This window comes from Variovorax sp. P4_B11 (assembly GCF_056402355.1).
In genome coordinates, this window is the sequence record NZ_JBFUHO010000040.1 from 1 (window position 1) to 56,555 (window position 56,555).

General features: G+C 65.7%; 48 protein-coding genes and 6 pseudogenes (1 of these 54 running past the window's edge). 27 read left to right on the top strand and 27 right to left on the bottom strand.

Annotation, left to right across the window (positions count from 1 at the left end; all coding sequences use genetic code 11):
- The 5 genes and pseudogenes from AC1DYD_RS27855 to AC1DYD_RS27875 all read right to left on the bottom strand — a co-directional run.
- Window positions 1-222, bottom strand: a pseudogene (locus tag AC1DYD_RS27855) (IS6 family transposase); the annotation flags it as partial.
- Entirely contained in the window at window positions 122-1,939 is a 1,818-nt protein-coding gene (locus tag AC1DYD_RS27860) for a PAS domain-containing protein (protein WP_478175995.1), read from the bottom strand. The gene AC1DYD_RS27860 and the pseudogene AC1DYD_RS27855, both read right to left, overlap by 101 nt.
- Before the next feature lie 104 nt (window positions 1,940-2,043).
- Complete coding sequence (locus AC1DYD_RS27865) at window positions 2,044-3,858, bottom strand: tetratricopeptide repeat protein (protein ID WP_478175996.1); 1,815 nt, start codon at window positions 3,856-3,858, stop codon at window positions 2,044-2,046.
- A gap of 277 nt (window positions 3,859-4,135) precedes the next feature.
- Window positions 4,136-4,270: pseudogene (locus tag AC1DYD_RS27870) on the bottom strand (c-type cytochrome); the annotation flags it as partial.
- Window positions 4,271-4,437: 167 nt separating this feature from the next.
- Window positions 4,438-4,806, bottom strand: a complete 369-nt coding sequence (locus AC1DYD_RS27875; protein WP_478175997.1) for a hypothetical protein — start codon at window positions 4,804-4,806, stop codon at window positions 4,438-4,440.
- Between the two features lie 514 nt (window positions 4,807-5,320).
- Here AC1DYD_RS27875 and AC1DYD_RS27880 point away from each other — a divergent pair.
- The 3 genes from AC1DYD_RS27880 to AC1DYD_RS27890 are packed head-to-tail and all read left to right on the top strand — an operon-like array spanning window position 5,321 to window position 7,011.
- Window positions 5,321-5,791: a CBS domain-containing protein gene (locus tag AC1DYD_RS27880; RefSeq protein ID WP_478175998.1), complete on the top strand. Its 471-nt coding sequence runs from the start codon at window positions 5,321-5,323 to the stop codon at window positions 5,789-5,791.
- A 6-nt stretch (window positions 5,792-5,797) separates the two neighbouring features.
- Entirely contained in the window at window positions 5,798-6,691 is an 894-nt protein-coding gene (locus AC1DYD_RS27885) for a DUF72 domain-containing protein (RefSeq protein WP_478175999.1), read from the top strand.
- Window positions 6,692-6,750: 59 nt separating this feature from the next.
- Window positions 6,751-7,011: a mercuric transporter MerT family protein gene (locus tag AC1DYD_RS27890; RefSeq protein ID WP_478176000.1), complete on the top strand. Its 261-nt coding sequence runs from the start codon at window positions 6,751-6,753 to the stop codon at window positions 7,009-7,011.
- A 60-nt stretch (window positions 7,012-7,071) separates the two neighbouring features.
- Here AC1DYD_RS27890 and AC1DYD_RS27895 read toward each other — a convergent pair whose 3' ends face one another.
- Window positions 7,072-8,196, bottom strand: a complete 1,125-nt coding sequence (locus tag AC1DYD_RS27895) for an adenylate/guanylate cyclase domain-containing protein (RefSeq protein ID WP_478176001.1) — start codon at window positions 8,194-8,196, stop codon at window positions 7,072-7,074.
- Here AC1DYD_RS27895 and AC1DYD_RS27900 point away from each other — a divergent pair.
- Genes AC1DYD_RS27900 through AC1DYD_RS27910 form a run of 3 tightly spaced genes read left to right on the top strand, consistent with a single transcriptional unit; the run spans window position 8,150 to window position 10,759 of the window.
- The gene (locus tag AC1DYD_RS27900; protein WP_478176002.1) at window positions 8,150-9,922 is read left to right on the top strand and encodes a sensor histidine kinase; all 1,773 of its coding nucleotides are present in this window, start codon (window positions 8,150-8,152) and stop codon (window positions 9,920-9,922) included. The two genes, AC1DYD_RS27895 and AC1DYD_RS27900, sit on opposite strands and share 47 nt — an antisense overlap.
- Window positions 9,919-10,293, top strand: a complete 375-nt coding sequence (locus AC1DYD_RS27905; RefSeq protein WP_478176003.1) for a response regulator — start codon at window positions 9,919-9,921, stop codon at window positions 10,291-10,293. The genes AC1DYD_RS27900 and AC1DYD_RS27905 overlap by 4 nt, the downstream gene beginning before the upstream one ends.
- Before the next feature lie 25 nt (window positions 10,294-10,318).
- Entirely contained in the window at window positions 10,319-10,759 is a 441-nt protein-coding gene (locus AC1DYD_RS27910; protein WP_478176004.1) for a desulfoferrodoxin family protein, read from the top strand.
- A gap of 22 nt (window positions 10,760-10,781) precedes the next feature.
- Here AC1DYD_RS27910 and AC1DYD_RS27915 read toward each other — a convergent pair whose 3' ends face one another.
- The 6 genes from AC1DYD_RS27915 to AC1DYD_RS27940 form a co-directional block, all read right to left on the bottom strand.
- A complete protein-coding gene (locus tag AC1DYD_RS27915) occupies window positions 10,782-11,528 on the bottom strand; it encodes a carboxypeptidase regulatory-like domain-containing protein (protein ID WP_478176005.1) in 747 nt (248 codons plus the stop codon).
- Window positions 11,529-11,791: 263 nt separating this feature from the next.
- Window positions 11,792-12,709 (bottom strand): complex I NDUFA9 subunit family protein, encoded by a 918-nt coding sequence (locus AC1DYD_RS27920; RefSeq protein ID WP_478176006.1) that lies wholly within the window; start codon window positions 12,707-12,709, stop codon window positions 11,792-11,794.
- A 115-nt stretch (window positions 12,710-12,824) separates the two neighbouring features.
- The gene (locus tag AC1DYD_RS27925) at window positions 12,825-14,849 is read right to left on the bottom strand and encodes a sigma-54-dependent Fis family transcriptional regulator (RefSeq protein WP_478176007.1); all 2,025 of its coding nucleotides are present in this window, start codon (window positions 14,847-14,849) and stop codon (window positions 12,825-12,827) included.
- A 187-nt stretch (window positions 14,850-15,036) separates the two neighbouring features.
- Window positions 15,037-15,543, bottom strand: a complete 507-nt coding sequence (locus AC1DYD_RS27930) for an acetone carboxylase subunit gamma (RefSeq protein WP_478176008.1) — start codon at window positions 15,541-15,543, stop codon at window positions 15,037-15,039.
- Between the two features lie 33 nt (window positions 15,544-15,576).
- A complete protein-coding gene (locus tag AC1DYD_RS27935) occupies window positions 15,577-17,901 on the bottom strand; it encodes a hydantoinase B/oxoprolinase family protein (RefSeq protein ID WP_478176009.1) in 2,325 nt (774 codons plus the stop codon).
- A gap of 11 nt (window positions 17,902-17,912) precedes the next feature.
- On the bottom strand, window positions 17,913-20,057 hold the full coding sequence (locus tag AC1DYD_RS27940; protein WP_478176010.1) for a hydantoinase/oxoprolinase family protein: 2,145 nt from the start codon (window positions 20,055-20,057) through the stop codon (window positions 17,913-17,915).
- Between the two features lie 852 nt (window positions 20,058-20,909).
- On the opposite strand from AC1DYD_RS27940, the gene AC1DYD_RS27945 reads away from it, so the two are divergent.
- Window positions 20,910-21,131, top strand: coding sequence for a hypothetical protein (locus AC1DYD_RS27945; protein WP_478176011.1), 222 nt, complete (start codon window positions 20,910-20,912; stop codon window positions 21,129-21,131).
- 112 nt (window positions 21,132-21,243) lie between these two features.
- A pseudogene (locus AC1DYD_RS27950) lies at window positions 21,244-21,488 on the top strand (DDE-type integrase/transposase/recombinase); the annotation flags it as partial.
- A gap of 261 nt (window positions 21,489-21,749) precedes the next feature.
- Here AC1DYD_RS27950 and AC1DYD_RS27955 read toward each other — a convergent pair.
- Window positions 21,750-22,922, bottom strand: a complete 1,173-nt coding sequence (locus AC1DYD_RS27955; RefSeq protein WP_478176012.1) for an ATP-binding protein — start codon at window positions 22,920-22,922, stop codon at window positions 21,750-21,752.
- A gap of 513 nt (window positions 22,923-23,435) precedes the next feature.
- Between AC1DYD_RS27955 and AC1DYD_RS27960 the strand changes: the two genes are divergently transcribed.
- Window positions 23,436-23,855 (top strand): hypothetical protein, encoded by a 420-nt coding sequence (locus AC1DYD_RS27960; RefSeq protein WP_478176013.1) that lies wholly within the window; start codon window positions 23,436-23,438, stop codon window positions 23,853-23,855.
- Window positions 23,856-23,863: 8 nt separating this feature from the next.
- Window positions 23,864-25,012, top strand: a complete 1,149-nt coding sequence (locus tag AC1DYD_RS27965; RefSeq protein WP_478176014.1) for an ABC transporter substrate-binding protein — start codon at window positions 23,864-23,866, stop codon at window positions 25,010-25,012.
- Between the two features lie 308 nt (window positions 25,013-25,320).
- On the opposite strand, the gene bglX is transcribed toward AC1DYD_RS27965, so the two are convergent.
- Window positions 25,321-27,618: a beta-glucosidase BglX gene (bglX, locus tag AC1DYD_RS27970; protein ID WP_478176049.1), complete on the bottom strand. Its 2,298-nt coding sequence runs from the start codon at window positions 27,616-27,618 to the stop codon at window positions 25,321-25,323.
- 655 nt (window positions 27,619-28,273) lie between these two features.
- Between bglX and AC1DYD_RS27975 the strand changes: the two genes are divergently transcribed.
- The 14 genes and pseudogenes from AC1DYD_RS27975 (at window position 28,274) to AC1DYD_RS28040 (ending at window position 43,771) form a co-directional block, all read left to right on the top strand.
- Window positions 28,274-29,032, top strand: a complete 759-nt coding sequence (locus AC1DYD_RS27975; protein ID WP_478176015.1) for a class II aldolase/adducin family protein — start codon at window positions 28,274-28,276, stop codon at window positions 29,030-29,032.
- Between the two features lie 50 nt (window positions 29,033-29,082).
- The gene (locus tag AC1DYD_RS27980) at window positions 29,083-30,645 is read left to right on the top strand and encodes an ABC transporter substrate-binding protein (protein ID WP_478176016.1); all 1,563 of its coding nucleotides are present in this window, start codon (window positions 29,083-29,085) and stop codon (window positions 30,643-30,645) included.
- 69 nt (window positions 30,646-30,714) lie between these two features.
- A complete protein-coding gene (locus AC1DYD_RS27985) occupies window positions 30,715-31,689 on the top strand; it encodes an ABC transporter permease (RefSeq protein ID WP_478176017.1) in 975 nt (324 codons plus the stop codon).
- 12 nt (window positions 31,690-31,701) lie between these two features.
- Window positions 31,702-32,544 (top strand): ABC transporter permease, encoded by an 843-nt coding sequence (locus AC1DYD_RS27990; protein ID WP_478176018.1) that lies wholly within the window; start codon window positions 31,702-31,704, stop codon window positions 32,542-32,544.
- A 2-nt stretch (window positions 32,545-32,546) separates the two neighbouring features.
- Entirely contained in the window at window positions 32,547-34,181 is a 1,635-nt protein-coding gene (locus AC1DYD_RS27995) for an ABC transporter ATP-binding protein (RefSeq protein ID WP_478176050.1), read from the top strand.
- 296 nt (window positions 34,182-34,477) lie between these two features.
- A pseudogene (locus AC1DYD_RS28000) lies at window positions 34,478-35,008 on the top strand (NAD(P)-dependent oxidoreductase); the annotation flags it as partial.
- A 96-nt stretch (window positions 35,009-35,104) separates the two neighbouring features.
- Window positions 35,105-36,484: an aspartate aminotransferase family protein gene (locus AC1DYD_RS28005; RefSeq protein WP_478176051.1), complete on the top strand. Its 1,380-nt coding sequence runs from the start codon at window positions 35,105-35,107 to the stop codon at window positions 36,482-36,484.
- Window positions 36,485-36,486: 2 nt separating this feature from the next.
- Window positions 36,487-37,524: a histone deacetylase family protein gene (locus tag AC1DYD_RS28010; RefSeq protein ID WP_478176019.1), complete on the top strand. Its 1,038-nt coding sequence runs from the start codon at window positions 36,487-36,489 to the stop codon at window positions 37,522-37,524.
- Entirely contained in the window at window positions 37,521-38,765 is a 1,245-nt protein-coding gene (locus AC1DYD_RS28015; protein ID WP_478176020.1) for a Zn-dependent hydrolase, read from the top strand. The genes AC1DYD_RS28010 and AC1DYD_RS28015 overlap by 4 nt, the downstream gene beginning before the upstream one ends.
- The gene (locus tag AC1DYD_RS28020; protein WP_478176021.1) at window positions 38,762-39,655 is read left to right on the top strand and encodes a DMT family transporter; all 894 of its coding nucleotides are present in this window, start codon (window positions 38,762-38,764) and stop codon (window positions 39,653-39,655) included. Before AC1DYD_RS28015 ends, AC1DYD_RS28020 begins: the two co-directional genes overlap by 4 nt.
- Window positions 39,656-39,689: 34 nt before the next feature.
- The gene (locus AC1DYD_RS28025) at window positions 39,690-40,379 is read left to right on the top strand and encodes a GntR family transcriptional regulator (RefSeq protein WP_478176022.1); all 690 of its coding nucleotides are present in this window, start codon (window positions 39,690-39,692) and stop codon (window positions 40,377-40,379) included.
- 14 nt (window positions 40,380-40,393) lie between these two features.
- A complete protein-coding gene (locus AC1DYD_RS28030) occupies window positions 40,394-41,422 on the top strand; it encodes a histone deacetylase family protein (protein ID WP_478176023.1) in 1,029 nt (342 codons plus the stop codon).
- On the top strand, window positions 41,419-42,507 hold the full coding sequence (locus AC1DYD_RS28035) for a phosphotransferase (protein ID WP_478176024.1): 1,089 nt from the start codon (window positions 41,419-41,421) through the stop codon (window positions 42,505-42,507). The genes AC1DYD_RS28030 and AC1DYD_RS28035 overlap by 4 nt, the downstream gene beginning before the upstream one ends.
- A complete protein-coding gene (locus AC1DYD_RS28040) occupies window positions 42,500-43,771 on the top strand; it encodes an aminotransferase class III-fold pyridoxal phosphate-dependent enzyme (protein ID WP_478176025.1) in 1,272 nt (423 codons plus the stop codon). The genes AC1DYD_RS28035 and AC1DYD_RS28040 overlap by 8 nt, the downstream gene beginning before the upstream one ends.
- 237 nt (window positions 43,772-44,008) lie before the next feature.
- On the opposite strand, the gene AC1DYD_RS28045 is transcribed toward AC1DYD_RS28040, so the two are convergent.
- The 7 genes and pseudogenes from AC1DYD_RS28045 to AC1DYD_RS28075 form a co-directional block, all read right to left on the bottom strand.
- Entirely contained in the window at window positions 44,009-44,707 is a 699-nt protein-coding gene (locus AC1DYD_RS28045) for an IS6 family transposase (RefSeq protein ID WP_478176026.1), read from the bottom strand.
- Between the two features lie 91 nt (window positions 44,708-44,798).
- Window positions 44,799-45,032 (bottom strand): annotated as a pseudogene (locus tag AC1DYD_RS28050) (alpha/beta fold hydrolase); the annotation flags it as partial.
- Window positions 45,033-45,097: 65 nt separating this feature from the next.
- On the bottom strand, window positions 45,098-46,084 hold the full coding sequence (gene acuI / locus AC1DYD_RS28055) for an acrylyl-CoA reductase (NADPH) (protein WP_478176027.1): 987 nt from the start codon (window positions 46,082-46,084) through the stop codon (window positions 45,098-45,100).
- Window positions 46,085-46,108: 24 nt separating this feature from the next.
- Window positions 46,109-46,414 carry a putative quinol monooxygenase gene (locus AC1DYD_RS28060; RefSeq protein WP_478176028.1) on the bottom strand — a complete coding sequence of 102 codons (306 nt, stop codon included), beginning with the start codon at window positions 46,412-46,414 and terminating at the stop codon, window positions 46,109-46,111.
- Between the two features lie 69 nt (window positions 46,415-46,483).
- Window positions 46,484-47,272: an SDR family NAD(P)-dependent oxidoreductase gene (locus tag AC1DYD_RS28065; protein WP_478176029.1), complete on the bottom strand. Its 789-nt coding sequence runs from the start codon at window positions 47,270-47,272 to the stop codon at window positions 46,484-46,486.
- Between the two features lie 61 nt (window positions 47,273-47,333).
- Window positions 47,334-48,428 (bottom strand): alkene reductase, encoded by a 1,095-nt coding sequence (locus tag AC1DYD_RS28070; protein ID WP_478176030.1) that lies wholly within the window; start codon window positions 48,426-48,428, stop codon window positions 47,334-47,336.
- A 54-nt stretch (window positions 48,429-48,482) separates the two neighbouring features.
- Complete coding sequence (locus AC1DYD_RS28075; RefSeq protein ID WP_478176031.1) at window positions 48,483-49,328, bottom strand: alpha/beta fold hydrolase; 846 nt, start codon at window positions 49,326-49,328, stop codon at window positions 48,483-48,485.
- A 133-nt stretch (window positions 49,329-49,461) separates the two neighbouring features.
- On the opposite strand from AC1DYD_RS28075, the gene AC1DYD_RS28080 reads away from it, so the two are divergent.
- Window positions 49,462-50,046: a TetR/AcrR family transcriptional regulator gene (locus tag AC1DYD_RS28080; protein WP_478176052.1), complete on the top strand. Its 585-nt coding sequence runs from the start codon at window positions 49,462-49,464 to the stop codon at window positions 50,044-50,046.
- Window positions 50,047-50,309: 263 nt separating this feature from the next.
- Window positions 50,310-50,741: a MarR family transcriptional regulator gene (locus tag AC1DYD_RS28085; protein WP_478176032.1), complete on the top strand. Its 432-nt coding sequence runs from the start codon at window positions 50,310-50,312 to the stop codon at window positions 50,739-50,741.
- Window positions 50,742-50,799: 58 nt separating this feature from the next.
- Here AC1DYD_RS28085 and maiA read toward each other — a convergent pair whose 3' ends face one another.
- Genes maiA through AC1DYD_RS28110 form a run of 5 tightly spaced genes read right to left on the bottom strand, consistent with a single transcriptional unit; the run spans window position 50,800 to window position 55,881 of the window.
- Window positions 50,800-51,441: a maleylacetoacetate isomerase gene (gene maiA / locus AC1DYD_RS28090; protein WP_478176033.1), complete on the bottom strand. Its 642-nt coding sequence runs from the start codon at window positions 51,439-51,441 to the stop codon at window positions 50,800-50,802.
- Window positions 51,442-51,481: 40 nt separating this feature from the next.
- On the bottom strand, window positions 51,482-52,861 hold the full coding sequence (locus tag AC1DYD_RS28095) for an MFS transporter (RefSeq protein WP_478176034.1): 1,380 nt from the start codon (window positions 52,859-52,861) through the stop codon (window positions 51,482-51,484).
- A gap of 36 nt (window positions 52,862-52,897) precedes the next feature.
- Complete coding sequence (locus AC1DYD_RS28100) at window positions 52,898-53,602, bottom strand: fumarylacetoacetate hydrolase family protein (RefSeq protein ID WP_478176035.1); 705 nt, start codon at window positions 53,600-53,602, stop codon at window positions 52,898-52,900.
- A 26-nt stretch (window positions 53,603-53,628) separates the two neighbouring features.
- Window positions 53,629-54,666 (bottom strand): cupin domain-containing protein, encoded by a 1,038-nt coding sequence (locus AC1DYD_RS28105; RefSeq protein WP_478176036.1) that lies wholly within the window; start codon window positions 54,664-54,666, stop codon window positions 53,629-53,631.
- Between the two features lie 24 nt (window positions 54,667-54,690).
- Window positions 54,691-55,881 (bottom strand): 3-hydroxybenzoate 6-monooxygenase, encoded by a 1,191-nt coding sequence (locus AC1DYD_RS28110; RefSeq protein WP_478176053.1) that lies wholly within the window; start codon window positions 55,879-55,881, stop codon window positions 54,691-54,693.
- A gap of 115 nt (window positions 55,882-55,996) precedes the next feature.
- Between AC1DYD_RS28110 and AC1DYD_RS28115 the strand changes: the two genes are divergently transcribed.
- Window positions 55,997-56,467 carry a MarR family winged helix-turn-helix transcriptional regulator gene (locus tag AC1DYD_RS28115; RefSeq protein WP_478176037.1) on the top strand — a complete coding sequence of 157 codons (471 nt, stop codon included), beginning with the start codon at window positions 55,997-55,999 and terminating at the stop codon, window positions 56,465-56,467.
- Between the two features lie 85 nt (window positions 56,468-56,552).
- On the opposite strand, the pseudogene AC1DYD_RS28120 reads toward AC1DYD_RS28115, so the two are convergent.
- Window positions 56,553-56,555 (bottom strand): annotated as a pseudogene (locus AC1DYD_RS28120) (integrase); its annotated part runs 195 nt beyond the window's last position; the annotation flags it as partial.

Below are 56,555 nucleotides of genomic sequence, written 5' to 3' on the forward strand. Positions count from 1 at the left end.
CCGGCGCGCGCCCTTGGCACCCTTGGCACCATGCGCGAAGCTCGCACCGAACTTGTCGCACCAGCGCCGGATCGTCTCGTAGCTGAGGACCACGCCACGTTCGAACATCAACTCCTCAATGTCACGCAGGCTCAGCTGAAACCGGAAATACCAGCGCACCGCCTGGCTGATCACCACCGCAGGGAACCGATGACCGTGATACAGCGACCTCTTCTTTTGCATCCAACAAGCTTACGCCTTCGGCAACGTGACAATGCCGCACCGGGATATAGCGCAGTTCGATGTGGAAGGTGCTGCCGTCGGCGCGCGACACCGGTTCGACGGCCTGGGTCTCATGCCCTTGCAGCGCCGCTTCGATGAAACCGATCAGGCGCTGCATGTCCTGGGCATCCGGGCGTTCCGTCCAGTGCCTGCCGACCACCTGCTCGCGTGTCATGCCGGTCATGCGCACGAAGGCCTGGTTGACATCGGCGGTGCGCAGATCCTCGCTCCACAGCACCATCGAGTCGACGCTGCCGTCGAAGATGGCCCGGTACTTCTGTTCCTGGGCCTGCAGCGCCGCCAAAGCCGCCTTGCGCTCGGTGATGTCGCGCGCGAACGCCACGATGTGGTGGCGGCCGTCGATCATCGCCGGCTTGAGCCAGACCTCGTCCCAGCGAAGCTCGCCGGCGCGGCTGCGCCGGTGCCATTCGAAGGGCGGGCAGCGCCCCAGCTTGGCCAGCTGCATGTGCTGCAACCCCTGCTCGGCCGTGTAGGGGGCATCGCCCGAACTGATGTCGGTCAGAGACAACCGGCAGAGTTCGTCACGGCTGTAGCCATAGACGGCGCAGGCCTTGGGGTTGGCGTCGAGGATCGCGCCGCTGTCCCAGTCGTGGATGAAGATCGAATCCTCCGAGGCCTCGAAGATGGCCCGGTAGCTGGCCTCCGAACGCTGCAGCGCCTCGCGCGCACCAAGTTGTTCGATCTCGGCCGCGGCACGTCCGGCGAAGATGCGCAGCATCGACTCGATCCGCTCGACGTTGACGAGCGGACGGCGCGAGACGATGCCGATGGTGCCCAGCGGCTGGCCTTGCGCATCGTTCAGCGGAAAGCCGGCATAGCTCTCGGCACCGAGCAGCCGAACGTCCTCGTCCAACACGAACAGCTCGCCCAGTTTCGACGGGTAGGCGCGGAACTGCTGGCCGAGCACATGCTCGCAAGGCGTGCCCTTGACCGGGTAGCGATGGCCGCGCCGGACCTCGCCGTCGCTGACGATCGCCAGCATGTGCAGGGTATCGCCGTCATCGGGCCGGTGGCGCGAGATGAACGCCATCTCGACCTGCAGGATCGTCGCCAGGTAGCGCGCCAATTCGACGAACACCGACTCGCCGCTGGCCGCGGACACGGCCAGCGCCGCCGAGCGAAGCGCCTCGTCGGCACTGCTGCGCTCGATCTCGGCGATGATGCGGCTGGCGAAGATCTTCAGCAGCGCCTCGGCCAGCGTGGCGTTGGCCATCGGCTTGCGGTCCATCGCGACCAGTAGTCCGAGCGGGCTGCCGTCGGTGTCGTTGAGCGGGAATGCCGCGTACGAATCGAACCCCGTTTCCGCGAACACGGTGCCGGGGATCAACTCCGCCGCGACGCCCTGGGCGACGAAGCGATAGGCACGGCCGATCACCTTCTCGCAGGGCGAGCCCTGCAGCGGGTAGTCGAAGTTGCCCATCGGCCGGCCATCGAGCACGGCTGCCAATGTACGCAGCGTGCGGCGCGAGCTGTCGGTGAAGACCGCCACGAACACGGTCGCCACGCGCAGGATCTGCGCCAGTTCCTGCACCAGTGCGGCCAGGGTGCCGGGGCCGCTGGCGCCGGCCACGGCCTGTGCGGCGCGATACATCGCTTCGGCAGCGTCGGTCCACGCCGGGGTGTCGGTCGAGCGAAGACGGCGTTCCGTGACAGCCATGACCCGCAGTCTAGGCCGCAGCGCCCTCGTGCGCTGGGTCATTGCCTTGGCGATACCGCGCGGATACATGCCGAATACACGCCGACGCGGCAAGCGCCGGCACCTCACAGCCGCGCCAGATCGGGTCCGTCCTTGGGGCCGAACCAGGCGCGACGGTAAGCCTCGCTGGCGGCCTGCGCCGCGCGGGCGTCACCCTTCCTGCGCTCGACTTCGGCCAGCCCGGCCAGGGCCCAGCCGTTGTTGCGCACGCGTACCAGCGAAGCCCTGAACGCCTGCTCCGCTTCGTCGAGCTTGCCCTGGCGCAGCAGCACCGAGCCCAGCGATTGCCGCACCGGGTAGTACCAGTAGGGGGGCTCCGTGTAGGTGAGCGCGTCCTCGATGGCGATGGCTTCGGTGTAGGCCTTGGCCGCACCCTCCAGGTCCCCCGTGGCGTCGGCCAGGCGCCCGGTGGCGACCAGGCCCGCGGTGCGCACGATCTCCTTGGCCGGCAGCCCCCAGGGCTCGAAAGGCTTGAAGTCGGCCCCGCGCTCGATCTCGGCGATGGCGTCGATTTCCTGTCGCGCGCCTGCCTTGTCCTTGCGTTCCGCGAAAGCAACGGCGCGCGCGTAGTGGTACATGGTCGATACCAGCACCACTTCCTCGGACGGCGCCGCAAGCTTGAGGATCGTGTCGGCATCACTGAACTGTGCACGGGTCGTGTAGTGCGCCGCCTTGATCGGCTGCAGGATCGGAAACAGCTTCACCAGCTCGCCCGGCACCGATGCATCCAGCTTCGAGGCCGCATCGATGGCCGTCTTCGCGTCGCCCCCCATCTGTGCGGACACCATCACGAAGTGAATGTTGTGCGGGTAGTAGGCGGCCTTGTACAGTGGATCCGATGGGGACGTCTTGAAGTAGTTTTCGTCGACCTGGATCGCGCGCAGGTTGGCGTCCAGCGACTCGCGGTACATGCCCACGCGGTAGTAGATGTGCGCGGGCATGTGCACCAGGTGGCCGGCGCCGGGCACCAGCGCGCCCAGCCGCTTCGCATAGGGCAGCGCGCGCTCCGGCCGCGTGGACGCCTCCACCGCATGGATGTAAAGGTGGATGGCGCCGGGGTGTGTGGGGTTGCGCTTCAGCACGGTCTCGAGGGTGCCGACGATGTCTGCGCCGCGTCCCTTCGGCTGGGCACCTCCGGCTTGCCAGTAGTCCCAGGGCTGCGTGTCCATGGCGGCCTCGGCGTACAGCGCTTGAAGCGTGTCGTCGGCCGGAAATGCCGCCGCCACGGCCTTCATGGCGTCGGCATAGGCACCGTCCAATCCGCTGCGGTCGGGTTTGGCATCGGCGGCATAGCGCTTCTCGAGTGCGCCGATCAGCATCCGCTCCTTCTCGCTCGCTTGCCCCTTGAGCGCCGACGCCCTGGCAAGCGCGGCCAGCGCCGGCGCGTTGGCCTCCGGCATCATCGGGACGTTGATGTTCGGTCCCAGCACCAGCGCCTCGCCCCAGAAGCACATGGCGCAATCGGGATCGAGCTTCTGCGCGGCCTGGAACGCACGTTGCGCCTCGGCGTGGTTGAAGGCAAAGGACAGGCGCAATCCCTGGTTGAAGTAGGCCTGCGCCTTGGGGTCCCGGGTGCTGATCGGGAAGGCGAGGGCGCCGAGGTTCCGATAGAGCGGCACCGTGCCGTCGGCAGCCTGCATGGGCACGGGCTGAAAGGGTGCCGTCTCGCTCTTGACACGGATAAGCGCCTTGAGCAGCGCGGGCGGCCCGCTCACCACCGGCCCGCAGGTCCGGCCCGGCTCGGACAGGAGAGGATCGAATGTGGATGCCGGCCCCCCGGCGCCGGCGCTGCCGGCCTGCAGCAGGCTGGACGAAGCGACCACGATGGCGGCGGTGGGTGATACCCGTAGGCCGAAGATGCAACGGTGGTGCGATGGCATGGCGTTTCCCTCTCGAAGTGGAGGCGGACCTGCTTTTCGCGTTGGCAGCCGGCCCGTCAGTGGATGAGCCCGACCTGAGCCGAAAATTCTGGCATCGGCCTCCCGCCAGCGCAATAGACCATTGGCATGGTTTCCACCGTTGGGCAGGATGCCGCTGGCGGGCGCTCTTGGGCGCGCTGTACGCCGGCCACGTCACCGTGTCGCCCCTGCCTGCTTGCCGCACTCGGGGGTCTCGTCGGCGTGCCGAAGGTAGGCGATCAGATCGGAGCGGTCCTTTGCTCCCAGCCAGTCGCCCGAACAGACCGCAGTGCCGCGGTCCCACGCGGTCCGCGGCCAGGGCATGACACGCCAGACATCGCGCGCAGATCTGCTCGCCGCGTACTGCGTCGGGCGCAGCGAGCACTGGCGCCAATCGTGCACAACGCCAGCACGCTGGCCATGATAAGCCGGCGGATCATCACGACATGAAGGCCGAGGGGGGCGACGTGCTCGGCTCAAACAGCGAAAACTACGTCGCATCGAGCATCTGTTGCGCGTTCTCGGGTGTGAGCGGACCTTCGAGAACGTTGGCCGTCATCATCAGGGACGGTCCAGGCGCACGGTGTCCGCGCGCGCTGTTTCGGCGCTGATCGAATCTTCCGGCTTCACCATCGTGCCAGCGGCCGCGGCGCCCAGTGCGCCGGCAACGCCTCCCAGCGCACCGCCCACCACCACACCGACCGGGCCGGCCACCGCGACGCCGATGGTGGAGCCCGCGGCCGCACCGACGATTGCGCCGCCACCCACAAGCACCGAATTGGCCTCGCGCTGGGCTTCCTCGGGCTCCAGAGGAAACTGCGCCGCGGGCCTCGGATCCTGCGACGGAATGCCGTAGCCGGGACGGGCCTGTTCGACCAGGTCTTCGTCAGGAGGTACGGGGTTCGACGGCGAGGTGGCGGATGGGTTCATGTGCCTCTCCTTAGGAATTCGACGATGAAACGAGCGGGAGACTCGCCGCAAACTTTTCTAACGCGCATACCGCACCGGCCCCGCCATCCTGCAGGCCTTGAGGCTGTCAGACAAAGTCCAGCGATGTGCCCCGCTGGCTCGCATCGAGGATGACGCCGGCGCAAGCCACCGATCGGTCGCGTCGATCTGGCTGTTTGAGGACTGAACCAGGGCAAGCCCGATCGATATAAACAAGGTCAGCGAGTTCTGGCTTGAGCGGCTCGGCGTCAGCGAACAAGCCCTGCGCCAAACAGCGGCGGAATTCGGCGTTTCGGCCGAGCAGGGCATCGATCTCACCAGACTTCTGGCGCGCAGTCTGAGGCGACCGCGTCTGCGGGGCTTTTTTGGGACAAGCGCGGCCGGCCCACTGTGAGTGAGCGTGGAGGGATTGTTCCTACAGCGAGACGCGCGAGCGGACCGCAGAAGGAAGTTTCATCGGTCTCCATGATCTTTGGATACGCCTGCTTCGGAAATCATGAGCGAGGATGTTGTGTCGTGTTTCGAAGATGAAGCGGCTGAGAGCGCGATGGACAAGATGGAGCATTACCGGATTCGCCGTTTGCCGGTGGTCGATCGCGAACAGTTTCTCGTGGGCATGCTGTCATTGGGTGACCTTTCTGCTAAAGGCGACGCCCAGAAGGCGGGCCAGACGCTCAACGTCATCTCCCAGCCGGGCGAGCGAAGCCTTGCGGGCGTTTCGGTGGCCGACGACCAGGACATCGTTCCACCGGCAGATCAGAATCGCGATCCGCTCACCACGGTGACCTTGGGGAACACCCGGTTGGTACTGGCCTCGGCGCGGCGAGCGGCGGCGCTGCAGGGGCAGCAGCGGGCGCCAGAGCGCAGGCTCGGGAGCGCACCTTGGTTTTTGACGCGTCCCGGCGGAGCGGCTCTCAGCTCGTCAGGGAAGCCAGCGCCTGAATGGCGCGAGCCCGTCTCCACGTAATCCGCGATGCCTATTCTGGTCGGCACTGCCTCCTGGACTGACAAGACGCTGATCGAGTGCGGGCGCTTCTATCCGAAGGAGGCGAAAACGCCTGAGGCGCGCCTGCGCTTCTACTCGTCGATCTTTCCGCTGGTCGAGGTCGATTCGAGCTACTACGGGATCCCGACGCCGACCAACGCCAACAATTGGGTCGAGCGCACGCCGGAGCAGTTCGTCTTCAACGTCAAGGCCTTCCGGCTGTTCACCGGTCATCAGACCGATCCCAAGGTGCTGCACAAGGACATCAGGCTGGCGTTGGGCACCTCGAAGACGCTCTACTACCGCAGTACGCCGCCCGAGATCCGCGCCGAGCTGTGGCGACGGTTCATTGACGCGCTGGCACCGCTGAAGAACGCCCGTAAGCTGGGGCTGGTCCACTTCCAGTTTCCACCTTGGCTGATGTGCAATCAGGAAGGTCATGCCCACCTCGAGCATTGCGTCGAGGTGATGGGCGGCCACGCGGTCAGCGTCGAGTTTCGGCACCAGTCCTGGTTCGACGAGGCGAACCGACTTGCCACCCTGAACTTGCTGCGCGAATTGCGCGCGGTGCACACCGTCGTCGACGGCCCGCAGGGCTTCGCCAACAGCGTGCCGATGCTGGCCGAGGCCACGAACCCGGACTACGCGCTGGTGCGCCTCCACGGCCGCAACGTTGACACCTACAACCTCAAGGGCGCTGCGTCGGCGGCCGAGCGCTTCGACTATGACTATCCGGATCAGGAACTGAAGGAAATCATGGTCGAGGTGGTGCGCCTGGCGTACAAAGTGCGCAACACGCACTTGATCTTCAACAACTGCGACGAGGACAAGGGCCAGCGCAACGGCATCACGTTCATGAAGATGCTGCTGGCACACGGGTGAAGACGAACGCGGCGCCGGCTAAGAGTGGAAGCTTGGCAAACAGGTTCAAGGAGCCGCGCATGGCGCAACTCACTGGCAAAGGGTCGCTGATCGCTGGCGCACTGGCCGCCATCGGCGCGTCCGTGTGCTGCGTTGGGCCGCTTGTGCTGCCGGCGCTCGGCATCGGCGGCACCTGGCTCGGCGGTCTGACGGCGACGGCGCCGTACCGGCCCGTCTTCATCGGGTTCACGCTGCTGTTCCTCGGACTGGCGTTCCGCACGCTCTACCTGGCGCCGCCAGTGTGCGAGCCGGGCACGCCCTGCGCCGATGTGCGCACGTGACGACTTGCGAGGCAAGTACCTCGAATGAACGCGCTTGCCGGTGGTGGGCAGGCCGCGCTCTCAACTCGATACCGCCTTCATGCCACGAACACTGAAGCAGTCGACCGGACGCTGAAACCCCTTCAAGCCGAGCGCCTGCGGCGGCTCCACGTCGAGCAGCGACGCCAGTTGCGCATAGACGGGCCGTGAAATCAGGATCTGGTTTCGCTCGGCCTCTCCGCACAGTCGTGCCGCGAGGTTGGTCACGGTGCCGATCGCGCCGTAGTCCCAGCGCCCCTCGAACCCGATGGCGCCGATCGTGGCGAAACCCTGGGCGATGCCGATGCCCAGGCCGAGCGAATAGCCGCGCCGCAGCCATGTCTCGGCGATCGAGCCGACCCGCTCGCGGATCGCCAGCGACATCCGCACGGCGCGTTCGGCGGCGTCGGGCATGGGAACCGGATCGTTGAAGAAGATCATCATGCCGTCGCCGGTGAAGCGCTCGAGCGTTCCCTCGTACGCGAGGATCAGCTCGCCAGTCGCCGCGTGGTATTGGCGCAGCACGGCCATCACGTCCTCCGGTTCGGCGCTCTCGGCGAAGGCCGTAAAGCCGCGCAGATCCAGAAAGACCACGGTGATTTCCCGTCGATGGCTTTGCAGAGGGTCTTCGGCGCCACCGCTCACGATCAGTTCAGCCAGTTGCGGCGAAAAGAAGCGTCGGAGCCGGCCGACGCGCTCGAGTTCGGCGACCTGGGTGGCGACGCGGCGTTCGAGCGATGCGTTCCAGTCCTTCACCTGCGCGACCAGCGCTTCGACCTGGTCGTGCAGGCGCTTGATTCGCAGCATCGAACGCACCCGAGCGGCGAGCGCTGCATGGTCCACCGGCTTCGTCAGGTACTCGTCGCCGCCCGCCTCGAGGCCGGCGACGACGTCCTTCAGGTCGGCCATGGCCGTCACCATGATGATGGGCGTGAAGGGAAAGTCGGGGTCAGCCCGCAAGCGCCGGCAAACTTCGATGCCGTCCAGCTTGGGCATCATCAGGTCGAGCAGGATCAGGTCCGGTGTGAGGTCGCGTGCCGCGGTCAGGCCTTCCAGGCCGTCGGCCGCCGAGACCACCTCGTAGCCCTCGCTGCCCAGGCGCGCCTGCAGAATCTTGACGTTGGTCGCGTTGTCGTCGACGATGAGGATGCGTGGAGGGGTTCTCACCGTCAATTCTCCCGAGACAAAAAATGTAGCGGCTTCGTGGTGGTTCCACAAGGTCGCTCGCTCGTGGCTCGTGGCTCGCGGTGGCGAAGCGCTCCATTCGGTCCTTGACGGGAGCCTGGCCATCAAACTTGAACAGCTTGTTACGCAGGTGTTGAAGCGTTCACCGCTTGCCGGTCTGGTGGAAGGGGTGGCGCGCGTTCGCGCCTCGGTGCACACCAAGCTGCTGCTGGCCTTCCTGATCATCACCCTGTTGTTCATCGCGATGGCGGTCGCCAGCCTGCTCATTCTCGTGAACACCACCGGGCAGAGCCATCTGCTCGACCAGGCCCATGAGCGCGTCAGCTGGGCGCAACAGAGCCAGCATGCGCTGGACAGGCAGATGCATTTCACGGCACTGGCGCTGTTGTCGAAGGATGAGGCCGCCATCGAGCGCATCCTGCGCGAGAACAACCGGTTCAACGAATCGCTGGCCAAGCTGGACACCGCCGCGGCCGCCGGGCAGAAGGGCCTGATCGACCAGATCCGCGCTTCGCAGGACGACGCCATGGGCGTGGTCGCCGACATTGCCAATGCCATCCGCGACGGCAAGCTCGAGGACATCACGACCGACCTGCTCCGGCGCGAGGAGCGCCTCGACGCGCAGATCGCGTTGCGCATGAGCCAACTGGTCGACGTGGAGCAGAGCCGGATGGCACAGCTGCGTGAAAGCGTCGGCGCCGCCAACCGCAGATCGCTGACCCTGACCCTGGTCTTCGCCGTGAGCGCCGTGCTGCTCGCCTGGCTGTGCGGGTTCGTGATCTCGTGGTCTTTCATCCTCCCGGTGCGTGCGGCGGATGTTTTCCTGGACGACGTCGCGGCGGGAAATTTCGGGCGCAAAATCATGGTGCCCAACCGTGACGAATTCGGAGCGCTCGCCGACCGGATGAACCACATGAGCCAGCAACTGCATCGTCTCGACGAATCACAGCGGCAGGCGGCCGCGAAGCTCGTGGATCTCAATGAGCAGCTGTCGCGCGCGAGCAAGGCCAAGTCCGAGTTCCTGGCCAACATGAGCCACGAGCTGCGCACCCCGATGAACGCGATTCTCGGATTCAGCGAAATGATGATCGACGGAATCTACGGCGAGGTTCCGGACGAGTTGAAGGAGCCGCTCACAGACATCCAGGTCAACGGCCGAAATCTGCTGCGGCTGATCAACGATGTGCTCGATCTGTCCAAGATCGAGGCCGGCCGCATGGAGCTGGCGCTCAACGAGTACGCCGTCAGCGATGTGGTCAACACCGTGCGAACGTCCCTGCGTTCCATCGCGGCGGAGAAAGGGCTGGCGTTCACGGCGCACGCGCCGGAGGATCTGCCGGTGGCCTACGGCGACAGCGGGCGGCTCGCCCAGTGCCTGACCAATCTGGCTGGCAATGCATTGAAATTCACGCGGCAGGGCCAGGTCGATATCGCCGTCGAACTCGTGGGTGACGAGCTCATCTACCGCGTCTCCGATACCGGCATCGGCATCGCCCAGGATGAACTCGACAACATCTTCACCGAGTTCCGCCAGGTCGACACGACCATCACGCGGGAATTCGGCGGAACGGGGCTCGGCCTCAGCATCTCGAAGAAGTTCGTCGAAAGGCTGGGCGGCCGCATCTGGGTCGAAAGCGAGCTGGGGAAGGGCTCCACCTTCATGTTTTCCGTGCCGTTGCGCGCGGGCGAAAGAGAGACCGGTTCATGACCGAACGCAAGATCCTCTATGTCGAGGACAACGAGTACAACCGAAAGATCGTTCGGCAGTTGCTCAAGCGCTCGGCCTGCCGCCTGATCGAGGCGGCCGACGGCGAGACCGGCTTCGCACTCGCGCAGCAGGAGTTGCCCGATCTGATCCTGATGGATGTGCAGCTTCCCAAAATGTCCGGGCTCGACGCGACGAGGCTGCTGACCACGCAAGCGGCCACGCGCCACATTCCGATCATCGTGATCACCTCGTACGCATTGAGCGGCGACCGCGAGAAGGCGATCCAGGCCGGCGCCTCCAGCTACCTCGCGAAGCCCTACAGCCCGAGCGAACTGCTCACGATGGTCAAGCAGTTTCTCCCCGATATCTGACCGGAAAACGAAGGGGACCAAGGCAATGACCGTTCGAAACACACAGCGCATCGTGATGGCGACACTGGGTCTGGCGATGGGCTCCGGCGCCATCGCCGCGCAGCCGGAGGAAGAGCAGGCGCAGCAGTTCACGCCGGAATTCCGTGACGTCCACAAGGGCTTCGACGCCAAGCACACGCCCAGGCTCACCGCGCCGGACAGCGTGCGCCGCGGTGCCTGGTTCAACGTGACGATCAGCGTCGGCGCCGACTCGCCGCATCCGTCGCTCTCCGAGCACTTCGTGCGCTATATCGCGCTTTACAAGGACTCGGTGGAGATCGCGCGGGCTTATCTGCACCCGGTCTATTCCGCGCCGACCGTGACCTTCACGATCGCGCTCGACGAAGGCGGGACGCTGCGGGCCGTCGAGGAGCCGACGCATTCCGCCGCCTGGGAGGCGTCAAAGAAGATCAGCGTCGTTCCCTGAGGGCGGCTCCGGGGCCGCGGTTTCACCGGGGCTTCAATTCCACAGTGAGCTGCGCGGGCTGCTGATCGCTCACGTTGACGCTCGCCGGCACCGTGCCGAGCGTTTCATGCCAGACCTGCAACTGGTACTGGCCCGGCGGGAGATTGTCGAACGCAAACGTGCCATCGGCTCCGGTAATCGCATAGAAGCGGTGCGCGGCAACAACCACCCAAGCCGTCATCCAGGCGTGCAGGTCACAGTTGATTCGAACGATCTCGGGCTGGGCGAAAGTGATCGGAATCGTCCGGCCCAGCGGCTGCGTTCGGTTGAAGGAGACGTTGGTTTTCGGGGTGGCGTGAATGTTGTGGAGCAGGCGATCGCTGTTGAGGAAGTCCACTGTTCCGCCGGCCGGAACGATGACCACCCTGGGGATGAACGCGCATCCTTTCTGGTCGACTTCGATCTTCTGGGTCGCTGGCGGCGCGGCGCCGGCCGGCGCGTTCTCGATCCAGACGACGGCATTGCGAATCTCGCGACTCGCGGAAACCTGAAGGTCATCGGCGGGCTTTTCGTTGCCGCACAGGTACTGGTCGATCGTCACAGGCACCTTGGCCGGCGCGGGGGCCGGGCCGCCGAACACGACCTTGCCCTTCAAGCTGCCGGCAAGGCTGTGGCCGGCCAGGCCGCACGTCAAGAGCAGCAACGCCAGGACCTCGAGGATCCGGACGTCCTTCAAGGGAAATTCCACTCGGCGCCGAGTGCGTCGGAATCCGTCGACCTGAATCTGCATGCGGGTCCTTTCGTGCCTGGTGGGCAGGCCTCTAGCATGCGGGCAGTTGGTCTTGCAGATCCAATGTCCACAATGGCCGTGCATTTATTCCAAGGAAATGTCACCCTGGATGTACGGATGTTGTCGCGGGGAGCGCGTTTTGTTGTGCACATTTCTGTCGCCGGACTCACTGCGCCGCCGGCGCTTGGAATTCCCAAACCAATGGCGTGGTGCGCTCATCGACAAGGCACTGCTGCCGAGCGCCTGAATGCGTCGACGTGGTCTCAATTCCTCCTGCCTGGCGTGCGAGCGGCGCCTAGATAGCGGGGTCCGATGCTGGACAGTGCGGCAGGGCGGATACCCAGATCTCCCAGGGACGGCAGCAGTCCGGTGGCAACGTTAGGGGTGCGCATCGACTGAAGGTTGTCGCGCGACATCAGCGCTTCGCCTGGCAAGTGTTCCATCACGAGCGCCTGAAGTGTTCCAACAAGCTGCGGAAGTGAAAGCACGGGTCTTTCGTGGCCTGACCACCGGCCGGCAAGCTTGACCAGCTCCGCCAGCGTGTAGATGTCGGGCCCTGCGCACTCGAAGGTTTGCCCCGACGTCTCCGGTCGCTCGAGGCAGACCAGAATCGCGCGGGCGACGTCCTCGACCCACACGGGCTGGAAGCGGGCTCCCGCACACGCCAGCGGGAACACTGGAGCGAACTCCAGCAGGCGCGCGAACAGGTTCAGGAAACGATCCTTTTCGCCATAGATCACCGATGGACGAAGCAGCGTCGTATCGAGATCCGCATCCTTCAACACCCTCTCGCCTTCGGCCTTGGACCGGAGGTACCGGCTTGGCCGCGGGCCGTTCACGCCGAGCGCGCTGACATGCACGATCCGCCGCACGCCGGCCGTGCGGCAGGCCGAGACCAGCGTACGAGGCAACTCGACGTGAGTTCGATCGAACTGTGCTTCGCTGCCGTGGAGGATGGCGATGAGATTGACCACGGCGTCCTTGCCCTCCACAAGCTTCGTGAGTTGTGCAAGATCGTGAACATCGGCGCTCACGAGATCGACCGATGCCGGCAGGCCCAGTTTCAGCGCCGGCGACTTGTTGCGCGTGGGCACTGTCATGTCACAACCGTGCTCGGCGAGCAACGCACACAGGCTTTGACCAACGAAGCCTGTGCCTCCGAGAATCAGGACATGGTTCATGGGAGCTCCTGCCGTATTCGGCGGCTGGTCGGGCGTCCAAACTTGAGGCTCTTGATTGCCAGCGCATCGTAGCCCAGGCGTCGCCATGAATGACAGCGGGCCCCGCCTTCCAAGCCTATTTGTGCGTCGGTTCGCTGATGCGCATCACCTCGCGCGACAGGCCGTAGCGCTGCATCTTGACATAGAGCGTGCTCTTGGCGATGTGCAATTGGCGCGCCGCGAGCGTGAGGTTGCCTTCGCTGGCAATGATCGCGCGCCGGATAAGCGTTTCCTCACCTTCGGCGATGCTGCGCACTTCGGCGCCCAGCGTTACCGAAGGCGCGGTGCTCGAAGCTTCGAGGCCGGACAGTTCGGGGGGGAGTGCCGAGCAGATCAGTGGATCACCCTCGCTCATCATCACGGCGCCCTGAATCACGTTGCGCAACTCGCGCACGTTCCCAGGCCAGCGGTGCAACTCCAGCCGGGCAAGCACCGCCGCATCGAGGATCTCGGGCTTCATCCCCTGCTCGCCCCGGAACAGATCGAGGAAATGTTGCGCGAGCAGCGCGACGTCGCCCTTGCGCTCGCGCAAGGGCGGGATGCGCAGGCTCGTGACAGCGATGCGGTAGAACAGATCCATGCGGAACCGGCCCGCCGCGATCTCCTCGCGCAGGTCCCTGTGGGTCGCGGCGATCAGCCGGAAGTTCACCCGGCGCGGCGTGTTCTCGCCGAGGCGGTAAATCTCCCCTTGCTCCAGCACCCGCAGCAGATGCGACTGCATGTCCATCGGCATCTCGCCGATCTCGTCAAGGAACAGCGTGCCGCCGTCGGCGGCTTCGATCTTGCCGGCCATACCACCTTTGCGTGCACCGGTGAAGGCGCCGTCTGCGTACCCGAACAACTCGCTCGCCAGCAGTTCGCGCGACAACCCGCCGCAGTTGAGCGCGATGTACGGGCCCGCGCAGGAGCCGTGAATGCCTCGCGCGAATTCTTCCTTGCCAACGCCTGTCTCGCCTTGCAGCAGCACCGGCGTCCTGGACCGCGCCAATTGCCGCGCCTTGCCGATGACCTGCAGCATGGCCGGGTCCGCTGTGATGAGGGCAGCAAAGGCGTCGCCGACTGCTGCACTGTCTCGTTGGCCAGGGCCTGATCCTTGCGACCTCATCGAGGAGGGCAGCGACGTCACGCGGGCGCGTGTCACCGGCACCACCAGGAGCGTCCCCAGTTGCTCTCCCTTGACGATCAGCGGCTCGAGCCACTCGGGCTTGATCCATGGGGGCAACTGGCGTCGATGGCCGCTGCGCCCCAACCGACCCGCAGCGAGTTCGGGCAGCCGGTGCGCGCCGGACAGGTCGATCTGACCGCCCGCGGCCGCGATCGCGATGTGTGCGTGCTCGTTGGCCTTGATCGGATTGCCTCGCCGATCGAACAGGACCAGACCCTCCTGTCGACCCGCGTTCCAGCGGCCCATGCCGTGCTCCAGCAGGTTGTAGCGGCGCTCCATCTCCACCATGGCAAGCCGGCTCTCGATGCGATTCGCAGTCGTGACCACCAGCGCCAGGCTTTGCCGGCTGTACGTCTGCGACAGTCCCGAGACGTCCAGCACGCCGATGATCTCGCCGTCCGTTGGATGTCGCACCACCGTGGCCGAACAGGTCCATCGCTTGATGCCGGCACAGTAGTGCTCGGCAGAGTGGATCTGAACCGGCTGGCCCATGGCGAGCGCTGTGCCGATCGCATTGGTGCCGCACAGCGCCTCGTTCCAGGTCACACCCGGCATCAGGTGGATGGTTTCGCCCGATCCCATGGCCGGCGTGTCGCCTTCCGTCATGAGGATCGTGCCGTGGGCGTCAGCCAACGCCATCATGGTGCCGGTTTCCGAAAGGAAGTCGTGCGCGCAGGCCATGGCCGGTGCGCTGGCCTCCAAAAGCTCGCGCTGGCGTTCGCGCAAGAGGAAGAGATCCTGCTCGGACACCGGCTGCGGTCCGCCACGACGATTCGGATCGACCTGCGCTTCCTGGCAGCGTTGCCATGAAATGTCCACTAATGAACGCAGCGCCTCAGCCGGCCGCGTGTCTCCACTGACGAAGGATTCCCACGCCGCCATGACCGCCGGTTCGTCGCCGGGGATCGAGAAGATCTGTTTGTCCCGTGATGCCATCTTTGTCTCCGCCGGGCCGTGCAATGCGACCTGCTGTCCGTTGGCGCATCCGTGGGTGTGCGGGCGCCGCTTCTTCGAATGATAGTGAAAACGCCGATGGCGGGCCAACCCCGCCATCTGATCTCCTCTGTCTGTGGGGGCCCCGCCGCTGCGCCATGAGCGAGCGGGGGACCCGGTCGGTTCCTGCTCAGTCCACGCGTTCCGGCAGCGGCAGCTTCACCCATTCCCTGTAGAAGGCATCGATGTCAGGCTCGAAGTCGTGAATCACCGGGTACCAGGGCGTGGGCGCTTCGATGTCGTGCATGGTCCCGCACTGGGGGCAGTAGTACTCGCGATAGACCTGCCAGTGGGTGTCCGGCGCCATCAGCTTCGGGTAGACCTCGGTCATTTCCTCCTCGGTCTGGCGCACGTAGAGGTTGGCGTGCAGCTTCCAGTTCTCGCGCCAGCCGCAGAACTCGTGGCCGCAATCGCACTTGGTGACCCATTTCTTGGTCTTGGCCAGCTGCACGATGTGCAGGTGCGGGCCGAGCGGCAAGACAATGCGGTCGTCCCAATCCAGCTTCTGTTGCAACGCGTCGAGGTACTTCTCGAAGCGGTCCGGATCCTTGGGCATCGACAGCATGCGCAAGGTGGTGTCCCAGTCGAGCTTGCCGTCGACCAGGCTCTTGACTTGTTCACGGGTGTAAGTAGTCATTTCAAATCTCCTTGGGGTCTCGTCGACCGTGCTTCATTCTTCGACCAGCACGACGGTCTTCACGTCGGGCATCTTGGACAAGTCCATGCGGAACTTGGAACCATAGGTGGGCACGTCCAGCTCGTCCTCGGTCAGCACCCAGGACTCCGGCAGGTTCCAGAAGTCGCGGAACTGCTGCTCGAACTTCTTGGACAGACCGAAGCTGGTTGCGAACATGTGCTGCACCTGTGGCGACGCGTTCTTGGTCAGGACGTGCTCGCGCTCGAGCTTCATCCATTCCTGCGTCGGGATCGAACGGGCCAGCCGTTGCTTGCGGATCTCGACGCGCTGCAGCGCGGTCTGCCTGGCATCGACAGTCCACACGCCCTGGGCGTCCCGCGTCGCCACGGCACCATAGACCTTCTGTGCATATTCCGGCAGCAGCAGGCTGTTGTTCAGGTCGCTGGCGATCGCCTCGACCTCCCGGTCCAGCGGGTCGCCGAAGCCGGGGCCGCCGCGAAGGTAGTTGAGGTACAGGTCGTAGTTCTCGTAGCAGTCCTCGGTGGTCATGCATTGCTGGTCGCGCTTGACCACCGCGCCGGCATTCAGGTGGTTCTCGTAGTCCGGCAGATCCGGGTTGGCGTCGCCCCCCAGCGGCAGGCTGTCGCCCATCGCGATGCGTTCCTTCAAGCCGGTCTTGTGCGCTTCGAAACGATAGCCGGTGGCCGCGGGGTAGCCGCCCATCAGGCCCCAGTCGCTGTTCATGTAGCCGTTGCCCATGAAGAACATCGTCCAGTCCTGGGCCTTCCACACCATGCGCAAGGTTTCGAAGCCGCAGCCGCCGCGGTACTTCCCGTAGCCACCGGAGTTGGCCTTGACGTTGCGGCCCAGATACAGCAGCGGCTCGGCCATCTCCCAGATCTCCATGTCGCCCATGTCGCCCTCGGGATTCCAGATCGCCGCCGCGTGGTTCAAGCCGTCCTTGATGGCGCCGGCACCCGTGCCGCAGGACGATGCCTCGAAGCTGTTGACCGCGTGGATCTCGCCGTCCTGGTTGATGCCGCCGCCTTGCAGCCAGTTGGAGGTGTTGGCGTTGCCGGCGTTGACTTCCTCCAGGTAGCCGCGGCTGAAGTAGGCCTGGCCCAGGCCGCGCCACATCGTGGTCCAGGCCGAGACCAGGAAGTGCCAGGCATAGGCGTGCCCGGTGCGGCGATCGTCCGGGTTCATCCACGTGCCCTTCGGCATGTGGAACTCGGTGCCGTAGTACGCGCCGTCGTTGATGCGCTGCGTGGGCACCAGGGTCTGCGTCATCATCACCCAGATGCCGCTGGTGAAGGCCACGTGGTGCGCGTTGTACGAATGCCATCCCCAGCGGCTCGCGCCCTCGAAGTCGAGCCGCCACGAGCCGTCGGCCCGGATCTCCATCTCGACCGGCGCATGCATGATGGAGTCGAGCTTGGCGAAGGCATTCGAGGTTTGCACATCCTCGTGCTTGTAGGGCACGTCGACGAACGCAACCTTGCGGTACTTGCCCGGCAGCGTCATCGCCTTGATGCGCGTGAGCAGGCCGCGCCGGCCCTCCTCGATCACCTCGTAGGCGAACTTCTCGTAGGCCTCCAGCCCTTCGTCCTCGATCACTTCCTCGATCAGGTCACGGATCATGTGGCAGCCGGCGATGCGGGTGCGCTCGTCGAGGATCCAGTACTTCGGCGTGCGCACCGAGCGCTGGCTTTCGTGCAGCCAGTCCCGCAGCGGGGTGTCGTTCACGCCCGTCTTGCGGCAGGTGATCATGTAGCCGTCGCCGAAGCGCTGGGTCTGGCCGGTGGACATCGAGCCCGGCGTGACAGCGCCGGTGTCGATCACGTGGGTCACGCCGCCGACCCAGCCGATCAGCTTGCCGTGCGCGAAGATCGGCACGATGGTGGCGATGTCGCAAGGATGGACGTTGCCGATCGCGCAGTCATTGTTGGTGAACATGTCACCGGGATGGATGCCGGGATTGCCTTCCCAGTTGTTCTCGATCATGTACTTGATCGCCGCGCCCATCGTGCCCACATGGATGATGATCCCCGTCGAGGTGAGCACGCAGTCGCCGGCCGCGTTGTAGAGCGTGAAGCACAGCTCGCCTTCCTGCTCGACGATCGGGCTGGCCGCGATCTTCTTGGCGGTTTCGCGCGCATGCACCAGGCCGCCACGCAGCTTGGAGAACATCTTCTCGTAGCGGATCGGGTCCTTCTCGCGCAGCTCCAGGCGCTGCAGGCCGTTGTAGTGGCCGGTCCTGGTGGTGCGCTCGAGAATGCCGTCGCGGAATTCCTTCAGCGTCTGGCCGGTCTTGAGCAGGTCGGCGAAGCCGAGTTCTTTGCTGGACATCATGTTCATGGCGGGTCTCCTTACTTCACTTCCTTGAGGTGGAACAGGCGATGCTTGTCGAGCGTGGTCGAGAAGCCCTTGGGTACGACGAAGGTCGTGGCATCCGATTCGATGATTGCGGGGCCGGCGATGGTGTTGCCCGGCTTGAGCGCTTCCATCTTCCAGAGCACCGCGTCGTGCCAGACCTTGTGGCGGTACAGCGGCCGGGTGCCGATGCGCGCCTCCTTCGGCGGCGTCGGGCCGCCTTCCGGATCCTCGGGCAGCACCGGCTTCTGGGTGATGACCATGCCGCGCATGATCGCGCCGGTGACCGAGAAGCCGAGTTCGGGCGAGCGTGCCGAGCTGGCGTAGACGCGGCTGTAGGTCTGCTCGAAGGCCTCGACGATGCGATCCCAGTCCTGCGCGGTCGACGCGCTGCCGACCGGCGAGCTGATCTCCAGGTCGTTGAGCTGGCCCATGTACTGCATGCGGTAGCCGGGGCGCAGGATCACCTCTTCGGGCTTGAAGCCGTTGATCCGGAATTCCTCGACCACCTTCGCGGCCAGGTCGGACCAGGCCGACTGGATGGTCGTCGCGGCTTGTGCCTTCTCGCTGTCCGACGCGTGCTGCGGCAGCGCCAGGTCGACGCTCTTGTCATAGCGGTACTCGAAGTCCGCGCAGGCACAGCCGAAGGCCGAAAAGCCCGCCGCCCAGGCCGGCACGACGACGTCCTTGAAGCCCAGCCCTTCGGTGTAGCCGTAGGTGTGCACCGGGCCAGCGCCACCGTAGGAGAAGCACACGAAGTCGATCGGGTTGTAGCCCTTGGCGCTGACGTTGGAGCGCAGGTACTCGCGCAACTGCACGTCCAGCAACTCGATCACGCCAGCCGCAGCGTCCTCCACCGACAGGCCGAGCGGGTCCGCGATCTGTGCCTTGATGTGCTGGCGCGCACGCTGCACGTCGAGCTTGATCGCGCCGCCGAGGAAGTTGTCGGGGTTGAGGTAGCCGAGCACCACGTGGCAGTCCGAGACCGACACCGTGTCGAGCCCGCTTTCAGGCCAGCAGGTGCCGACCCGATAGCCGGCGCTGTCGGGGCCCAGCTTGATGGCACCGCTGTACGGATCCAGCCGCACGAAGCTGCCGGCGCCCGCACCCACCGAGTCCATCGCCACCAGCGGCAGCGACAGCACCAGCCTCGCCATGTCGGGGTCCGCCACGATCGCGAAGTTGCCCTTGGTGATGAGCGCCATGTCGAACGACGTGCCGCCGATGTCCGAACAGGCGACGTTGTCGTAGCCGAGCGCCTCGCCCAGCAGCTTGGAGCCGATCACGCCGCCGATCGGCCCGGACACGATGGTGCGCGCCAGCTCCTTCGCCTTCCAGCTGATCGTCCCGCCGTGTGTGGCCATCACGCGCAGGTCGAACTTGGCACCGTGCTTCCTGAATCGGTCGCTGACCTTCTGGAGCGTCTGGCGCGAGGGCTCGGCCGCGTAGGCCTCGAGCACCGTGGTGTTCATGCGGTGGCTCTCCTTGCGTTGCGGGTAGTAGTCGACCGATGCGAACACCGGGATGTCCGCGTCCAACTTCTTCAACTCATCGAGGCAGATGTCGCGGGCACGCTGCTCGCTGCGGCCGTTCTTGTGCGATTGCAGGAGGCAGATCACGATGGCCTTCGAGCCGGCGGTGACCAGCTCGCGTGTCGCCTGGCGCACCTCGCCCTCGCGCAGCGGAATCACCACCTCGCCCTGCACGTCGGTGCGCTCGGTCACGCCGCGCGTGCGCCGCAGCGGTACCAGTGGTTCGTCGTAGCGGTGGGTGTTGAGGTGGATGCGCTCCTCCAGCGCGTAGCCGAGGTAGCTCTGGATCGCGCGGCCCATCGAATGCACGTGCTCGAATCCCTTGTTGACCATCAGGCCGACATCGAGTCCCTTGCGCTGCACGACGCGGTTGAGCATCGCCGTTCCCGAGTACACGCAGGTCAGCAGCTCGGGATAGACCTCATCGACTTCGCGTTGCCAATGCGCCAGCGCATCCTGCGAAGAGTTGAAGATCGCGAGTGATTCATCCTGCGGGTTGCTCTGTGCCTTGCCGACGACAAAGCGTCCGTCCTCGCGGACGAAGAAGGTGTCGGTCATCGTGCCCCCGGCGTCGATGCCCATCACCTGTACCTGTGATTGCAATTCCATGTGTAGATCTCCTTGCGTCCATTGATCGGGCTGCGTGTGTTGGCAACCCACCCGAGCGATTGATTCGCTCGCCTGTTTCTTTGCAGCGGGCATGCCACGACCCAACGGATGTCGACCGGGTCGCGCTAAGTCCTTGATTTTGTTGAGGGGGTTCGGGTTTACGCGGAGCCAGTGGCGACTGAACTCGCGGCGCAGCGAGCGTTCGATTGCCGGACGGAACGACCGGAAATCGGTCGCCGCCGAGGGGTTCCTGAAGCCCAGAACGCAGGCTCGGGTCTCGCGGCAATTTGGGTTGATCTCGGGCCTGTAGCAGGGCGTCTTGCAACCGCACGGCGCCGGTGTCGGCAAGCTATCGGACAAGGTCTCAGTGACCGACCCTCACGAAGCGCGCGGCTGCTTCGCTCCCTCAATGTCTGGTTCTGCGAATCTCGAACGGCACGCGTCGCGGGCGATGCGCAGCCAATTCCCTCGCGGCGAAACTCGGCCGAACTGCGCCGACTTACGCTGCTGATTTGAATCGGGTGTATGGCTCAGCTGAATGGACGTGGCTCATCACTCGCCACCGAACGGGGTCGTCAATCGTCGCTCTCAGGAGGGGCGACCGACTCCCTGCCTCCGTCCGGAAACCGGACGTCCATAGCGCCCGACGCATTGCCAGTCGCAACGGGGCGGGTCCATGAATTCGCAGTCGAATCAATGACGACGTAAAGCGGCCCGCTTTCGCGGGCGGAGCCTTGGCATGGTCGTTGCAGTGAGACAGATGAGCGAATCAAACTGCACGTCCACTGCAAGACCAACAAGGTGCTTCGCTCTTACCGCGTCAATCCTCATGACCTTAGAGAGGAGCACATCATGAATTCGTCACAAATGGCTCCACGCCCGAGCACGCCCTACGAGTTGCGCTTCCGCTCGCTCTTCAATGCGGGGCGCGGGTACGCGTTCCCATGCGACGCCGGCGGGCATGTGAACATGGACACGCTCAGCGACAGGGCCCGCAACAACTACCTATATGCGCGGATCGGCATCGGACGCGAGTTCTCAGTGCCCGCCGTGCAGCTTGCTGCCGTGGCGTGACTGCTGCCACAGGAACCATTTGACTCGCTCAATGTCCCAGAGGAGGTTCTCTTGCTCCGAACTGTGCAAGCCTCGTGTTGCCTGCAGTAGCTGCTCGATGCGCATCGCCCACATCGAGGAGATGATGGCCGAGCGCGGGCGTGTGCGTCGATCACGCCACGGTCCATCGCTGGGCAATGAAGATATTGCCGGTGCTCGCCGCAGCGTTTCGACGGCGCAAACGCCCGGTCGGCACGAGCTGGCGGATGGACGAGACCTATATCAAAGGTCGCTGGCCAGTGGAAGTATCTGTACCGAGCGGTCGACCGCGACGGCGACACCATCGACTTTCTGCTGCGCGCCAAGAGAGCGCAAGCTCAGCGGATAGGCGGCATACCAGCGCACGCAGGTGAGCATCACGTCCAATGGAAAATGCATCCGCTTGATCACCTTGCGGAGAGCGTCGATCATCGCCGGGGCTTTGTTTTTCATTTCGCCGCAGCTTACCGTCCGTCGTTACCGCGACAGAACCTGCAGGACTTCCAGTCCAGAAGATGCCCCGGTTTCCATCTCCGAAGCTTACTTTTCTGCACTGCACACCCCCAAGAAATGGATGGACTCCTGTGAGCGCCCTCAAGCTCACCTCGCCGGCGGATGCTGCAGGCGTTGCCAGCCGATCACCGGCCAGTCGCTTCGTGCCTGGTCAGTGTCACCACCATAGACGACGCTGCCGCCTTCCAGCGCATTGGGGAAGGCGGCCGCGAAACTGCGAAGGCCGCGAAAGTAATCGGTGTTGACTGTCGCGCCAGCCTTGATCTCCACGGCGCGGAGCTTCCGGCCCGAGGGAATCAGCAGATCGACTTCGTTGCCTGTGGCATCGCGAAAGAAGTACATCTCCGCCGACTCGCCCTGATTGAATCGGGTCTTGAGAGCTTCCATGATCACCAGGTTCTCGAACAAGCTGCCGAACAGCGGGTCGCGCACCACCTGGTCGGCGCTGCGCAAGCCCAGCAACCAGCAGGCCAGACCCACATCGCAAAAGTACAGCTTGGGGCTCTTCACGAGCCGCTTCGATGTGTTGGTGAACCAGGGGGGAAGCACGTGCACGATGTAGCTTGTTTGAAGCAGGTCAAGCCATGCCCGCGCGGTGGCGTGCGAAACGCCGGCATCATTGCCAAGGCTCGTGAGATTCACGAGCTGACCGACGCGCCCGGCGCACAGTCGTACGAAGCGTTCGAAGCGCTGCAGGTCATGAACGGCCGCCAGCTGGCGCAGGTCACGCTCTACGTATGTCGTGAAATAGTCGCCGAGCGCCTGCGAGGGGTTGAGGTCGCGGTCGTGAATGCGCGGGTAAAAGCCCGTGAGCAGTGTCTGCGCCAGCGGCGGCACCGGATGCAGCCGTGCGACCTCGGCGAGGGAGAACGGCAGCAGTCGCAAAACAGCCGTGCGGCCGGCCAACGGCTGACTCACTTGGGACATGAGTTCAAACTGCTGACTTCCCGTCAGGATGAAACGCCCCGGAGCGGGGTCGACATCGACCATCGCCTGAAGGTAGGAGGGGATCTGCGGTGCGCGCTGGATCTCGTCGACTATTGCGCCGCCTTCGATCCCTTTCAGGAAGCCTCGCGGATCCTCATTGGCGAAACGCCGGGTGTCGGGGTCTTCCAACGTGACGTAGGGCTTGTCGGGAAAGAGGTTGCGGCACAGCGTCGTCTTGCCACTCTGGCGCGGTCCCGTCAGTGTCAAGACTGGATATTGGCGCGCCAGTTCGGCGGCGAGTGGCGCCACGTCGCGAGGGATCATGTAGGCCATTCTACGCCTTTCGTGCAAAGTGAAGATTTATTCTTGCATTTGCGCAGCGACGTGGTTTTGCTGGGCCATTGGCGATGGCGCTTCTCTGTTTGCTACCAATGAATCTTCGAAGCTGCAGGCGATCCTCGGCTTTGCGCGCGGCGAGCTCGCCCCTCTTGATCATGTTCATCACTTGTCGGCGCCGATTGAACTCGGCCCCACGGGATTCCCCGGGAAGGTCCTGCAATCGTCGTTGAGGGTCCGTGCGGCATTGTCTCGACACGCAGGAGACAAGCATCAGATGCAAGCGAATGCCGCAGACGGACTCATCCGCCTGAAAGTGTCTTTACAGTACATTTACATGCAGATACACTTGTATCAGACTTACGTTGAGCGTGAGCGGCCCCGGAGAAAGCTGGCGCCCGATGCCAAGACGCTGGCCGCACCGAATATCGCTCGTCCCTGGTAGTTCAGGTCCACTTTTCGAGGTGAATGAAACCGGCTATGCAATCCCCAGACCTGGAGACTGTTCAAATGGTCAGAGTCGCGCTGCAGGAGGTGATCTCGGCGCGTGAGCATGGCGTTCAGGCTGTGCCGTACTTCGCTCCTACCGACATTGGAACGCTCCCTCTCTGTGAGCAGGAGAAAGAGTTGAACGTCAAGGAAGAGACCGACTACGGCAATCGTGTGCGCGCCGGCATCCACATGACGCTCTCTGCGGCAGCTTCGGCGCTTGAAGTTGCCGAAGTGCTCATGAAAAACTTCGCCGTCTTGGACGCAAAGGATCGGAAACGCGAGTTGATTCGATGCTCGCTGAATGCCCGTATTGCAAGGGATGCTGCGGCTGAAGCTGCCGCGGTCTTGTCGGGGCAGCAGGCACCAAAGTCTGATGCGATGGTGGAGATCAGACGGCTGAAGTCGGCACTTCTTCAGCGATTCGGGATCGGCGAGTAGGGGGACGCATGCTTGGTCGTCTTTCGGAGGAGCTGATGAATGGACGCGCCTTGGCCCGCTGGATTCTGGGGGCCACCATCGCAAGCGCCATGGTGGCGAGCGCCGGCGCTGCCGACATCGTGGTCGGGCAAGTGGCACCGCTCACGGGGTTGGAAGCCAAGCAGGGGTTGGGCTACGCAGCTGGCCTGCGGCTCGCTTTCGACAGCGTCAACAAGCAAGGCGGCGTGAACGGCAATACCTTCACGCTCGTGCGCGCCGATGATCACAACGAGCCCGCGTCCACCGTCGAGCTGACGCGCAAGCTGGTCGCGGAGCAACGCCCGCTCGTGCTGGCCGGCTACTTCGGCAGCCGCAATCTGGCGGCGCTCCTGGCCTCCGGCATTCTGGACCAGCAGCGCCTGGCGCTCGTGGGCTATCGCACGACCGGGATTCCGCCCTCGCATCCCCTGCTGTTCAACGTGAGGGCCGACGTCCGTGACGAGCTGGCCAAGCTCACCGAGCACCTGGCGACCGTGGGCATCACCCGGCTTGGCCTGCTCCACGAGGCCGGGGCCGACGCAGTGGTCGCCGCGGCCGACGAGGCGGCCGGTCGGGCAAAGGCCGCCTTCGTCATTCGCACCTCTTATGCACCGGACAGCAGGAGCGCCGGGACCTTGGTGGCGGCCTTTCTCAAGACCCCGCCGCAGGCCATCATCATGGTGGCCAACGGCGCCACCACGGCGGCCTTTATCGAGCGCTACCGCATGGAAGGTGGCGCGGCGCAACTGTTCGCGTACTCCGGCGCAGACATCGAGCAGCTGTCCCAGCGGCTGGGCGAGGAGCAGATGAAGGGCGTCGTCATCTCGCAGGTCACGCCAAACCCCTACAAGAACAACAGCCGCCTCGCTCGGGAGTTCGCGGAGATCACCAAGGCAAACAAGCTCGACATGCCGATCAGCTACGTGATGATGGAGGGTTACATCGCCGGCCGCGTGATCATCGAGGCAGCGCGGCGGCAGGGACGCGCACCCACGCGCGAAGCAATGACTGCCGCGCTGAACGCCATGAACGACTACGACCTCGGAGGTTATGTCGTCGGGTTCAGGCCCGGCGCGAGGGCCGGCTCGAAATATGTCGAGCTGTCGATCATCAGCAGCGAGGGCAGGATCCAGCAATAGGGCGCCTCAGCTTGGGGTGCTCCAGGTCTGGGCGCGTTTAAGAATCGCACAGACCGTGTGGATCTGGTGCCTCAGACCCCGTCGAGCATCCGGCTGACCTCTCCGCCGAGCGCGCTTTCGGCGCGGAAGTACGGTCAGCGCGGTGTTGCCGCCGACGTGTAGTCCGGGGACCAGCCGTTGAGTCCGGCAGGGGGACTGCGAACAGCCCAGGCCTCAAGGTCATCCGGCTTACCGGCGGGCATTTATTTACTCCTGCATTCAGTCTTCTTCAAGCTGCAAGGCGCTGACCCCGCACCTCACTCCAGAAGTCAGGGCAGCAGTTCGAAACTCTCCTGCAGTACATCGCGTGAGCCGAGCCCCACCTGCACGTTAAAAGTGCCGGGTTCCGCGACGCGCTTGAGTTGCTGGTTGTAGAAGCTCAGCAGCGTCTCGCCGATCGGGAAGCGCACCACCTGCGTCTCGCCCGGTTGCAGCATCAGCTTGCGGAAGCCCTTGAGCTCCTTGACCGGGCGCACGACCGAAGCGACCACGTCCTGGATGTAGAGCTGCACCACCGCTTCGCCGGCGCGGTCGCCGCTGTTCTTCACGGTGACGCTCGCCTCGACCGTACGGCCCTTTCGCACCGTGCGCGACGACAGGGCCAGATTCGACAGTGCGAAGTCGGTGTAGCTCAGGCCATAGCCGAAGGGGTACAGCGCGCCTTGCGGTTCGTCAAAATACTGCGAGGTGTAGTTGCCGGGCTTGCCCGGCGTGAAAGGCCGGCCGAGGCGCGGGAAGTTGTAGTACGTCGGGATCTGCCCCACCGAGCGAGGCAGCGAGATCGGCAGCTTCCCCGATGGATTGGCGTCGCCGAAGAGCACATCGGCGATGGCATTGCCGGCTTCGGTGCCGGCGAACCAGGTCTCCAGCATCGCGTCGGCATTGGCTTTCTCCCAGCCGAGCGTCAGTGGGCGGCCGTTCATCAACACCAGCACCAATGGCTTGCCCGTTGCCTTGAGCGCTTTCAACAAGGCCTGCTGGCTTTCCGGCAAATCGAGGCGCGTGCGGCTGGACGCCTCATGCGACATGCCGCGCGACTCGCCCACGGCAGCCACGACCACGTCGGCCTGCTTCGCCGCGGCCACGGCCTCGTCGATCATCTCTTGCGGCATGCGGCCATCCTGCACGATCTCCTGCGCCTCCCCGTTCGGGTAATTCATGTAGTCCACAATCGATCTGTCTTCGGTGACGTTCGCGCCGCGTGCGAAGAGGAGCCTCGCCTTGTCGCCGATCACTGCCGCCATGCCTTGACGCAAGGTCACTGCCAAGGCCGGCACGCCCTGGGCCGACCACGCGCCCAGGATGTCGACCTGCGAATCTGCGAGCGGTCCGACCAGCGCGATCGTTCCGGTCTTGCGCAACGGCAGTGTGCGGTTGCGGTTTTCAAGGAGCACCATCGACTTGCGCGCCACGTCACGCGCCGGCGCGCGATTCAGGCGGCTGTCGGCCTTGAGATCTGCCGGGTCGTCCTCGGCCTTGCCGATGCGTAGGAACGGATCACGGAAAAGTCCGATGTCGTACTTGGCGCCCAGCACCTCACGCACTGCGTTGTCGATCTCGCCTTCGCTGACCTCGCCCGACTTCACCAGGCCGGGCAGCTCTTTGATGTAGATCTCGTCGGCCATGCTCATGTCGACGCCGGCCTTGATTGCAAGCCTGGCGGCTTCGGCCTCGTCACGCGCCACCCCGTGGTGTAGCAGTTCGGCGATGGCACCGTGGTCGCTTACCGTCACTCCTTTGAAGCCCCACTCCTTGCGCAGCAGGTCCTGCAGCAGCCAGGTGTTCGCCGCGGCCGGCACGCCGTTGATGGCGTTCAGCGCGATCATCACACCGCCCGAACCCGCGTCGATGGCCGCGCGGTACGGCGGGAGGTAGTCGTTGTACATGCGCATCGGGCTCATGTCGACGATGTTGTAGTCGCGCCCGCCTTCGACGGCGCCGTACAGCGCGAAGTGTTTGACCGACGCCATGAGGCTGTCCGGCTTGGCGACCGAATTGTTCTGGAAGCCCTTGACCATCGCGCGCGCCATCTCCGACACGAGGTACGGGTCTTCACCGAAACCTTCCGAGGTGCGGCCCCAGCGGGGGTCGCGGGCGATGTCGACGGTCGGCGCAAACGTGAAATCGATGCCGTCGGCGCTGGCCTCTTGCGCGGCGACGCGCGCGGTCAGCCGAACCGCTTCCACATCCCAGCTCGACGCGAGGCCGAGGCCGATCGGGAAGGTGGTGCGGTGGCCATGGATCACGTCGTATGCAAAAAGCAACGGGATCTTCATCCGGCTCTGTTGCATCGCCGCTTCCTGAAGTGGACGCTGCTCTGGGCGACTGACGACGCCGAAGGAGCCACCGACGCGGCCGGCGGCCACTTCCTCAGCAAGCTGCGGCGCCGACAACAGCGGGCCGAAGCTGATGAGGCGAAGCTGGCCAATCTTTTCATCAAGTGTCATCTGCCGCAGTACATCGGCGATGAACGCACCCTTGTTGCCCAGCAGGGCGGGGTTGGGCTGAGCCATCGCCATCGGCGTGGCCAAGCCGGCGAGCAGGCCCAGCAACCAAGGCGTCTTCATCGCTGCGGCTTTCGGTGGGCTCTGAGCGGAAACCAAGACTAACGCATCGATGCCCCAGGTGGGGGGCCAAATCTCTTCATCGTGCCGCTTGCAGGTTTGATACGTGAGGATGACGAGCTCCACCCGAAATTCGTCGGATCGGGAACATCTGAAATGGCTCCATCAGGAGCTCGACCGCAAGGGCATGACGCTCATGCTCCTGTGGCAGGAATACGTGGCCGCCCACCCCGAGGGCCGCACCTGGCGCTACACGCAGTTCTGTGCGCACTACAAGTGATGAGAGAACTGGTTGGACTAACGCCCACAAGCCTGCTTTCCGTGCCGGCTGCGCCTTTGAGTTCAAGCCGTCAATTTACTTAGGGCAGGGCGTGCGGATCTCATCGAGGCTGCGGGCATGTTTCGACGCGCCCACCGGCAAGCCGTATTGCTGGCGCACCCGATCAAGCCCTTTCATGCGACTTATTGGTGCGCCCATTGCGCATCCGGAGGGCGTTTTTGTGTCGGATTCAGGGATTTCACCCATGGATGGGTTGGCATGCAACCTGCGTAATGTCACCTGTCTTCTGTCGACAGGCGACAGATATGCAGGAAAAACACCTTGAACGCCATTGCTTCTCCCGTCCGCCCCGGCTCCGCCAACGTGGTCGGATCGCCCATGTCCGCTGCCGAACGCGAGGTCCGCGAAGACTTGGCCGCCGCCTACCGCCTGGTGGCGCTGTACGGCCTGGACGACAGCATCTACACCCACATCTCGGCACGCGTGCCGGGCGCCGACGATCAGTTTCTGATCAACCCGTTTGGCATGTTGTTTCGCGACATCACCGCGTCATCGCTGGTCAAGATTGATCTGGACGGCAACGTCGTGGAGCCCAACGGCCACGATGTGAACCCGGCCGGCTTCACCATCCACAGCGCTGTACACGCGGCGCGGCATGACGCGGTGTGCGTGCTGCACACCCACACCGTGGCTGGCGTGGCCGTGTCGTCGCTGACCGGCGGCCTGCAGCCCTGCAACCAGTGGGCGCTGCAGTTCCACAACCGGGTCACCTACCACAGCTTCGAAGGCATCGCGCTGAACCACGAGGAGCGCGAACGCCTGGTGGCCGATCTGGGGCCCACCTCCTGCGCACTGATCCTGCGCAACCACGGCCTAGTCACGCTGGGTCGCAGCGTGGCCGAGGCCTTCATCCTGATGCACAACCTGGAGCGCGCCTGCCGCGTGCAGGTGGCCATCCAGGGCACGGGTCAGCCCGTGAACCCGGTGCCCGAAGCGGTCTGCGAGCTGACCGCAAGCCAGTACGAAAGCGGCGACACCAACCGGCTGTCCGCTGCGCCCACCGACCCCTACGCGCGTGAATGGCGCGCGCTGCTGCAGCGGCTGGAGCCGCCGACCATCGCTTCATTCCGAGACTGACCGCATCTCCCCCCCCCACCCCACACGAAAAAGTGAAAGGACCTCCTCTCATGCAACGCCGCCATTTGCTTCAAGCCAGCTCCGCCGCCCTCGGCTTGTCCATCGCTGGAGTGCCCCTGCACAGTCTGGCCCAGGCCAAAAAGGGTGTCGTCAACGTGCTGGTGCAGCCCGAGCCGACCGGCCTGATGATGGGCATCGTGCAGAACGGCCCCACGCAGTTGATCTCAGGCAACATCTACGAAGGCCTGCTGCGCTACAACGAAAAGCTGGAGCCGCAGCCTCAGCTGGCCACCTCGTGGACAGTCAGCCCCGATGCCAAGACCTACGTCTTCAAGCTCAAACCCAATGTGAAGTGGCACGACGGCAAGCCCTTCACCTCGGCCGACGTGGTGTTCTCGTGTGATGTGTTCCTGCGCAAGACACACGCGCGCTTCCGCGCCAGCTTGGCGAACGTGGAATCGATCAAGGCGCTGGACACGCTGACGGTGGAGTTCAAGCTCAAGCAGCCGTTCGGCCCCTTCATGGGCATCTTCGAGAACGGCACCATGCCTATGGTGCCCAAGCACATCTATGAAGGCACCGATTTCCTGACCAACCCGGCCAACGCCACACCCATCGGCACCGGCCCGCTGAAGTTCAAGGAATGGGCCCGGGGCAGCTACATCCACCTGGTGGCCAACGAGAACTATCACCAGGCCGGCGTCGTCAGCGTGGAGAGCGTGTACTTTCACGTGATTCCCGACGGCGCCGCGCGCGCTGCGGCCTTCGAATCAGGCAAGGTCGACATCGCGCCGGGCGGCACGGTGGAGTACTTCGACGTGGACCGCTTGTCCAAGCTGCCGGGCGCCGCCGTGACCACCAAGGGCTGGGAGTTCTTCGCGCCGCACAGCTGGCTGTGGCTGAACAACCGCACCGCGCCGATGAACAACGTGAAGTTCCGCCAGGCCGTGTGGACCGCCATCGACCGCGAAGCCATGGCCAAGATCGCCTGGTACGGCTTTGCCAAGCCGGCCACCGGCCCGTTCAACAGCCACATTGCCTTCGCCAGCGACGCGGTGACCAAGTACCCGCGCGACCTGGCCAAGGCCAAGGCGCTGTTAGCCGAGTCGGGCTACAAGGGTGAGACCATCCGCCTTCTGCCGCTGCCTTACGGCGAATCCTGGCAGCGCCAGGCCGAGATCGTGCGCCAGAACCTCACGCAGGCCGGCATCAAGATCGAGATGGTCGCCACCGACGTAGCCGGCTGGAACCAGCGCAACAACGAGTGGGACTTCGACATGGCGTTCACCTACGTCTACCAGTACGGTGACCCGGCCTTGGGCGTGGGCCGCAACTACACCAGCGACAACATCGCCAAGGGCTCGCCGTTCAACAACGTGGGCGGCTACGTGAACCCCAAGGTCGACGAGCTGTTCGCCGCCGGTGCGCGCGAGGGCGACCCGGTCAAGCGCCGTGCCCTGTATCTGGAAGTGCAGAAGATTCTGGTGGATGAAGTGCCCGTGGCATGGCTGCACGAGATCAACTTCCCCACGCTGTACCGCGGCAAGATCCAGAACATCGTCTCCTCCGGCATCGGCCTCAACGACAGCCTCGGTCGCATCAAGGTGGCCTGAACTTTCCGTCCTCCGCATGTGGTGGCCTGGCCAGGCCAGGCCGCTGCATGCCCGATACCCGAGCTTGCAATGAAACGACTCCAGTTCATGTCCGTGCGATTGATGCAAGGCCTATTGGCCCTGCTGGTGATAGCGACCGTCAATTTCATGCTGGTGCGGGCCGCGCCGGGTGACCCGGTGGCCATCATGGCCGGCGAGTCCGGGGCCTCCGACCCGCAGTTCGTGGCGCAGTTGCGCGCGCAGTTCGGGCTGGACCAGTCGCTGCCCGTTCAACTGTTCAACTACCTCGGCCACGTGCTCAAGCTGGATCTGGGCTTCTCGTACCGCCAGCAGCAACCCGTGGTGGACCTGATCCTGGATCGGTTGCCAGCCACGCTGCTGCTGACCGGCACCGCCTTCGTGCTGTCGCTGGCCATGGGCATCGGCCTGGGTGCGCTGGCCAGCCGCCATGCCGGCAAGGGGCTGGACAGTGCCATCACCGTGGTGGCGCTGGTCTTCTACGCCACGCCGCTGTATTGGCTGGCCATGATGGCCGTGCTGCTGTTCACCGTGCAGCTGGACCTGCTGCCAGCCTTTGGCTTCTTCACCGTCGGCGCTGACCTGAAAGGCGTGGCCAAGGTGCTCGACATCGCCAAGCACCTGATCCTTCCCGCCGGGACGCTGGGCCTGTTTTACATGGCCGTCTATGCCCGCATGACGCGTGCTGCCATGCTGGAGGTGGCGCAGATGGACTTCGTGAAGACCGCACGAGCCAAGGGCGTGCCGCCCGGCCGCATCCAGCGCAAGCACATCCTGCGCAACGCACTGCTGCCGGTGGTCACGCTGGCCGGTATTCAGGCCGGCGGCATGATCGGCGGCGCCGTGCTGACTGAGACCGTCTTCGCCTGGCCTGGCATCGGCCGCCTGATGTTCGACGCGCTGCTGCAGCGCGACTACAACCTGCTACTCGGTTGCTTCCTGTTCACCGCGGCCATGGCCGTGCTGTTCAACCTGATCACCGATTTCATCTACACGCTGGTCGATCCACGCATCGAGCTGAGCTGAGGAACCCCACCCATGAAAAGCAAGTTCTGGCGGCGCTATTGCCGCAACAAGGGCGCCGTGTTCGGACTCATCGTGCTGATGCTGGTGGCAATGCTCACCGCGCTCGGCCCCTTCATTGCCCAGCACGCCCCCTGGGACATGGTCGGCATGCCGTTCGCCAGACCGCTGGCTGCTGAGGGCATGCTGCTGGGCACCGACACCATGGGCCGCGACATCCTGTCCGGCATCGTGGCCGGCGCTCGCGTCTCGCTGTTGATCGGGGTGGTGTCCACCGTGGTCTCGCTGCTGATCGGCGTCTCCATCGGTGCCATTTCCGGTTACTTCGGCGGCTGGGTCGACACCACGCTGATGCGCTTCACCGAGTTGTTCCAGGCGATCCCCAGCTTCGCGTTGGCCATTGTGCTGGTCGCGATCTTCGAACCCTCGGTGCAGTCCATCGTGGTGGCCATCGCGGTGGTGTCGTGGCCGCCGGTGGCGCGCCTCGTGCGCAGCGAATTCCTGACGCTGCGACAGCGCGACTTCGTGGCCGCGGCTCAGCTCGCGGGCCAGTCCACGCCGCGCATCATCCTCACGCAAATTCTGCCAAATGCCGCATCGCCCATCGTGGTGATGGCCTCGCTGATGGTGGCCACGGCCATCCTGCTCGAATCGTCGTTGAGCTTCCTGGGCCTGGGCGACCCGAACCAGATGAGTTGGGGCTACATGGTCGGCTCGGCGCGCACGGTGCTGCGCCAGGCCTGGTGGATGGCGGTGTTCCCCGGCATCGCCATCCTGCTCACGGTACTGGCGCTGAATCTGGTCGGCGAAGGCTTGAACGATGGACTCAACGCACGCGCCGATGGGAGGGGAAAATGAAGATGGAAAAGATCACGCCCCCGGTGCTCGACGTTCAGGACCTGGACATCCGGCTGCCCGCTGGCGGCGACCGCGAACTGGCAGTGCAGGGTGCTTCGCTTCAATTGCTGCCGGGCCAGACGCTGTGCGTGGTGGGCGAGTCCGGCTCGGGCAAATCCATGGTCGCCAACGCCATCATGGGCCTGCTGCCACGCCCGAATGTGGAGCCGGTGGCCGGCCGCATCCTGTTCGACGGGCAAGACCTGCTGCAACTCAATGAAGCCCAGTTGCGCACGCTGCGCGGCCGGCGCATCGGCATGGTGTTCCAGGAACCCATGACGGCGCTCAACCCGGTCATGCGCATCGGCGACCAGATCGCCGAGGTGTTCGACGCGCACGTGAACCTCTCGGGCGCCGAGAAGCGCCAGCGCATCCTTGCGGCCCTGGCCGACGTGGGGCTGCCCGAACCCGAACTGCTGATCGACAGCTACCCGTTTCGCCTCTCGGGCGGCCAGCGCCAGCGCGTGATGATCGCTTGCGCGCTGGTGCTGGAGCCGATCCTGCTGATCTGCGACGAGCCCACCACCGCGCTGGACGTGACCACGCAGGCGCAGATCCTCAAGCTTGTCCGTGAGCTGCAGCAGCGCAGGGGCACGGCGGTGCTGTTTATCACGCACGACTTCGGCGTGGTGTCCGAAATCGCCGACCATGTGGTTGTGATGCAGACCGGCCAGGTGGTCGAAGCCGGCCCTGCTGCCGCCGTGCTGGCGCGCCCGCAGCACGCCTACACGCGCAAGCTGATCGCCGCCATCCCGAACGGCCAGGTGCGCCAGCCGACACAAGACCGGCCGGTGGACCACGTGCTGCAGGTGCAGGACCTGCGCAAGACCTATGTGACCGGCGGCAGTCTCTTCAAGAAGGGGCGTCGCGTCGAGGCGGCCAAGGGCCTGAACTTCGACCTGCGCAAGGGCGAGACGCTGGGTCTGGTTGGCGAGTCTGGCTCGGGCAAATCCACCGTGGGCCGCTGCATCGTGGGTCTGGAGCCGTTCGACAGTGGGCGCGTGCTGTTCAAGGGCCGTGTGCTGCAGTCGGGCGCGCGGTTTCGCGCCGAGGCGCAGGGCAAGATCCAGATGGTGTTCCAGGACCCATACGCCTCGCTGAACCCACGCCACCGCGTCGGCGCGGCCATCGCGCAGGGTCCCATGGCGCAAGGCTTGTCAAAGGAAAAGGCGATGGCCCATGCGGCCGATCTGCTGCAACTGGTCGGCCTGGGCCCGGAGGCGCTGGACCGTTTTCCGCACGAGTTGTCGGGCGGGCAGCGCCAGCGCATCGGCATCGCCCGCGCGCTGGCCATGGAGCCGCAGTTGTTGGTGGCCGACGAGCCGGTGTCGGCGCTCGACGTGTCCGTGCAGGCCCAGGTGCTCAAGCTGTTTGCCGAGGTGCGCGAGCGCTTCCAGCTGGCCATGGTCTTTATCACGCACGATCTGCGCGTGGCTGGCGAGATGTGCGACCACATCGCCGTGATGCAGCGCGGCCAGATTGTCGAATACGGCGAGACCGCCAAGGTGCTGGCCAACCCGCAGCATGCCTACACGCGCACGCTGATCGAAGCGCAGCCGAGGTTGTCGGCAGCGGCCGTGGAGGCAGCCACAGCATGAGCTTGAACATCGCCCTGGTCTCAGACCAGATCGCCATGGCTTACCTGCAGCCCGCCTTGCGCGCGCGCTTTCCGCACGCCCGGTTGCTCCGCATCGACACCGAGGTGCAGGAGCTGGACGCGCTGACACAGATCGACGCCGTGGTCTGCTGGTCGCCCCCGCCCGGCCTGCTGGCGCGCATGCCGCGCCTGCGGCTGGTGCAGTCCGTCGGCGCCGGCACCGACCACATCACGCGCGACCCGGCCCTGCCTGACGTGCCGATCTGCCGCATCGTCGATGCCGACATGGCCGACGGCATGAACGCTTATGTGGCCTGGGCCGTGGTGCATGGCCAGCGGCACATGGGCGGCTACCTGGAGAGCCAGCGCCGCGCCGCGTGGCAGGAGGCGCCGGTCGTGCCGCCTGGCCTGCACTGCGTGGGCATTGCCGGCCTGGGTGTGCTCGGGCAGTCGGCCGCTCGCGCGCTGGCCGCCATCGGCTACCGCGTGCGCGGCTGGAGCCGCACGCCCAAGAGCGGTCTGCCCGAGGGCGTGGAGGCTTTCCACGGCGACGCGGACCGCGCGAAGTTCCTGGCCGGCTGCGACACGCTGGTCTGCCTGCTGCCGCTGACCGAGGACACGCGCGGCATCCTGAACGCCGATCTGTTCGCACAACTGCCGCGAGGCGCGCGGCTGATCAATGCCGGCCGGGGCGCGCACCTCGTGCAGGCGGATCTGCTGGACGCGCTGGAGAGCGGCCAGATCATTTCGGCCGTGCTGGACGCCTTCGTGGAAGAGCCGCTGCCCGGCAGCCACCCGTTCTGGCACCACCCGCGCATCACCGTCACGCCCCACATCGCCACGCGCACCGGCCCCGAAACCATCGCGCGCCAGACCCATGACAACCTGGCGCGCCTGAGCGCCCGAGCACACCAACAACAGCCCATGACCGACACCCTGAGCACCGGCGACAAGGACGTCGCCACGCATCTGCACTCCTACACCAACCTCGCCGCGCTGCCGCAGACGCCGCCCGTGGTCATCGTGAGGGGCGACGGCATCCACGTGATCGACGACCAGGGCAAGCGCTACCTGGAGGCCATGTCGGGCCTGTGGTGCGCCTCGCTGGGTTTTTCCAACCAGCGTCTGGCCGAGGCGGGCACGCAGGCGCTCAAGACCCTGCCCTACTACCACACGTTCAACCAGCGAACCAACGTGGCCGTGGCCGATCTGGCCGAGCGCCTGCTGGCCGTGGCGCCCGTGCCCATGGCCCGCGTGTTCTTCGCCAACTCGGGATCGGAGGCGAACGACAGCGCGGCCAAGATGGTCTGGTACTACCACAACGCCATTGGCCAACCGCAGCGCAAGAAGATCATCGCGCGGCGCAATGCCTACCACGGTGTGACGGTGGCCGCCGCCAGCATGGGCGGGCTGGAGGGCAACCACCGCGACTTCGACCTGCCCCTGGCGACCGCGCCCGCCCGCTTCCTGCACGTGGACTGCCCGCACCACTACCGCCATGCCCAACCCGGCGAGACCGAGCAGGACTTCTCCACACGCCTGGCCGCGCAACTGGAGCAGACCATCCTGGCCGAAGGCCCCGAGACCGTGGCCGCCTTCATCGCCGAGCCCGTGATGGGTGCGGGCGGGGTGCTGGTGCCGCCGGCCGGCTATTTCGAGAAGGTGCAGGCGGTGCTGCGCAAGCACGGCGTGCTGATGATCGTTGACGAGGTGATCTGCGGTTTCGGCCGCACCGGCAACATGTTCGGCAGCACCACCTTCGGCATCCAGCCCGACATCCTGACCTGTGCCAAGGCGCTATCGTCGGGCTACGTGCCGATCTCGGCCGTAATGGTCAACGACAAGGTGCACAGCGCGATTGCCGCCAACAGCGGCAAGCTCGGCACCTTCGGCCACGGCTACACCTACTCAGGCCACCCGGTGGCCTGCGCCGTGGCGCTGGAGACCCTGAAGGTCTACGAGGACGACGGCATCGTCGACCGCGTGCGCGCACTGGCGCCGGCTTTCCAGGCCGGGCTGCGCGCATTGGCCGATCGGCCATGGGTTGGCAACGTGCGCGGCGTGGGCCTGATCGGCGCCATCGAACTGATGGCCGACAAGGCCGCGCGCACGCCGTTCGCGCTCGAGCGCAAGGCCGGCTACCGCTTCGCGGCGCTGGCGCTGGAAGAAGGCCTGATCGTGCGCGCCATGGGCGACAGCATCGGCCTGTGCCCGCCACTGATCATCAGCGATGCGGAAATGGCTGACCTGTTCGCGCGCCTCACGCGTGCGATGGACCGCTTCGACGCCGAACTGAAAGGTTGACCATGCAAGCCTTCTTCTCCGACGACCAGTTGCTGCACGACCCGCAGCAGTACATGCGTCTGGGCCGCATCTGCAAACCGACCGATCTGCCCACGCGGGCGGAGGCGCTGAAGGGTGCGCTGGACGCGCGCGGCATCGCGGTCAGCGTACCGCCCGAGGCCGGCCGCGCCGCGCTGGAGCTCGTACACAGCAGTGACTACCTGGACTACCTGGAAACCGCGTTCGCGCGCTGGCAGAAGGCCGGCGCCTGGGGGCTCGAGCCCGGCATCGAAGTGCTGCCCAACATGTCGCCGCACGGCCCACGCCGGGGGGCCTGCCCATCGCCCTCGGTGTTGGCACAGACGGGCTGGTATATCGGCGACCTGTCCTGCCCCATCGGCCCGAACACCTGGCGATCGGTGCTGCGTTCGGCCCACGCCGCGCTGGCCGCCGCCGAGACCGTGCGCGATGCGGGCGGCATCGCCTACGCGCTGTGCCGGCCTTCGGGCCACCACGCCCAGCATGCGCGCGCGGCAGGCTTCTGCTACGTGAACAACAGCGCCATTGCCGCCGCCACGCTGCGCCAGCGCCACGCCCGCGTGGCCGTTCTCGACATCGACGCCCACCACGGCGACGGCACGCAGCAGATCTTCTACGACCGTGGCGACGTGCTGACCGCCTCCATCCACGCCGACCCGGCCGGCTATTACCCCTGGTACACCGGCTATGCGCACGAATGCGGCGCGGGGGAGGGCGAAGGCTGCAACCTCAACCTGCCGCTGGCCCACGGCAGCGGCAACGCCGAATTCGCACAGGCGCTGGGTAAGGCCGTGGCCGCTATCGAGCGCTTCCAGCCGCAGGCGCTGGTGATGCCGCTGGGCTTCGACACCTACAAAGATGACCCCCTCAGCGTGCTCAAGCTCGACATGGAGGCGTTCCGGCTGGCCGGCGCTCGCGTGCGCACACTGGACCTGCCCACGGTGGTGGTGCAGGAGGGTGGCTACATGGTCGAGGCCATCGGCGCCGCGCTCGATGCTTTCCTGGAAGGGCTGCAGGCATGACGATGAGCGTGAACGGCGACCGCCTCTGGCAGAGCCTGATGGACCTGGCCCGCATCGGTGCCACGCCCAAGGGAGGCAACTGCCGGCTGGCGCTGAGCGCGCTCGACGGCCAGGGCCGCGACCTGGTGGTGGGCTGGATGCGCGAGGCCGGCCTGACGATCACGGTCGACCAGGTGGGCAACATCTTCGGCGTGCGTCCGGGGCGTGACCCGTCGCGCCAGCCGGTCATGACCGGCAGCCACATCGACACCCAGCCCACGGGCGGGCGCTTCGACGGCTGCTACGGCGTGATGGCCGGCCTGGAAGTCATGCGCACGCTGAACGACCACGGCATCGACACCGAGGCCCCGCTGGCGCTGGCGATCTGGACCAACGAGGAAGGCTCGCGCTTCGTGCCGGTGATGATGGGCTCGGGCGTGCACTGCGGCGTCTTCCCGCTGGAGACGGCGCTGGCCGCCACCGACGGGGACGGCCTGGCCGTGCGTGACGAACTCGCCGCCATCGGCTACGCCGGCAGCGCGCCCATCGGAACGGTGCAGGCTGCCTGCTACCTGGAAGCGCACATCGAACAAGGCCCCATCCTGGAGGCCGAGCAGACCGTTGTTGGCGTGGTCACCGGCTCGCTGGGCCTGCGCTGGTACGACGTGACGGTGACCGGCATGGAGGCCCACGCCGGCCCCACGCCCATGGCGCTGCGGCGCGACGCGCTTTACGCCGCCACGCACCTGATGCAGACGGTGGTGGACATCGCAAACGAACCGGCCTTCGCACCGCTGGGCCGTGGCACGGTGGGCGTGGTCAACTTGCACCCCGCCTCGCGCAACGTGATCCCGGGGCGCGTGAACTTCACGGTGGACCTGCGCCATGAAGACGCCGACCTGCTGCACCAGATGGAACAGCGCTTTCGCGCCGCCGCCGACGCGCTGGCCGCAGGCCTGACCACCGGCACGCCGGTGCAGGTGGGCATCGTGGACGTGCAGCAGTTCCCACCCACACCGTTCGATGGCGCACTCGTCGAACGCGTGCGCAGCGAAGCCGTCGCGCGTGGCATCACGCAGCGCGACATCGTGACCGGCGCCGGCCATGACGCGGTCTACATGGCGCGTTGCGTGCCAACCGCCATGATCTTCGTGCCCTGCAAGGACGGCATCAGCCACAACGAGGTGGAAGACGCCGATCCGCGCCACCTGGAGGCGGGCGCCAACGTGCTGCTGGCGACGATGCTCGCGCAAGCACGATGAGCGCCATCCCAACCACGGCCCGCCTGCCGCGCGGCGACACCACGTTCGCCGGCATCGGCATCTTCCTGTGCGCGCTGGTGCTGTTCGCCGGCTATGACGCGTTTGCCAAGCAGATGGTGGCCAGCTACCCGCCCACGGTGGTGAACCTGGCGCGCTACATCGCTGTCAGCGCCGTGGCGTTGGTGTTGCTGCTGCGCCATGGCGACTTGCGCGTGTGGCGCCAGCCGCACCAGAAGCTGCTGGCACTGCGCAGCGGGGCGCTGGCCGTCGTCGCCACCTGCTTCATGGCGGCTCTGGTCACCATGCCGCTGGCCGAGGCCACGGCCATTTACTTCACGGCGCCGCTCATCATGGTGGCGATGTCGCCCTGGCTGCTGGGCGAGCGCGTGAGCCGCGCGCAGTGGACGGCCCTGCTGCTGGGCTTTGCGGGCATGTTGTGCATCGTGCGTCCGGGCGGCAGCCTGCCGCTGGCGGGCACGCTGCTGATGGCCGTGTCGGCGGTCTGCTACGCGCTGTTCCAGGTGCTCACGCGCCGCCTCTCGGGCCTGGTGCCGGGGCCTGCGCAGTACGCCCACATGGCCCTGGTGTGCCTGGTGGTGACCAGCCTACCGGCGCTGTTCCAGCCCCATGTCGCGCTGCCGAGTTGGCCCGCCATGGCCCTGCTCATTGCCGGCGGCGCCATCAGCGCGGGCGCTCAGCTTTTGCTGCTGGCCGCGTTCAGCCGCGCCGGAGCCGCCACATTGGGACCGCTGAACTATGTGCAGCTGCTGCTGGCCGTGCTGATCAGCACGCTGTGGTTCCAGCGTCCGCCGGACGCCCTGGCGCTGGGCGGCATGGCGCTGATCGCCGTGGCCGGGGGGTACTTGGCGCGCGCGCGGCGCACGGCATGATGCGCAACAGCGCAAGCAACAAAGGAAGCCATTCATGAACACCAGCCGTGCCGAAGCAGCGTCTGCGCCCGCTTTTTCCTCGATCCAGGTGCCCGACCTGGTGGGTGTGGTCGAGGCGCAGTTGCAGGAGGCCATCCTGGCGGGGCGCATTGCGCCCGGCGACCGCATCGTCGAGGCCGAGCTGGCCCGCCAGATGGGCGTGAGCCGCGCGCCTGTGCGTGAGGCCGCGCGACGGCTGGAGAGCCTGGGCCTGCTGGTCTCCCGCCCGCGCCACGGCTTCGCTGTGCGCACGGTCTCGTCCAAGCAGGTCAACGATCTATACGAAGTGCGCATCCAGCTGGAGCTGCTGGGCTCCGAACTGGCCTGCGCGCACGCCAGCGACGCCGAGCTGGCGGGGCTGAATGCTCGCGTGGACGACATGGTGGCCCGCGCCGAGACGCTGGCCACGGCCGAGCGCGTGGCGCTGGACCTGGACTTCCACTTCGCGATCAGCGCGCTGTCGGGCAACCACTACCTGCACCGGCTGTTCGACAACATGCAGACCGAGGTGCGCATGTTCCTGGCGCTCAGCGAAGACAGCTACGGTGACCTCAAAGCCCTGGCCGAGACGCACCGACCCATCGCGCAGGCACTGATCCAGCGCGACGTGAAAGCCGTGCAGCACGCGCTGCTCTTCCACCTCGAAGACGCCAAGGCGCATGCCTGCGGCTTGTTCAAGAACTGATCCAGACCACCCGCATGAAAGTCATTTACAGCGACCAGCACACCGGCCACGACCCGCAACAGTTCATCGTGCGCGGGCGCATGAAGCGCAGCAACGAGCAACCCGAACGCGGCACGCTGCTGCTCAACGCGGCGCGCGAGCAAGGCCATGAAGTTGTGGCGCCCGATGACCACGGCCCCGGCCCACGCGCCGCCATCCACACGCCGCAGTACCTGCGCTTTCTGGAGACCGCTTGGGAACGCTGGCAGCGGCTCGAAGGCGCCTCCGAGGAGGTGATGCCCAACGTGCATCCGTTCCCGGGCCAACCCTTCACTTACCCCGACAGCCTGGTCGGCCAGGCCGGCTATCACATGGGCGACATGGCTTGCTCCATCGGCCGACACACCTGGCATGCGGCGACCTGGTCGGCCCACGTGGCCACCCACGCGGCCCAACTGGTGCTGGACGGCGAGCGCGCCGCCTATGCCCTGTGCCGCCCCCCCGGCCACCACGCCTACGCCGACCGCGCCAACGGATTCACCTACCTCAACAACGCGGCCATCGCGGCCCAGCACCTGCGCCACCGGCACGACCGCGTGGCCATCCTCGACATCGACGTGCACCATGGCAACGGCACGCAGGGCATCTTCTGGCGCCGCAAGGACGTGTTGACCATCTCGCTGCACGGCGATCCGCATTTCTGCACGCCTTTCTTCACGGGTCATGCGCACGAGGTGGGTGAGGGCGAGGGCCTGGGCTACAACCTGAACCTGCCGCTGCCGCGCGGCACGCAGGACGAGGGCTTTCTGGCGGCATTGACCATGGGCCTGTCCACCATCCGCGCCTATGCGCCGGGTGCACTCGTCGTGGCGCTGGGCCTGGACGCGCACGAGAACGATCCCTACCAGATGCTGGCCGTCAGCACGCCGGGCTTTGGCCGCATCCTCGGCGAGATCGCGCGGCTGGGGCTGCCGACGGTGCTGGTGCAGGAAGGCGGGTATCTGTCCGAGGACCTCGGGCTCAACCTGGCCAGCGCGCTGCGTGGATTCGAGGCCGCCGCATGAACGATCTGGACGCAGCCATCTGCGCGGCATTGCCGGAAGCCGCCGTGCTGACGGCGCCGCCGGCCCCCGTTGCCACCGACTGGGCGGCCGACCTGCTGCACAGCCTCTACGGCCTGCACGGGCAGCTCAAGCCGCTCACCGGTGAACGCGACGCCAACTTCCTGCTGGAGCCAACCGACGGCGGCGCGCGGTGCATGTTCAAGCTCTCGCACCCGATCGAGGCGCCGCTGGTGGCCGACTTCCAGACCCAGGCGCTGCTGCACGTCGCCCGATCCGACCCCAGCCTGCCCGTGCAGCGCCTGCTGCCCGATCTGCACGGCGCGGCTTCGGTGCAGATCAAGGACGCCGAGGGCCGCACGCGCGTGGCCCGCGTGTTCAGCTACCTCGAAGGCATGCCCATGCCGCAGGCGCCACGCTCGGCCGCCCAGCGCAGCAGCGTGGCCAGCATGCTGGCGCGGCTCGACCGTGCCCTGGCCCGCCTGAGCCACCCGGCCGGCGAGCGCGAATTGCCCTGGGACATCCAGCGCGCCGAGCGCGTGCGCCCGCTGCTCGTGCACGTGGCCGACCCGGCGCGCCGCGCCTTGGCCGAGGCCGCTCTGGACAGCTTCGAGCAGCGCGCCAAGCCACGGCTCACCGCGCTGCGCCGCCAGCCCATCCACAACGACTTCAACCTGTACAACCTGCTGGTCGACCCCGATGAACCGGCGCGTGTGGCCGGCATCCTGGACTTTGGCGACATGGTGCATGCGCCACTGGTGGACGACCTGGCCGTGGCCGCGTCGTACCACATTGATGAGCAGGGCGACGCGCTGGCCACCATCGCGCGCTTCGCGGCAGACTACCAAGCCGTCCTGCCGCTGACCGACGCCGAGACCTTCGTGCTGCTGGACCTCGTGCGCGCCCGCCTGGCCATGGTGGTCGCCATCAGCGGCTGGCGCGCCGCGCGCCAGCCCGACAACGCGGCCTACCTCATGCGCAACAACGCCATCTCGTGGGCGCGGCTGGCGGCCTGCCAATCACTCACCGCCGAACAGGTGCAAGACGCCATTGCCGCCTGCTGCCCACCGGAGACTTCACATGGCTGACCACACCACCGCCGACATGCTGGCCCGCCGGGCCCGCCTGCTGGGACCGGCCTACCGCCTGTTCTACGACGAGCCCTTCCACCCCGTGCGTGGCGAGGGCGTGTGGCTGTTTGATGCCGCCGGCACGCCCTGGTTGGACGCCTACAACAACGTGGTCTGCGTCGGCCATGCGCAACCGCGCGTGGTGGAAGCCATTGCGCGCCAGGCGTCCGTGCTCAACACACACACACGCTATCTGCACGACAGCATCCTCGACTACGCAGAACGGCTGCTGGCCACCATGCCACCCGAGCTGGGCCACGCCACCTTCACCTGCACCGGCAGCGAGGCCAACGATCTGGCCATGCGCATCGCCACCGCACACACGGGCGGCACCGGGCTGATCGTGACGCGCTTCGCCTACCACGGCGTCACCTCGGCCATTGCCTGCGCCTCGCCTTCGCTGGGGCAGTACGTGCGCATCGGCGACAACGTGCGGCTGGTGGATGCTCCCACGGGCGGCGATGCCGAGACCGGCAAACGTTTCGCCGACGGCGTGCGCGCGGCCATCGCCGACCTGCAGGCCCACGGGCTCAAGCCCGCGGCGCTGCTCGTTGACACCGTGTTCTCCAGCGACGGCGTGTTCACCGCCCCAGCCGGTTTTCTGCGCGAGGCGGTGGACGCCATCCACGCGGCTGGCGGCGTGTTCATCGCCGACGAAGTGCAGCCCGGCTTTGGCCGAACGGGCGAGGCTTTCTGGGGCTTTATGCGTCACGGCGTGGTGCCCGACATGGTGACCATGGGCAAACCCATGGGCAACGGTCACCCGGTGGCCGGACTGGCGGTGCGGCCCGAGGTGATGAAGGCCTTTGGCGAGGCCAGCCGCTACTTCAACACCTTCGGCGGCAACGCGGTCTCGATGGCCGCGGCCGCCGCCGTGCTGGATGTGCTCGAGCAGCAGCAACTGCAGCGCAACGCATTGGAGGTCGGCAACTACCTGCGCGATCGCCTGGCCGCGCTGAGGCAGCGCCACGCCCTTGTGGGCGAGGCTCGCGGTGTCGGCCTGTTCATCGGCTTGGAACTGGTGGTCGACCGCGCCACGCGCGCACCAGCCACGACGCAGGCGGCGAAGGTCGTCAACGGCCTTCGACAGCGCCAGGTGCTGCTGAGCGCAACCGGCCCCCAGGCCAATGTGCTGAAGATCCGACCGCCGCTGGTGTTCCAGCGTGAGCATGCGGACCTGCTGGTGGAGCGCCTGGACGAAGTGCTGGCCGCCGTTGGTTGATCGGGGGCGCGATCTCGGACATGCCCGTGATGCTTCACTGCACAAGGCCTGTGCGGGGCGAGAGAGCGTTCGATTTGGCGGGGTGAGCAGGCGCTGACATTTGCGTCACGGTCAATGCGGCCCCAGCGGCCGCAGAGAATCGTCTTCCTTGCTTGCTCGGAGGTTGGCCCATGCAGATCAAGGCTCTGGTGCGAATTTTCCACGCAGGTGGACAAATTCATGAATGCGTTGCGCCGGTCAGGCCGAAAGTACCGCGTTCCAGATCGCGGGCGCGGCTTGGCCTTTGAGGCGCACACGAGCGAGATTGAACTGGCCCTTTCGGATGCGATGCAGCAGCTCGACGCCGGCGATAGTCACGGCCGCGCAATCGAAGACCTTGAAGCCGAGCATGGGCTTGATGCGCGACTTCACGCCTCGATGGTCCTGCTCGACCATGTTGTTCAGATAGCGCGACGATCGCAGCCGAGTGTCTTTCCACCGAGGGTTCTGCTCGGGCAGTTCCCGCACCGCGCGGTGCGAGGCGGCGTAGCCATCCAGCGTGACGCTCACCGGCGCGCGGCCTTGGGTCTTCAACGCCTTGCGAAAGAAGGCCTTGGCCGCCTTCACGTCGCGCTTGGCGCTCAGGCGGAAGTCGACGGTCTTGCCTTGCCGATCGACAGCACGGTACAGGCAGGTCCACCTGCCGCGGATCTTCACGTAGGTTTCGTCAACGCGCCACGAGCGACCGGCCTGGCGAGCGAATCGATTCCAGCGCTTCTCGAACTCGGGCACGAAGCGCTGCACCCAGCGCATGATCGTCGCGTGGGCCAACGCCAGGCCGCGCTCGGCCATCATCTCCACCAGGTCGCGCAAGCTCAACTTGTAGCGCAGGTACCAGCGAACGCACAGAACGATGATTTCCCGCTCGAAGTGCCGGCCTTTGAACAGCTCGTCCATGCTTTGCAACTTCTTCGCCACTGTCCACCTTCACTTCACAAAGATGGGTAGCCTACCCGAGCCCGAGGCTCGGCTTGCACCAGAGCCAAGCGCCGATCCCTCGGTAGTCGATGGCGACGATGCGATGGCTGCGGGAAAGCCCATCGACGATACGCGGATCGAAATTGTCTAGGACGGCGCCCCAGTGGTTGAGCAGGACCAGCGGCACGCCACTGCGCGGCCCCAGGTCGCGGTACGCGAATTCAGTCCCATCGACATCGATCGATCGGTTGGGAGTGTCGATGTAGGGCAAGTGCGACCCTGGGTCGTTGTCGGTAGGGGTCATCGTCTTTTCAAGGTGCTTCATGTGACGCCGGGAATCGAGGGAGTCAAGCGCCACCGCGTTGGCGGTCACGCGTTCACATCGACGATGGTGCGCCCCTGGACCTTCCCTGCCAGTACTTGGCTGGCGACTTCAGGAACCTCTGCCAGGCCAATCACCTTGGTGGTCCGTGCCAGCTTGTCCAGATCCAGGTCGCTGGCCAGACGCGACCACGCCTGCAGCCGCACAGGCTGTGGCGCATTGACCGAGTCGATACCGGCGAGGGTGACGTTGCGCAGGATGAAGGGCAGGACGGATGCCGGCAGATCGGCGCCTTGTGCGAGGCCGAAGGCCGCGACCACGCCGCGATACCGGGTCTGGGCCAGGACGTTCGCCAATGTATGGCTGCCGACCGAATCGATGGCCCCGGCCCATCGCTCCTTGGCGATCGGCGCGCCCGCTTCGGACAGGGTGTGGCGGTCGATCACGTCCGCCGCGCCCAGCGCACGCAGGTAGGCCGCTTCGTCGAGGCGGCCGGTCGAGGCGATCACGCGATAGCCCAGGCCCGACAGCAGCGCGATCGCCACGGAGCCGGCGCCGCCATTGGCGCCGGTCACGAGGATGTCGCCGCGCTCGGGCGTCAGGCCGCCATGCTCCAGTGCGAGCACGGACAACATGGCGGTGAACCCGGCGGTGCCGATGGCCATGGCATCCCGGGTCGAAAAGACCTCCGGGACCTTGACCAGCCAATCGCCGCTCACTCGCGCCTTCTGCGCGAAGCCACCGTGGTGCGTCTGGCTCAGTCCCCAGCCGGTCGCCAGCACACGGTCGCCAGCGACAAGGCCAGGATAGGTCGAGGCCTCGACGACACCGGCAAAGTCGATGCCCGGGATCAGCGGAAACTGGCGGATGACCGGTGACCGGCCACCGAGCGCCATCGCGTCCTTGTAGTTCACCGTCGAGTACTCGACCGCGACGGTGACGTCGCCCGGCATCAGATCCTCGTCCTTGAAGTCGACCAGGTTGGTTGAAATCGTGTCGCCCGGCTTGTCGGCGAGCAATGCCTTGAATGTCATTGTCTTCTCCTGGTTAGGTGATCATCATGTGTTGTGCTGGATCAACGGACCTAACTGAAAAACCTTGGGCTCACCCGCCAGCAACTGCGGTGCCTTCGCAAAGAAGGCCTGGACATTGGGCTTCTGCCGGTGGGCATCGGAATCTGCCTTGCTCTCCCAGATCTCGTAGAGGATCCAGGTCGTCTCTCCGACTACTTGGTGGCAGTTGAAGGTGACGACGCCCTTGTCCTTGCGCGTCCCGGCGACGTTTTCCTGGACTAGGGCCGCGAACTCGTCGGCATGTTCCGGCTTCACAGGCAGGATGACGCACAGAGCATATGGCTTCGACATGAAGTTCTCCATTGATTTGAATTGATGGGTGTCCGTGGGGTTCCGGTCGAAGGTGTACGGCTCGGCGTTTCAAGGCGCCGCCCGATAGCGTTCGGCCGCATGTGCCTGCCGGAGTTCCGAGAGCAGGCCTAGCCGCGCGGTATCCAGTGCATCCCAGCGTTCGGCGTCGTGCAGGGGTGGGATGGACACGAGCTCGCGGCGATCGAAGCCGACCAGCGCGGCATCCACCAGCTCATCCACCTCCATCAAATCAGGCATCGCACTGATATCGATGCCCGCGCGCTGCCAAATCTCGGTACGAGTCCCCGCAGGCAGTACCGCCTGCACGTAGACGCCCTTGGGCGAGAGCTCCAGGCTCAATCCTTGGGATAGGAACAGCACGAAAGCCTTCGTCGCGCCGTAGATCGACTGGCCGAACTCCGGTGAGAGGCCAACGACCGACCCGATGTTGACGATTGCGCCTTCGCCTGCCTGCACCAGCCGCGGGGCGATGGCACCGGCCAGTCGAACCAGCGCCGTGGTATTGAGTGTGACCAGTCGGTGGATGCTGTCGGCTGTCTGCTCGATGAAGCTGCCGGATTGGGCAGCCCCCGCATTGTTGATGAGGATGCCGATCCTGGCGTCGTCACGAAGGCGGGTCTCGACTGCGACCAGGTCGCCGGGCTGCGTAAGGTCGGCCTGGAGCACGTCAACAGTGACATTGCTTTCGTGGCGCAGGCGAGCGGCCAGCGCATCCAGTCTCGCCTTGTCGCGAGCAACCAGCACGAGATGGTGGCCGCGGCTGGCAAAGCGCTCGGCGTAGGCAGCACCAATACCTGACGACGCGCCGGTGATGAGAACAGTGGAACGCTTGGTCATATGTTTCTTCTCTTGATCAATTAAGGGTGCCGCCGCCGCGCCTCGCGACGTCGGCAAAGCACTACTGAATGCTGGATTCAGCGAGCGCCGGGTAGTCGATGTAGCCCACGGCGCCACCGCCATAGAGCGTGGCCGGGTTGAGCGCGGTGAGGGGTGCGCCGATCTCCAGTCTTTCGACCAGATCGGGGTTGCTGATGAAGGGGCGGCCGAAGGCGAACAGGTCGGCCTTGCCGTCGATCAGGCGGGCTTTGGCCAGTTCGAGGCCGTACCCGTTGTTGGCCAGGTAGGTGTTCTTGAAGCGAGTGCGCAGCGAATCGAAATCGAACGGCACGGCATCGCGTGCACCACCGGTGGTGCCTTCGACGACATGCAGATAGATGATGCCCAGGCCACTGAGTTGCTCGGCGATGTAGTCGTACTGCGGCTGCGGGTCGCTGCAGGAAATGGCACCGGCCGCCGACACCGGCGAGAGGCGCACGCCCGTGCGTTCGGCACCGATCTCCTTTGCCACGGCAGCGGTGACTTCAAGCAGCAGGCGCGCGCGGTTCTCGACGGAGCCGCCGTACGCGTCGGTGCGGGTATTGGCGCCATCCTTGATGAACTGCTCCAGCAGGTAGCCGTTGGCACCGTGGACCTCGACGCCATCGAACCCGGCGGCGATCGCATGGGCCGCAGCCTGGCGGAAATCCTCGACGATGCCCGGAATCTCATCCAGCGTCAGCGCACGTGGCTCGGAGACATCGTGAAAACCATTGTTGACGAAGGTCTTGGTCGCGGCGCGGATGGCGGAGGGCGCCACCGGCGCAGTGCCACCAAGCCGCAGATCGACGTGAGAGATGCGCCCCACGTGCCACAACTGGACGAAGATACGCCCGCCCTTGGCGTGAACGGCGTCGGTCACCTTGCGCCAGCCGTCGATCTGCGGCCGCGTGTAGAGGCCCGGGGTGTCTTGGTAGCCCTGGGCATCGGCCGAGATCTGGGTGGCCTCGGTGATGATCAGGCCCGCTGAGGCGCGTTGACTGTAGTAGGTGGCGGCATACTCGCTGGGCACCAGACCCGGACCGGCACGATTGCGCGTCAACGGCGCCATCACGATGCGATTGGACAGTTTGAGGGAGCCAAGTGTGTAGGGCTCGAAGAGCGCGTTGTCAGTCATGTTTGTCTGCTGTGTCGTCGTTGGTAAGGCGGGAAATGCGGATGCGCGGCGGCATCACTCCTCCAGGAACTGGATTGCGTGTTGGAGGAAGCGCTCGGGAAACTGGAACTGGGCGCCGTGCCCGGCGCCGGGGTAGATCAACAGCTGTGCGTTGGGAATGTTCTGCGACAGATGCCAGGAGTTGATCGTGGGGATCATGATGTCGTTGACGCCGTTGAGCACCAGCGTCGGCTGCGTGACGCGGTTCAGGAAGGCATAGGGGTTCGCACCCGGCAGTGGTTGCAGGTAGGCGGCGTGCGCTTCGGCCTGGGCTTGAGCGACCGCCATCGAGCTGGGCGGATCCTGGTCGACGCGCTGGTGGCGGCGCTCCCAGAACGCCAAACCCGCCTGCTTCGCAGCGTCCGAGCGGCCGAAGAACAGGTAGAGGAAGTCTTCTGCGGTGGGCACGGGATTCGGCGCGACTTCCAGCACCTTGGGCTCCATCTTCGGATCTCCGCCCCGCAGTCCGGTGCCGAGCAGAAGAAGCTTGCGAACCAGTTGCGGGTGACGCAGTGCTGCCTCCTGCACCTGGAAGCCCCCGATCGAGAAACCAAGCAGATCGACCTGGGACAGACCCAGCGCCCGGATCACCAGGGCGATGTCGTCTGCCATGTCTTCGATCCGGTTGCGGGGCGTGCCGGTCGAGGAGGCAATGCCGCGTCCGTTGTAGAGGATGACCTCGCGGCTCGCGGCCAGGCCATCGGTCAACAGGGGATCCCAGTGGTCCAGGCCACCGCGGAAATGCTGGACGAAGAACAGCGGGGGCTGTCCGCTGGAGGTGTTGCCCCAGCGGCGATAGGCGAACTTGTCGCCGTCCACTTCGATGAAGCGGGTGGGGGCCGTCAGGTGGGTGTCGCTCATGTCCAGAATCCTTTCGAGGTAAGTTCACATAATGATGTCGATCATCATCTTTAATGTCAAGGACTTTGATGATGATCGACATCAATGTATATTCACGGCTTCACTGATAGGCATATCTGGAGAGATCCTGGACATGAAGGTCACCAAAGCGCAGGCGCAGGCGAACCGGGCGCACATCGTCGAAACGGCCTCTACGCTGTTTCGCGAGCGTGGCTACGACGGGGTGGGGATTGCGGACTTGATGGCGGCCGCCGGCTTCACCCATGGTGGGTTCTACAAGCACTTCCCGTCCAAGGCCGACCTGATGGCGGAAGCGGCGACCTGTGGTTTTGCGCAGACGGCGGCTAAAGCCGAAGGCCTCGATGCGAAGGAGTTCGTCAAGCAGTACTTGTCCCGCGAGCACCGGGACGCTCCTGGTGAAGGTTGCACGATGGCCGCGCTATGCGCAGACGCTGCGCGTCAGCCGGAGTCGATCAAGACGGCTTTTGCGACTGGCGTTGAAAGCCTGCTGGCGACCCTGGCAAACCAGTTCGGCGCGCCGAAGAACGACAAACGGGAAGGCGACGTGCGCGCCAGGCGCATCGAAGTGATTGCGCAGGTGATCGGTGCATTGGTGCTGTCGCGGGCGTGTCCTGACGACTCGCCACTCGCCGATGAAATCCTGGATGTCTGCCGCGCGGCAGTTCTATCGAGGCTGGCCGCGCCCCTTGAGGCGTAGCTGACACCCAGGGGCGCGAGCGTTCGTGAGCGGGCGCAAGGGCGGTTGGGGCGAACTCCGTTCCGAGATCAAGCTCCAATCAGGGCTTCGGCTTGACGTGCAGGGACTGTCCCGGCGCTTGGCAGTCGAGCACTCGTCAGCCCGATGCCGGGAACCCAACAGCGCGTATCGCCAGGACGGGCCGAAAGCGGCCCGCCTGGGGTCTCCCAGAACGCGGTCATGTCGGGGATTGCGGTAGGGACGGAGGTTGCCCTTGCGCCAACATGTTGCATAAAACGGGTACGAAGGCAGTCGAGTCCGAGGGACTGACGACGCAGCAGTGGGCGGTGCTCGGCGCGCTGTCCAGGCCGGCCGTGAGCGGTGGCATGAGCGTGGGCGATCTGGCGCGCTACCTCAAGGTCAGCAGGCAGAACCTCTCCGGACTGCTCAGCCGCATGGAGAGAGATGGGCGAATCCAGACTGCGGCCGATGAGCGCGACCGCCGCTCGCGTCTTGTGTCCATGACGAGCGCAGGACTGCACGTATGGCAGGACGAGGCCTTGCCGAAGATCCGCGGCTACTACGCGCAGGTACTTGATGGGTTTTCAGTGAACGACGTCACTCATACCTTGCACTATCTGCTCAGGATTCTGGACAACATGCAAGTGGTCGACGATCGTCAAGGAGGCGGCGATGAGGGTTTTCAAGATCGCTGACTGGCTGCTTTTTTGAAGCAGCGCTATTGCGGCAGAACCCGCTTTACCGCTGATGCCGTCAGCCCGCATCCGGCTGCGCCGCCGGCGCCGCGTCGCGAAACGCTGTCATCCGTTGGCACGCCAAGTCGACCGCGCTGATAAGCGGCCAACGGCCCATGTCGACCTGGAAGCGGCGCGCGCTTTCGACCTGCGGCACAAGGTAGACATCGGCCAGCGTCGGTGCATACCCGAAGCAGAAGTCGCGGCGCCGTTTGTCCGCCGCAAGCATCGCCTCGATGGCATCGAAGCCGGCTGTGATCCAGGTGGCACACCAGCGATTCACCGTCGCCTCGTCGGCGCCGAAGTCATGGCGCAGCGCTTCGAGGATGCGCCGGTTGTTTACCGGGTGAATGTCGCAGCCGACGACGGCGGCCAGCGCGCGCACCCGCGCGCGGCCCGCCGGGTCGGCCGGCAGCAGCGGCGGCTGGGGGTGGCGCTCTTCCAGCCATTCGATGATCGCCGGCGACTGGATCAGCAGGCCGTCGCCGTCGGTCTGCAGCGCCGGCAACAGGGCCTGCGGATGGATCGCTTTGTAGGCGGAGCCCAGGTGTTGCTCGCGGCGCAGGTCGACCGCCTCGTAGTCGTAGGGCAGGCCCTTGAGATGGAGTGCGATGCGCAGCCGGTGTGAGGTGCCGCTGCGGAAAAAGCTGTAGAGCTTCATGCCAAGTCCTGAGTCTTGAGTCCGGGTGCGGTCGGCCACATCAGGCCGCGCGCCGTACCGACACGACCGGGGCGGGCATGTGCTCGGCGCGCGTCGAGCGTTGAGCGAACTGCGCTCGCGCCATGGGCACCAGCAGGGTCAGCAGGACCCCCAGCACGCCCAGCCCGGCCAGCACGTAGAAGATCGAATCCAGTTGGAAACCGGCGCCGATCATCGTGCTGCCCAGCATCGGGCCACCGATGCCGCCCAGGCGACCGAACCCGGCACACCAGGCCACGCCGGCTGCGCGCACGTTGGTGCGGTAGTAGTTGGCGACAAATCCGTAGATCAGCGTCTGCGTGCCGCTGGTGCCCAGCCCGACGACCGCGACGATGGCCAGCAAGCCGGCGAGCGGAAACCCCATGGTCAGCAGCACGAGCGCTACGGCGCCAGTTGCGAAGCAGGCCGCCACCACCGGCTTGGGCCCGTAGCGGTCCGCCGCCCGTGACGCCGCGAGTGCGCCGAACAGCGAACCGCCGTTCAGCACCGCCAGGAATGACAGCGAGCCCTTGGCGTTGAAACCGGCGCGCAACATGATCTCGGGCAACCAGGTGTTGAGGGAATACACGAGGACCAGACCGGTGGCGCTCATCAGGCCGAGCACGATGGTCGGGAACAGGTAATGCGCGCTGAAGAGTCCGGCGAAGCCGACCTTGCCGACGCCGACAGGGGTGGACGCACCGGGCTTGACGGACACCGGTTCGGGCATGGGCACGCCGGTGCGCTCGGACATCCTGCGAGCCTCGTCCATGCGGCCGCGTGACGCCAGCCAGGCCACCGATTCGGGCATCTTGACGTACGCCAGCGGCAACAGCGTGACGATGGGCAGCGCGCCGATCCAGAACATGCCGCGCCAGCCGATGTGCTGCATCAGCACGATGGCCAGCAAGGCCGCCAGCAGGCTGCCCAGCGGGATGCCGCCGTTGGTGATGGCGTTGATCAGGTTCTTCTTGCCCGCGGGCGCGTACTCGGACACCAGCGCCGCAGTGGTGGCCACCAGCGAACCGATGCCCAGGCCGGTGGCGAAGCGCAGCCAGCCGAAGGCGGAAGCCGTGGTGGCCATCGCGGTGAACCCCATGCCGACCGAAAACCATGTGTACGACATCAGCATGACCTTGCGGCGTCCGAGAATGTCGCCGACGGCGCCGGCGAGCAGCGCGCCCGCCATCACGCCGACCAGCGCGTAGCTGCCCAACAGCCCGGCAATGGCCGGGGAGACGTTGCCAATCTGCGTCGGGTCGCGCAGAAAGGTCGAGACGACCGCGCCGTAGACCACCAGGTCGTAGCCGTCGAAGATGAGTCCTACCGTGGCCAAGGCCACGATCCAGATCACGGTGCTCAGGCGCCGGGCTTCGGCGCTCGGCGGTTGGGGCGATGTCATGTCTTGTCTCCGGGATGGAATGTCGGGCGGGGGTGCCTACTCGGCGGCGCCGACGTGCAGCACGATCTCGCCCACGCCCTCGATGCGGCCGTCGACGCGGTCGCCGGGTTGCAGCGCGCCGACACCTTCGGGCGTGCCGGTGAAGATGAGGTCACCGGGTTGCAGGTGGTAGAAGAGCGACAGGTCGGCGATCAACTCGGGGATGCTCCAGATCAACTTGTCGATGTCCGATTTCTGGCGCGGCTCGCCGTTGACGGTCAGCGCGAGCTCGCCCTGACTGATCACTTGGCCTGTCATGGGCACGATCTCGGCCACCACCGAGGATTGCTCGACATCCTTACCCAGGTCCCAGGGCCGGCCCTTGTCGCGGGCCACCAGTTGCAGATCTCGGCGCGTCATGTCCAGGCCGCAGGCGTAGCCATAGATGAGCGCCGCGGCATCGGATTGCTGGACACGAAAGCCCGGCTTGCCGATGGCAACCACCAGTTCCATCTCGTGGTGGTAGTTCTGCGTCTCGGGCGGGTAGGCCACGGTGGCGCCGGATTCGACCAGCGTCGACGGTGACTTGGTGAAGTAGAAAGGCCGCTCGACGCTCTTGTCGACGGGCCGGCCCATCTCGACTGCATGCGCGTGGTAGTTGCGGCCGACGAAGAACAGGCGATTGACGGGCAGGCGCTGGTCGCTGCCGCGCACCGGCAGCGAGTAAACGGGCGGCGGGGTCCAGAGGTAGCGGGTGGTCATGGTGTGCTTTCTTGAGTTCGCTGAATTCAGGTTCGGATTTCGAAGACGCCCAGCTTCTGGTGCAGTGGCGTCTCGTCGGCGATGAAGAGGAAGGCGGGCCGGATGCTCGATGCATTGGCAAGCGCCACCGCGGAGTAGCCGGGGGCGCAGCAAGTGTCGGCCGAGGCGAGCTCGAAGCGCTGGTCTTCGACCTCCACCGTGGCACCGCCCTCGATGACGTGGAACACGGCGGCCGGACTGCGCACCGGCAGCTTCAGCGTCTGGCCAGGGCGCAGCATCAGCGCGTAGAAGCCGAGGATGTTCTCGGCGTCACCGCCGGTCTCGGGATTGACATAGGTGACCTGTACGGCTTCCAGCCCTGGCTGGTCGGCGGCCAGCGATTCCAGTGCCGCGCGGGCGTCCGCCCAGGGGTAGCGCAGCATCGGGTAGGCCTTGCGCGAGCGCTCGAACACGGGGGTCGGTACCACGCCGCCGCGTGCATAGGCACGCTCGCCATGGTGCGGGCTGACGCTCTGGCGGCCGCCATCGACGTGGTAGCTCGCCTCCATGTAGTACACCAGCGGCAGGTCCAGCACGTCCAGCCAGACCACGGGTTCATCGCCGTCGTGGCCATGCTCGTGCCACAGGCCGGTGGGCGTCAGGATGAGGTCGCCACGGTGCATGGGGCACTTCTCGCCGTCGACCGTGGACCACGCGCCTTCGCCCTCGACGACCATGCGCACGGCATTCGGCGTGTGGCGGTGGGCCGGCGCCCATTCTCCGGGCAGCAGCAACTGCATGCCCAGGTACATCGCGGCGCTGGCCTGCATCTTCTCCAGGCCGTGGCCGGGGTTGGCGAGCACCAGCACGCGGCGCTCGGCCTTTTCGATCGGCGTCAGCTCGCCCGCCTGCAACAGCAGCGGGCGCAGTGCTTCGTAGGACCAATGGGTGGCGCGTGTGCGTGGCTGAGGCTTGCCCGGCGGCAGCACGGCGCGCAGGCTGGGCCACAGCGGCACCAGGTTCTGCTTCGTCAGCGCTTCGCGGTAGTCGGCGGGCAGGTCTTCGAGTCGTCCGAGTTCGTTCATGGTGGTGTTCCGTGGTCCAAGGGGTCAGGCGGCCAGGCAGTTCTCGACCTTCCAGCCGTAGAGCCATTCCATGGCGTCGTAGAAGCGGTCCTGCGAACGGCCCTTCCACAGTTCGTTGCGAACCAGACGTTCGACGCCCTTGGCGTGGAAAATGCGGCCCATCTCGCGCGCCGACAGCACGATGCGCGCGGTGCGGGCGACACGCGAGCGCTGGTAGTGCGCGAAGGCGCGTACGAAGTCGTTGTCGTGCACTCGCAGCGCTTCGCCCAGCGTCACGGCGTCTTCCAGCGCCATGCAGGCGCCCTGGGCCAGGTATTGCAGCGTCGGGTGAGCAGCGTCGCCCAGCAGCGTGGCGCGGCCGAACGTCCACTGGCCGATGGGCTCGCGGTCGGCGGTGGCCCAGCGTTTCCAGTCCTTGGGCAGGTCGATGAGTTGACGCGCCTCGGCGCAGATGCCCTCGAAGTAGCTCTGCACCTCTTCGCGGCTGCCCTCTCGCACGCTCCACTCTTCCTGATCACGACTGTGGAAGGTGACGACCACGTTGTACTGTTCGCCGCCGCGCAGCGGGTAATGCACCAGGTGGCAGTTCGGCCCCACCCAGATGCTGGCGGCGTTCCACTGCAAGTCTTGCGGGAAGTCCTTCTTGTCCACCACCGCGCGGTAGACCACATGGCCCGAGACGCGCGCCTCGTCCCCCACGTACTGACGGCGCACTGCCGACTTGACGCCATCGGCGCCGATCAACGCGCAGCCGCGGTGCTCGCCGCCCTTGGTGTCGTGCACCGTGACGCCGTGCTCGTCCTGGTCGATGCGCTGCACCGTGGTCGAGGTCAGCACCTGGATGCGGTCGGATTCCTGCGCGCCTTCCAGCAGCGACATGTGGACGTCGGCCCGGTGGATCACCGCGTAGGGATTGCCGAAGCGTTCGCGGAAGGCGGCGCCAGTGGGGATGCGCCCGACCAGGGTGGCGTCCAGCGCATCGTGCATCACCATCTCGTCGGTGTAGACGGCGCGGGCGCGCGCCTTCTCGCCGATACCCAGGGCGTCGAAGGCGGCAAAGGCGTTCGGGCCGAGTTGGATGCCGGCGCCGATCTCGCCGAGTTGAGGTGCCTGTTCAAGCACCTTGACCGAAAGACCGCGGCGCGTCAGCGCCAGCGCGGCAGCCAGGCCACCGATCCCACCACCGGCCACCAGTACGGGAAGGCCCGATTGCATTGCGTTCACCTGTCATCTCCTTATGTTTGTGTGCTTATCATCAGTACACTGAGCGTAAGTGTAGTGATAGACTGAATGGCCAAATATTAGGGTGAACCCTTAAGTCAGGAGACGAATGAAGACTGAGACGACGACAACCCTGGACCTGGATGAACTGCCGGGCCACTACATCCGCCGCCTGCAACAGATTGCGGTGGCCATCTTCCTGCAGGAGACCGAGGCGCATGGCCTTACGCCGGTGCAATACGCGGCGCTTAGCAAAGTTGGCCTGACGCCGGGCGTCGATCAGCGCACGCTGGCGCGCTCGATCGGGCTCGACACTTCCACGACCGCCGGCGTCATCGACCGCCTGGAGACGCGTGGCCTGATGCAGCGCACGGCCTCACCGGAGGACCGGCGCGTTCGGCTACTCGGCCTGACCGAACAGGGGCAGGAAGTACTGCAAGCGGTAGAGCCCGACATGTTGAAGGCCCAGCAACGCATCCTGAAACCACTGTCCGCGGTCGAGCGGGACGAATTCATGCGCATGCTGCGCAAACTGGTGACTGCGAACAACGAGTTGAGCCGGGCGCCCAGCGAGGCTTGAGTCTCTCTGAGGCCGTATTGGGAAAGCACAGAGAAGACGGATCTCGATCCAAGGAACGCCGAAGGCGGGTACTCCCCGATCGGTTTCA

Bases quoted from the DNA above. Each gene is read 5' to 3' on its own strand.
- AC1DYD_RS27860 (WP_478175995.1), bottom strand. From the start codon at position 1,939: ATGGCTGTCACGGAACGCCGTCTTCGCTCGACCGACACCCCGGCGTGG.
- AC1DYD_RS27865 (WP_478175996.1), bottom strand. From the start codon at position 3,858: ATGCCATCGCACCACCGTTGCATCTTCGGCCTACGGGTATCACCCACC.
- AC1DYD_RS27875 (WP_478175997.1), bottom strand. From the start codon at position 4,806: ATGAACCCATCCGCCACCTCGCCGTCGAACCCCGTACCTCCTGACGAA.
- AC1DYD_RS27880 (WP_478175998.1), top strand. From the start codon at position 5,321: ATGAGCGAGGATGTTGTGTCGTGTTTCGAAGATGAAGCGGCTGAGAGC.
- AC1DYD_RS27885 (WP_478175999.1), top strand. From the start codon at position 5,798: ATGCCTATTCTGGTCGGCACTGCCTCCTGGACTGACAAGACGCTGATC.
- AC1DYD_RS27890 (WP_478176000.1), top strand. From the start codon at position 6,751: ATGGCGCAACTCACTGGCAAAGGGTCGCTGATCGCTGGCGCACTGGCC.
- AC1DYD_RS27905 (WP_478176003.1), top strand. From the start codon at position 9,919: ATGACCGAACGCAAGATCCTCTATGTCGAGGACAACGAGTACAACCGA.
- AC1DYD_RS27910 (WP_478176004.1), top strand. From the start codon at position 10,319: ATGACCGTTCGAAACACACAGCGCATCGTGATGGCGACACTGGGTCTG.
- AC1DYD_RS27915 (WP_478176005.1), bottom strand. From the start codon at position 11,528: ATGCAGATTCAGGTCGACGGATTCCGACGCACTCGGCGCCGAGTGGAA.
- AC1DYD_RS27920 (WP_478176006.1), bottom strand. From the start codon at position 12,709: ATGAACCATGTCCTGATTCTCGGAGGCACAGGCTTCGTTGGTCAAAGC.
- AC1DYD_RS27925 (WP_478176007.1), bottom strand. From the start codon at position 14,849: ATGGCATCACGGGACAAACAGATCTTCTCGATCCCCGGCGACGAACCG.
- AC1DYD_RS27930 (WP_478176008.1), bottom strand. From the start codon at position 15,543: ATGACTACTTACACCCGTGAACAAGTCAAGAGCCTGGTCGACGGCAAG.
- AC1DYD_RS27935 (WP_478176009.1), bottom strand. From the start codon at position 17,901: ATGAACATGATGTCCAGCAAAGAACTCGGCTTCGCCGACCTGCTCAAG.
- AC1DYD_RS27940 (WP_478176010.1), bottom strand. From the start codon at position 20,057: ATGGAATTGCAATCACAGGTACAGGTGATGGGCATCGACGCCGGGGGC.
- AC1DYD_RS27945 (WP_478176011.1), top strand. From the start codon at position 20,910: ATGAATTCGTCACAAATGGCTCCACGCCCGAGCACGCCCTACGAGTTG.
- AC1DYD_RS27955 (WP_478176012.1), bottom strand. From the start codon at position 22,922: ATGGCCTACATGATCCCTCGCGACGTGGCGCCACTCGCCGCCGAACTG.
- AC1DYD_RS27960 (WP_478176013.1), top strand. From the start codon at position 23,436: ATGGTCAGAGTCGCGCTGCAGGAGGTGATCTCGGCGCGTGAGCATGGC.
- AC1DYD_RS27965 (WP_478176014.1), top strand. From the start codon at position 23,864: ATGCTTGGTCGTCTTTCGGAGGAGCTGATGAATGGACGCGCCTTGGCC.
- bglX (WP_478176049.1), bottom strand. From the start codon at position 27,618: ATGAAGACGCCTTGGTTGCTGGGCCTGCTCGCCGGCTTGGCCACGCCG.
- AC1DYD_RS27975 (WP_478176015.1), top strand. From the start codon at position 28,274: ATGTCCGCTGCCGAACGCGAGGTCCGCGAAGACTTGGCCGCCGCCTAC.
- AC1DYD_RS27980 (WP_478176016.1), top strand. From the start codon at position 29,083: ATGCAACGCCGCCATTTGCTTCAAGCCAGCTCCGCCGCCCTCGGCTTG.
- AC1DYD_RS27985 (WP_478176017.1), top strand. From the start codon at position 30,715: ATGAAACGACTCCAGTTCATGTCCGTGCGATTGATGCAAGGCCTATTG.
- AC1DYD_RS27990 (WP_478176018.1), top strand. From the start codon at position 31,702: ATGAAAAGCAAGTTCTGGCGGCGCTATTGCCGCAACAAGGGCGCCGTG.
- AC1DYD_RS27995 (WP_478176050.1), top strand. From the start codon at position 32,547: ATGGAAAAGATCACGCCCCCGGTGCTCGACGTTCAGGACCTGGACATC.
- AC1DYD_RS28005 (WP_478176051.1), top strand. From the start codon at position 35,105: ATGACCGACACCCTGAGCACCGGCGACAAGGACGTCGCCACGCATCTG.
- AC1DYD_RS28010 (WP_478176019.1), top strand. From the start codon at position 36,487: ATGCAAGCCTTCTTCTCCGACGACCAGTTGCTGCACGACCCGCAGCAG.
- AC1DYD_RS28015 (WP_478176020.1), top strand. From the start codon at position 37,521: ATGACGATGAGCGTGAACGGCGACCGCCTCTGGCAGAGCCTGATGGAC.
- AC1DYD_RS28020 (WP_478176021.1), top strand. From the start codon at position 38,762: ATGAGCGCCATCCCAACCACGGCCCGCCTGCCGCGCGGCGACACCACG.
- AC1DYD_RS28025 (WP_478176022.1), top strand. From the start codon at position 39,690: ATGAACACCAGCCGTGCCGAAGCAGCGTCTGCGCCCGCTTTTTCCTCG.
- AC1DYD_RS28030 (WP_478176023.1), top strand. From the start codon at position 40,394: ATGAAAGTCATTTACAGCGACCAGCACACCGGCCACGACCCGCAACAG.
- AC1DYD_RS28035 (WP_478176024.1), top strand. From the start codon at position 41,419: ATGAACGATCTGGACGCAGCCATCTGCGCGGCATTGCCGGAAGCCGCC.
- AC1DYD_RS28040 (WP_478176025.1), top strand. From the start codon at position 42,500: ATGGCTGACCACACCACCGCCGACATGCTGGCCCGCCGGGCCCGCCTG.
- AC1DYD_RS28045 (WP_478176026.1), bottom strand. From the start codon at position 44,707: ATGGACGAGCTGTTCAAAGGCCGGCACTTCGAGCGGGAAATCATCGTT.
- acuI (WP_478176027.1), bottom strand. From the start codon at position 46,084: ATGACATTCAAGGCATTGCTCGCCGACAAGCCGGGCGACACGATTTCA.
- AC1DYD_RS28060 (WP_478176028.1), bottom strand. From the start codon at position 46,414: ATGTCGAAGCCATATGCTCTGTGCGTCATCCTGCCTGTGAAGCCGGAA.
- AC1DYD_RS28065 (WP_478176029.1), bottom strand. From the start codon at position 47,272: ATGACCAAGCGTTCCACTGTTCTCATCACCGGCGCGTCGTCAGGTATT.
- AC1DYD_RS28070 (WP_478176030.1), bottom strand. From the start codon at position 48,428: ATGACTGACAACGCGCTCTTCGAGCCCTACACACTTGGCTCCCTCAAA.
- AC1DYD_RS28075 (WP_478176031.1), bottom strand. From the start codon at position 49,328: ATGAGCGACACCCACCTGACGGCCCCCACCCGCTTCATCGAAGTGGAC.
- AC1DYD_RS28080 (WP_478176052.1), top strand. From the start codon at position 49,462: ATGAAGGTCACCAAAGCGCAGGCGCAGGCGAACCGGGCGCACATCGTC.
- AC1DYD_RS28085 (WP_478176032.1), top strand. From the start codon at position 50,310: ATGTTGCATAAAACGGGTACGAAGGCAGTCGAGTCCGAGGGACTGACG.
- maiA (WP_478176033.1), bottom strand. From the start codon at position 51,441: ATGAAGCTCTACAGCTTTTTCCGCAGCGGCACCTCACACCGGCTGCGC.
- AC1DYD_RS28095 (WP_478176034.1), bottom strand. From the start codon at position 52,861: ATGACATCGCCCCAACCGCCGAGCGCCGAAGCCCGGCGCCTGAGCACC.
- AC1DYD_RS28100 (WP_478176035.1), bottom strand. From the start codon at position 53,602: ATGACCACCCGCTACCTCTGGACCCCGCCGCCCGTTTACTCGCTGCCG.
- AC1DYD_RS28105 (WP_478176036.1), bottom strand. From the start codon at position 54,666: ATGAACGAACTCGGACGACTCGAAGACCTGCCCGCCGACTACCGCGAA.
- AC1DYD_RS28110 (WP_478176053.1), bottom strand. From the start codon at position 55,881: ATGCAATCGGGCCTTCCCGTACTGGTGGCCGGTGGTGGGATCGGTGGC.
- AC1DYD_RS28115 (WP_478176037.1), top strand. From the start codon at position 55,997: ATGAAGACTGAGACGACGACAACCCTGGACCTGGATGAACTGCCGGGC.